The following is a 57,671-nucleotide window of genomic DNA, read 5'->3' as shown; positions in this document are numbered from 1 at the left end:
GTCGGCAAAGCCGACGACACTTGCTTCAACGCTCTTAACCCGCGCAACGCAGTGTCTCCCCAACGCACTGGCTCGCCTTAGTGCCTTGGTGGTAGAAAATCAAATAACCACAAAAGACACTAAGACACAAAGAGTTTCTATTCATTCTCATGTACGTAGTTTCTAATAACTATGGTTTACACAGGTATTGATTTTAACTATTTGTTATGAAAACTAATGACTTATTACAGATGATTGGGTTAAGGTCTATAAAGATTACAACCAAGTGCCGTTTACAGAATTGTATCAAAATCAAGTATTGAATTTTACAAATGGGCGGAATTTTGCTATAAGTTATTTGTCACTGGTAGTTATCAAAGAGGCTAAATAGCTAAATATAGGTGAAAGTTCAATACTAAGGAGGACATCAAACTTTTGACCAAAAATCTTACTTCCCAGGTTAGATTTTATGCTTAGCAAAATGTTATAAGTCTTTATGTAACTTGTGTAAAATCAAAACAAACAAAATTTATGAAGGCAAATTACAGCAAATTGCTGAGAAACTTGGCAATTGTAGTGGGAGTAGCGGGCGTTAGTCTCTTAATCACTTTACCATCTGGGGCAAAAGAATCCACAAATCCTAAGCCCAGCATTTTCGACGAGGCTCCCTATAACCGGAGTCAGCGTATTCAGGCAAATGCTCAATACACACCTGCTGTGATTACACAAGAAACAACAAAAGACAACCTCAAACCCAAAAACCAGGTGTCACAGTCTGGTGGAAAGCGAACAACAAATCCTAGACCAAGTATTTTCAACGAGCCTCCTTATAATCGTGGTAGTCGCACTGCGCCTAGTGAAACTCCACCAGTTCCGAATACCACCCCAGAAGCAACACCTCCAACACAAGTACCAACCACAGAGACACCTAGCAAAACTCCGCCAGCCGCAGGGACAACCAATACTAAAGACAAAACCTTGTTAGCATTGGCAGAGTCCAACAGTTCCTTTACAACCCTAACCAAGGCTTTGAAAGCAGCGGGATTGGCGGATACTTTGCAGGGTAATAAAGAAATTACAGTTTTTGCACCTACTGATGCTGCGTTTGCAGAATTGCCTCAAGATGCGGTGCAAGAGTTATTTAAGCCAGAGAATAAAGAAGTGTTGGTCAAACTTTTAACTTACCATGTTGTAGATGGTAAGGTGTTATCTACAGATTTGAAATCTGGCGAAGTCAAAAGCATAGAAGGCGGTGCGATTAACATCAAAGTTGATCCTGGTACAGGTGTGATGGTGAATGATGCCAAAGTGGTTCAAGCTGATATCCAAGGCAGCAACGGTGTTATCCATGCCATCAATAAAGTGATTTTACCTCCTGATTTGTAGTGTAAAAGAGAAGCTGTTCTACATAAAAGTTGACTGTTGACTGTCATTAAGAAAATAAGCTGATGAGTGCCTATGCAATTTAGATGTGTTTTAGTTTATCTGTAATTGCAATAACTGAGAAATAAAATTTTCATCAGAAAAACCCCGTTTTAATTTAGATTAGAACGGGGTTATTTAACATAGTGACGCGATCAGACTAATTTGGTGCATAAAAAATAGTAGCAATCTTCTTTTCTCTCTGTGTTACGGGCAGTTTGCTCAAGTCGGGAAACCCACCCATGCAACTGCCCTCCTCTGCGTCTGTGTGGTTTATTAATGCATTATTTTAGTCCGGTCATGCCAGTAGGCTAACGCACCTTTAATTGTTGCCGATGCGTTGCGCTGGGCGACAACGCACCCTACCAGCACTGCTTCCCATCTGGAATCTGCCAGATGACTCTGGTAGTCAATGTTGCAAATTAAATGTTAGCGATCGCTACTTGGTTCAATTGTTAGCGCTAGGATCGCTATGTATTTTTTGGCAGTATAAATATGGCACAATTTCTTTACGTAAATCCAGCTACAGGTAGTGATAGTAATCCTGGTAGCCAACAAGCCCCTTTTAAAACCATTACGCAAGCCCTCAAGGTTGCCACGTCTGATACTAAGATTCAATTAGCAAATGGTAATTACAACGCTGCTAGTGGGGAAGTTTTTCCACTCACAGTCCCATCAGGGGTAACAGTGGTTGGTAATGAAGCTAACAAAGGCAGTGGTATTTTAATTGAAGGCAGCGGTAGTTACCTAAGTCGCACATTTGCTGGTCAAAATGTGACCTTTGTCCTAGAAAATGCTGCCGAACTCCGGGGTGTAACTGTCACAAATTTAGCCAGCCGTGGTAGTGGCGTTTGGATTGAATCAACTACACCTGTGGTTGCTAATTGCACCTTCACCCAATGTAAGCGTGAGGGAGTATTTACTACAGGCGATGCCAACCCAGTTATTCTAGGTAATGTGTTCACTGAGAATGCAGCTAATGGAATTGCGATCGCTAAAAATTCCCAAGGTCAAATTCAAGGTAACACTTGCTTTAAAACAGGTTTTGGCATTGCTATAAGTGATACGGCATCACCCACGCTTCTAGATAACAAAATTTCCGAAAACCGTTCTGGGATTCTTGTCTCTGGTAGTGCGCGTCCCATACTGCGTAATAATCTCAGTGAAAATAATACTGAGGATGGTTTAACAGTAATTGCTACCGCCCTACCGGATATCGGCAGTACCAATAACCCAGGAGGCAACATTCTACGCAACAACGCTAAATTTGATTTGCAAAATGCCAGTTCTAACAAGTTGGTTTCTGTAGGTAATCAAATTAATCCCACTAAGGTGTCAGGAAATATAGAGTTTGTAGATAATCAGGTTCCAACACCAACACCGACACCGATACCTACGCCAACACCCACGCCGATACCTACGCCAACGCCAACGCCAACACCAACGCCGATACCGATACCCACGCCAACGCCAACGCCAACACCAACGCCGATACCGATACCAATACCCACGCCAACACCAACACCTACTCCTAGTCCTATTGAATTAACTGATATTGGTAATCATTGGGCGGCTGCGTTTATTCGGGAATTAGTCAGACAGGGGATAATCAACGGTTTTCCCGATCGCACCTTTAAACCCGATGCTACAATGACACGGGCCCAATACGCTGCTTTACTGGTAAAAGCTTTTAACCCATCGCCAAGTCGAGCTGCTATCAAATTCAAAGATGTGCCAGCAAACTTTTGGGCATCGAAAGTTATTCAACAAGCATATCAAGGTTTATTTCTCTCTGGTTTTCCAGATAATAGCTTCCGTCCTAACCAAAATATTCAACGTGTGCAGGTGATTGTCTCTTTGGTGAATGGCTTGGGATTATTTGTTGATGATGCAACCACAACTAAAACTTTTGACGATCAAGCAAAAATTCCTGACTATGCCAAAGATGAAGTAGTCAAAGCTATCCAAAAGCAGATTATCGTCAATTACCCGAACCCGAAACAACTTAATCCTACCCGCGATGCTACACGCGCTGAGGTAGCTGCGATCGTTTATCAAGCTTTGGTAGATGCCAATCGTGTAGCGGTGATTGACTCGCCTTATATTGTGACTGCTTAATTTATGGTTTTGTGGGTTGGGCATCTTGCCCAATCTATAATTATACCAAATCTTCGGGGTTTACACGTAATTCTTTTAACTTTGCAGCTAGGTGTTGCGATCGCTCCCATCCTATTTGTAGCAAATTACCTTGATTATCCCACCACCGCAACCAAGGTAATTCTAGATTCTGATAGCGACCTTGCCAAATTCCTAATTCTACACCCATCGCTTGTTTTTTACCCAATCTCACAAAATCGCGTTGCTCGCTTCCCCCATACGGCTTAGTTACTTAAATTAGTCTTTAACTTCATGATTTTGACTGGCTAAAATCTGCCAAGCTTGAAAAACTGAAAGACGAAAAGTGTTCAATTATTCATCTAGCTTTTTAAGTTCTGAATATAACCAGTTTTTTTATTGCGATGCCTACGGTGGTCTGCGCCTAAATATCGCGAAATAGCCTATTGCCATTTTTGGTTTTAGCCCCTCACAAAACCCAGTTGCTCTCCAAGAATTATTCCTAGTAGTTTTTTGTTCAACTACTAGTTACATTCGACAAGCTTTCAAAAAAGGAGATTAAACCAATGGAGTTACTTACACACTAATAATATTTATTGGCAAAGAAAACATTACTGATTTTTAAATTAACGTGAGTTCGACGGTTTTAAAAACCCCTTTCCAAACTTCTTTACCACAGGAAGAGAGGCTTTGAAACCTTGATTTTATCGTTGGAAAGTAAAAATATTTCTGCCCCTCTCCGCGTCCAAGAGGAGTTAGGGAGAGGTTCATCGAACTCACGTTAATTTAGTTTGACAAAATCGGTTCAGCAAAATCTTTCATCGAACTTACCTTTACTCAACTGAAACAAAAAACCGTTTATAAAAATTAGAGATTACTTATGCAAACTCAAGAGTTGACTATTCAAAAGCTCGATCACATAGAGTCAGAAGATTCGCTGGCAAAATCTCTTGTTGACTTGTTTCTAGAGCAAGTGCAAGCTCAACCTGACAGAGAAGCAGTTATCTGTGATCATTGTGATCCTGAAACTATAACTTACCGAGAACTCGCCGAAATCAGTTCACGCTTGGGTTCGTATCTTCAGCATCTTGGTGCAGCTGTCGATGAATGTGTAGGTATTTTCCTTGAGCCGTCGCTGGAGTTGATAGTTGGGATTTGGGGTATTTTGTTCTCAGGTAGCGCTTATTTGCCATTATCACCAGAATATCCCGAAGACCGATTGAGATATATGGTCGAGGATGCAGGCATCAAAATTATTTTTTCAGAGGAAAAACTACGCGTTAGGTTGGCGGAACTGGTGCCCCCAGGTACGCGAATTGTTACCCTGAAAGAAGCGGAGGAATTTGAGATACCATCCAGTATCACTGGACACAATGGACTCTCCAAGCGCGTGGGTTCGGACAACTTAGCTTATGTCATTTATACCTCTGGAAGTACGGGAAAACCAAAGGGTGTAATGATTGAACACCGCAGTATCATCAACCAGATGAATTGGATGCGAGCTGTTTACAAGTTGGATGAGAGCAAAGTTATTTTCCAAAAAACACCCATGAGTTTTGACGCAGCACAGTGGGAGATTCTTGCGTCTTGTTGTGGCAGTAAAATTATTATGAGCCGCCCCGGAGTCTATAAAGATTCAGAACAATTAATCGAGAGTGTTATCCGACATAATGTGACGACTTTGCAATGCGTTCCGACGCTGCTACAAGCGCTTATCGACACCGACATATTCCACAATTGTAAATCACTCACACAGATATTCAGCGGCGGCGAACTTCTGTCACAAAAACTTGCCCAACAATGCATTGAAGTGCTGCCAAAATGCGACTTAATTAATGTTTATGGCCCAAGCGAATGCACTATCAATGCTTCCTCCTTTAAGGTTGATAAAAATAAGATTGCTGATTACTCTGAGGCAATCCCTATCGGTACTCCCGTTCACAACACTCAGTTTTACATTGTCAACAGCGATCAATCGCTAGCACAAGTTGGAGAAGCTGGTGAGTTATACATCGGTGGTGTTCAGCTTGCACGGGGATACATTAATCGCCCAGACTTGAGCAAGGAAAGGTTTGTCAACAACTGGTTTTCGATCAGTTCCAGAGATGCCAAACTTTACAAGACTGGTGACCTAGCTTATTGGAATGCAGATGGTACTGTTCAGTTCGTAGGTCGGGTAGACAATCAAGTGAAACTCAGAGGGTTTCGTATTGAGCTTGACGAAGTAAAAGTAGCAATTGAGAAGCATGACTGGGTTAAGAATGCAGCAGTTATAGTTAAGAAAAATTTCCGTACCGGATACTCTGATTTGATTGCATGTATTGAATTAAGTCCTAGACAAGCTGCTGTCATGGATCAGGGTGTCCACGGAGAACACCATCTGTCGAAGCAAAATAAGCTTCAAGTCAAAGCTCAATTGTCAAATCTCGGATATAGGGATATCGACGAAGAGAATTGTGTACCTGGTCAGATGGAGTTTGATCTTCCAGGTAAAACCCCAACCGAGGAACAGCGGCGATTGGCGTTTAATCGCAAATCCTACCGTTTATTCGAGGGTGGTGTCGTCCACAAAGCTGATATTATGCAGTTGCTGGATACACAAATTACTGACCCTCAAACCAACGACTGGGCTGATTCTCGTGGCTTGGATGCGTTGAGCTTCACAGAATTAGGTGAGATTTTGAGATACTTCGGGCCGTTTCACAGCGATGAGCGTTTATTGCCCAAGTACGGTTACGCATCACCCGGTGCATTGTACGCAACGCAAATGTATCTCGAACTAGTCAATATAGCTGGTTTGAAGTCTGGCTACTACTATTACCATCCGGGACGCCATCAATTAGTACTATTAAATGAAATAGATACTACAGAACAAACACGAATAAAACTACACTTCATTGGAAAGAGAAAAGCGATCGAGCTAGTTTATAAGAATAATATTCAAGAGGTACTCGAAATTGAAACTGGCCACATGTTGGGTCTGTTTGACAAGATTCTTCCGGCATATCAGCTTCGCATTGGAGATGCTGAATATACCCCCGATGTCAGGGAAAAAGTGGTATGTGCAGACGAATACTATTATTATCTCGGCAGTTTTGATGTGGTGGCTCAGGTCGGGCCATCGTCGATGGAACCAGTTGATATCTATGTGCAAAGTCATCCAGGTAAGATCGCTGATCTACCTGCGGGTCTATACAAATACAAAGACGATCGCTTGGAAAAAATCTCAGACGAGATCATTCTTAAGAGGCATGTAATAGCTATCAATCAGCTAACCTACGAACAGGGAAGTTTTGGAATCACCATGATTGGTAGAAACAGCTGTAAATGGGCGAATTATTTCGTACTTGGTAGGAAGCTTCAACATCTGCAGATGAACGATTTACATCTTGGTTTCTTGTCATCGGGATATAGCTCCGAGACTGGTAACGATCTTCCTTCAGCAAAGCAGATAACAAAGATACTTAGCGCCTGTAATGAAGAACCGGGCCCTTCTTACTTCTGTATTGGTGGTCGCGTGAGTCATGAGCAGTTAATCAGCGAGGGAATGAAGGAAGACTCCGTGCAGATGAAAGGCCCTGCAGAGTTGATCAAAGAGGATATATACAACTTTTTGCCTGATTACATGATACCTAACAAGATCATAGTAATGGACAAGTTACCGCTTACTGCCAATGGAAAGATTGACATTAAAGCACTGGAAGCGTCCGACAAAGTGAATATCGAAATGTCTCAACGGCCCATCATCGCACCTCGCACAAATACCGAACAGCGAATAGGCGAGATTTGGAAGAAGGCTATGAAGTGGGATTCTGTCTCGATATGTGACGATTTCTTTGAATCTGGTGGCAACTCACTGATTGCTGTGAGAATAATCAACGCTGTCAACAAAGAGTTTCATTCTACCTTGCCTTTACATGCTCTTTTTGAAGCTCCAACCATCGAGAAGCTGGCTCGTAAGGTTGACAGTGATGAAGTTGAACTTTCCTCGCGTCTAGTACGTCTATCGTCCACGGGAGAACATAATCCTGTCTATTGCTGGCCTGGACTTGGCGGCTACCCAATGAATTTGAGGTTACTGGCAGAGAAAATAAATGTCAATCGACCCTTTTACGGTGTCCAGGCCTATGGAATCAACCAAGGAGAAGAGCCGTTTTCCTCGGTTAGTGAGATGGCTGCAGAAGACATTAAGGAAATAAAACGTATTCAACCAACCGGCCCCTATACACTCTGGGGATATTCCTTCGGCGCACGAGTGGCCTTTGAAGTTGCTTATCAGCTTGAGCAGTCAGGTGAGCAGGTAGAAAATGTGTTTTTGATTGCTCCAGGGTCACCAAAGGTGAAAACTGAGAACGAAGCTATTGATGGTAATCAACCTGTATTCACCAACAAAGCCTATGTGACAATTCTTTTCTCGGTTTTTGCAGGTACTATCACAGGCCCTGCACTGGAGGAGTGTTTGCAGGTTGCAAAAGATGAAGACAGCTTTGCGTCATTCATTTCAAGATATAAGAAGCTTGATTTGGATCTGGTGGAACGAATAATGAAAATTGTACAGCTGACATACGAAGCCAAGTACACATTCAGCGAACTAGCCCAGAGGCAGATCACTGCGCCTATAACTATTTTTAAGGCCGATGGTGATGATTACTCGTTCATTGAGAGTCATGGCGGGTACTTTAAAAAGACTCCGACGGTCATAAACCTCAAAGCTGATCACTACAGCCTGCTCAAGATTACAGGTATCAGCAATTTGCTGAACGCGATTGATCAGCTGTCGCATCTTTAATTTTCCAGAGTATTCTCGTTGTAATCAGGGTTCCAGACCATAAAAAGTGCAAATTATATCCACGACAGCTTATTATGATGTTTGGGAATTCACTTACATAGAACTTACGCAAAACATAACGAAAGTAACGGTAATTTAATAATTACCGTTACGTAATCATCAGGTTTTCGCTCACGTCTTATGTAAGCCCTGTTACAATTAACCCCCAATTTTAATTCCACTAGGTGCATCGGTGAGAGGTTAAGTTAATTGCACTAATGTCTGCAAGGGTGCAAGAAAAAAAGACAAATCTAGCAACGCTAACGAGACGATGTTCATTGACGACATGAGCATCAACAGCTTTTTCAATGACGTTGAAGCTTTTATCTTCAAGTATCTTAACTTCAGGATAATCAAAACGAGAGGTTTAAGGATGAATGAACGCACGATTTATCTTTTTGCAGCGCTTGCTGGGGGCGCGATTCTACCTGTTCAAGTCGCCTTGAATACACTGTTGCGACGTTATGTAGGTGAGCCAATGCAAGTTACGTTCGTTTCATATCTTGCAGGTACATTAACATCGCTTGCCATCTGTTTTTTCGCGCGGTATCCAATTCCTGCTTCGACCTCGCTTTTTCAAACATCTTGGTGGATGTGGGTTGGTGGTTGTTTAGGTACTTTGTATGTTTGGTCAACTATTTTTGCTACACCTAAGATCGGAGCCGCCCTTGCACTTTCACTGACGATCGCAGGTCAAATGATAGCAGCACTTTTTCTTGATCATTATGGTGCGATCGGGCTGACCAAATATGCAGCTAGTCCATTACGCATCACAGGAATCGTCTTTGTGATTATTGGAGTTTCTTTGGTTGCTGCTAAAAAATGAAGATTGTGCTTATTGGGTATTGAGTTGTGTAAAAGGGGAGTATTATTTACTACTCCCAATACGGTTCGGTTAAAGGGGAAAGGGAAAGAAAAACCTTTAACCCAAGCCCAGTAACCTTTTCCCCAAACCCTATTGTGAGTTTAAAATGCTTATCCGAACCGTATTGCTACTACTCATCCCATTGAGAAGCGAATGGCAATAAGAGTTGTCTTGCACTGTTCTCAATATTAACGAAAAATCAATCTTTTGGCGCCTCTGACGCTATATGCGTGCGTGTGTCGGCAAAGTGCGATCGCATAGTGGCTCCTCGTTGCAGAAGAAAGGAATAGAAGCGGAGTTTTTTAAATCTGTCAAACTCTCTTTACAACAATAGAGATATCAATAATTAGTAAAAATATAAAAACCGAGTTTTTCAGAAAAACTCGGTTTTTATATTTTTTGATGAATTTGGGGTATACAGCAGTCGAAGTATAGTTGAGGACAAAGACTAATCATCAAACATTGACTCTAAGAGGCTTACAAACCTGTTCCCTGTTCCCTGCCATACATAAGAATTATCAGTTTGAATTTAAAAAAAAGGCGGGCTTTCTGGCCCACCCCACAAGAAAAATCAGAGAATATTCTGTTGCTAATTAACCCAACAATTGCTTCGCCTTAGCTAACACATTGTCAACGCTAAAGCCAAACTTCTCCAGACAAACACCACCTGGCGCGGAAGCACCAAAGCGATCGATACTAACAATGTCGCCTTCAGTACCTACGTACTTGTGCCAACCGAAACTAGAAGCAGCTTCTACAGCCAAGCGCTTGGTGACAGCTTTCGGTAATACAGACTCTTTGTAAGCTGCATCCTGTGCTTCAAATAAATCCCATGCAGGTAGGGAAACAACACGAACTTTCTTACCTTCGGCTGTGAGTTTCTCAGCTGCGGTGACAGCGAGGCTCAATTCTGAACCAGTACCAATGATGATCAACTCTGGTGTACCATCTGAATCCAGCACTGTGTAGCCACCCTTGGTTACGCCTTCAATGGAAGTACCTGCCAAGTTGGGGACATTTTGACGGGTGAATGCCAACAAAGTAGGAGCGTCTTGCTTTGCTCTTTCAATGGCTACTTTGTAAGCACCAGAACTTTCATTACCGTCAGCGGGGCGAATCACTGTGAGGTTAGGAATGGCACGTAGGGAAGCCAGTGTTTCGATGGGTTGGTGGGTCGGGCCGTCTTCACCTTGACCAATGGAGTCGTGGGTCATTACCCAAATTACCCCAGCTTGAGACAGGGCAGATAAGCGGATAGAAGCCCGCATGTAATCTGTGAAAATCAAGAAGGTAGCACCGTAGGGAATTAATCCCGAACCATGCAATGCAATACCATTACAAATTGCGCCCATACCATGTTCCCGCACACCAAAGTGGATGTTGGGGTTTTGGTATTGTCCTTTTTGGAAATCACCCTTACCCTTGAGTTCGGTCAAGTTGGAGTGGGTTAAGTCAGCGGAACCACCAATGAGTTCAGGTACAACTGCTGCTAGTTTGTTCAAGCAGGTTTCTGAGTGTTTGCGGGTGGGTAATGCTTTGTCTTCGGGGGTGTAGGTGGGTAGTACTTTATCCCAACCATCGGGTAGTTTGCCGCTGATGTAGCGTTCAAATTCTGCTGCTTCTTGGGGATATTTAGCTTTGTAGTCAGCGTAAGTCTTGTTCCAGTCGGCCTCGTAGGCTGCACCACGTTCTACTGCTTTGCCTGTGTGGCTGAGGACATCTTGGGGAATTACAAAAGGTTCGTATTCCCAACCCAAATTTTGGCGAGTCAAGGCCACTTCGTCTGTTCCTAAAGCTGCACCGTGAACACCAGCGGTGTTTGCTTTATTGGGTGAACCATAACCGATAGTGGTTGTCACCTTGATGAAAGAAGGCTTATCGGTGACAGCTTTGGCTGCTTCAATGGCTTTAGCAATTGCTTCTAGGTCGGTGTTACCATCTTCCACATGTTGGACATGCCAACCGTATGCTTCAAAGCGCTTGGAAACATCTTCGGTGAATGCTACATCTGTAGAACCGTCGATGGAGATGTGGTTGTCGTCGTACAGAGCGATGAGTTTGCCTAATCCCAAGTGCCCAGCAAAAGAAGCAGCTTCACCAGAAACTCCTTCCATGTTGCAACCATCACCTAAAATTACGTAAGTGTAGTGGTCAACTAGCTGAGCATCAGGTTTGTTGTATTTAGCAGCAAGATGTGCCTCGGCGATCGCTATACCGACTCCATTGGCAATTCCTTGTCCCAATGGGCCAGTGGTGACTTCTACGCCGGCAGTCATGAAGTTTTCGGGGTGTCCGGGGGTTTTAGATTCCCACTGACGGAATTGCTTAATGTCCTCAATACTCACGCTGTCGTAACCATACAGATAGAGCAGGGCATATTGTAACATCGAGCCATGCCCGGCAGACAGAATAAAGCGATCGCGGTTAAACCACTTGGGATTTTTGGGATTAAACCGTAAAAAGCGATCCCATAGTACAAAAGCCATGGGAGCCGCGCCCATCGGCAGCCCTGGGTGTCCCGATTTTGCCTTTTCTACGGCGTCAATAGCCAAGAAGCGGATCGAGTTAATGGAAAGTTCTTCGAGGGATTGGGTTGCAACAGCCATAATCTCTTGTTTTTAACGACGGGTTAGCACTCTCTAAGCTTCTCTTTTGCCGGGGTTGTTTTTGACAGTTGACAGTTAACAGTTAACAGTTATCGGTTTTATTCATGGGGTTGAAGTCCCCAAACAATCGGTGGTTCGCGCCACTTGCGGGTTTGATCCTCCGCCATCAGCCTGGTCACTGATTACTGAATAACTGACCACTGATTGAAATTTCCCCGCAGTATCTTCATCATCCCATTCCAGATTGTTGATCTACAAGCGGGATCTCCTGAGTTTCGGGTGATAAATCAAGCCGATAAATTGGTCATGCTGAACGCTAAATTCAGATGAGAATGATATCTATGATACTTTTGGGCCGATTGCAGGCTGATGAAGCATGAAGTATGAAGTATCAAGTTACTTCACCCACGAAGGGATGAAACTTGAATATTGGGAAAATTGAGTTTTTTTTTCGCGCGACTTGTGGGTAAAGCATCTACCAACAAGTTTATTTTCATCTTACCCTACCCTCCGGGTTCTGCTTAAGCAGTAGGGGAAATCGCCCGAAGGGTGTCTAATCATGACTTATTTAGTCTTGGGGATTTTAAGGATACTTCTTAAAGGCTAGTGTGACATTATGACCACCAAACCCAAAGGAGTTGGATAGTGCCACCTCGACTTTTTGAGAGCGGCTAGAGTGAGCAACATAATCTAGGTCGCACTCTGGATCGGGATTTTCTAAATTGATTGTTGGTGGAATTTTGTCATTAGCGATCGCGAGTACTGTGGCTACTGCTTCAATACCTCCAGAACCACCTAAAAGATGACCTGTCATCGATTTGGTGGAACTAACAGCTATTTTATAAGCGTGGTCGCCCAAAGCTTTTTTCATCGCTGCGGTTTCAGTGGAATCATTAGCCGGGGTACTGGTGCCGTGAGCATTGATGTAGCTCACTTGTTGCGGGGTTAGTCCTGCGTCCTTGAGTGCCAATTGTATGGCTCTAGCGGCTCCTTCGCCACCTGGTACCGGCGAAGTAATATGATAAGCGTCACAGGTCATCCCATAGCCGACAAGTTCCGCATAAATACGAGCGCCGCGACTGAGGGCATGTTGCAATTCTTCTAGCACCAAAATTCCCGCACCTTCACCCATGACAAATCCATCGCGATCGCGGTCAAAGGGACGGCAAGCATGAGCAGGGTCATCATTGCGAAAAGAAAGTGCTTTACAAGCAGCAAAACCAGCCAAACCCAAGGGTGTAACTGCTGACTCTGTTCCGCCACAAATCATCGCTTGGGCATAGCCGCCTTGAATCAGGCGAAAAGCGTCTCCTATGGCATTGGAACCAGCAGCACAGGCTGTAACAGCACAGGAATTTGGCCCTTTAGCGCCAAGGTGAATTGCCGTTAATCCAGCCGCCATATTGGCGATCATCATGGGAATCATGAATGGACTACAGCGATCGGGGCCACGGTTGAGGTAGATTGTTTGCTGGTCTTCCAAAACCTTCAAACCGCCAATACCAGAACCAATCATTACCCCGATTTGTTCTGCGTTCAGTTCATTAATCACTAAGTTCGCATCCGACAGGGCCTGTTTTGCAGCCGCAACCCCAAATTGCGAAAATCGATCCATGCGCTTGGCTTCTTTGCGCTCCATATAAGCATGTGGATCGAAGTTTTTCACTTCACCAGCAATGCGGCAATCATGGCTTGAGGCATCAAACAAGGTGATGTAATCAATGCCATTGCGTCCACTCAACAATCCTTCCCAATATTCCGCTGATGTGTTGCCTATAGGTGTAATCGCGCCCACACCCGTTACAACAACGCGTTTACGTATATAATCTGTCATGACTCAGTTAAAGGTGGCGAGAAAGCTGCAAATAAAGTGCTGAGTTCTGAGTGCTGAGTTCTGAGCAGAGGAGCAGGGGAGCTTTCGGAGCAGGGGAGATAGGGAGCTTTCAAAGCAGCGAAAGAAAAATTACAGTTGATTTCTACTTTGCGCCTCTTAACTCCTAACTCCTAACTTTGCACCTCAGCACTCAGCAACGCCACATGCTCCACTTGGGGAGACCCCAAGACCGCAGTGGCTCCTCAGCACTCAGCACTCTTTTAAGCCGATGTGGCAACTTTGTCGTTGATGTAATCCACTGCTTCTTGAACCGTTGTAATTTTTTCAGCGGATTCATCAGGAATTTCGATATCAAATTCTTCTTCCAAAGCCATTACTAGTTCAACAGTATCTAGGGAATCTGCTCCTAGATCGTTGGCAAAATTAGACTGTGGTGTGATGGTGTCAGCCTCAACACTTAGTTGATCTGCGACAATCTTCTTGACCTTTTCAAAAATTTCCGTTTGACTCATAGATAAAAGTCCTTGACCAGTTGCTATTATCCGCTCTTGATGGGCGACATGGTTTTTGAGCATATACATCTTATCGGAAAGCGCGATCGCCCGTATACTGGCAAAGGGTTTTCCTGAAAAAAACCTCTTTGAGGTTACTATCACTAACAAGACAACTACTTGCAAAGCAGTTGAGTAGTAGGGACACGCCACACGATGGTTCAGATTTTGCTTAGCAATTTTCTGTAAGAAAATGCCACATCCCAGGTTGGGAGAAACAAAATTGGACAAGAGAACCGTAGTGCGATCGCATACTAGTGTATAAATGCTTTTATATACCAATCCTTACTTCTTACTAAATTTTTGGACGAATGTCCAAGTCAAAAATATATTGCCTTGTCAGTGTCACCTGGCAAAGATGATAAAACAGTTATTATCGGGGGGAATTGTTCTCACCCAATTATAATCCTATGGTATCTCACACACTAAAATATGCTTACTTTCCTGGCTGTGTTGCCCAAGGTGCTTGCCGGGAACTTTACCAGTCAACTCAAGCCCTCACCCAAGCATTAGGCATTGAACTCGTTGAACTGAAAAAAGCTGCTTGCTGCGGTTCAGGTACGTTTAAAGAAGATTCCCAATTATTGGAAGATACTGTCAACGCCAGAAATATCGCTTTAGCAGAAGAATTAAATCTACCCCTACTTACCCATTGCAGTACTTGTCAGGGTGTAATCGGTCATGTCAACGAACGCCTCAAAGAATGTCAGACAAGCAGTCCGACCTACGTTGACCAGGTAAATGGTTTGCTTTCCAAAGAAGGTTGTTCACCTTATCGTGGCAGTACCGAAGTTAAACATCTCCTCTATGCCTTAGTCACAGATTATGGTTTAGAAGAAATTACCAAACGTGTTACGCGTCAATTAGCTGGATTAAAATGTGCAGCTTTTTATGGCTGCTATCTCCTCCGCGCTCAAAAGTCCATGCCCTACGATGACCCTTTCCAGCCAGAAGCAATGGAAAATGTCTTTCGTGCAGTGGGTGCTACACCAGTTTATTACCGTGGTCGTACCCAATGCTGCGGTTGGCCCCTTGCTAGCTACGCCACTACTCAATCTTTCAAGATGGCGGGGATGCATATTCAAGAAGCCTTAGCATCTGGTGCTGATTGTTTAGTTACGCCTTGTCCTTTGTGCCATCTAAATTTAGATTCTCGCCAGCCAGAAGTGGAAAAGGTCATCGGACAACAGCTAGGTTTGCCAGTACTGCACCTACCCCAGTTAATTGCTTTGGCACTGGGAGTTAGCCCCAAAGAACTAGGTTTACAACGGCACATTATTTCTACAAAGCCAGTGTTGGAGAAATTGGGAATTGGGAATTGAGAATTGGGAATTGGGAATTGGGAATTGGGAATTGGGAATTGGGAATTGGTTTAGTTATTCTCCTCATCCCCCTATCTCCCTATCCCCCTCATCCCCCTATCTCCCCATCTCCCCAGTCACTTCTGCCCTAGCTGACGTTGCAATTGTTTGAGAGATTGATATATTTCTGGCAGACGGCTATAGATGGCAGATGCCTTGAGATATATTTTGTGGGGTACTGCTGGCGTTCCAGAGACAATTTCTCCTGGTGCAACATCATTATGGATTCCACTTTTGGCAGATGCGATCGCCCCATCGCCAATTTTGACTTGATTGGCTATTCCTGTCTGTCCCGCTAAAATGACGCGATTACCCACTTTCACGCCTCCTGCCATGCCAGCTTGACCTGCAATAGCACAACCTGCACCTATTTGGCTACCGTGACCTATTTGTACTAAGTTGTCAATTATGGTGTTGCGGCCTATCCGTGTTTCACCGACGGCTGGACGATCAACGGCGCTGTTACAGCCAATTTCTACGCTATCTTCAATCACGGTATAACCAGATTGTTCGACTTTAAACCAACCTGTTTTGGTAGGCACAAAACCAAACCCTTCTGCACCGATAACGGTACCACTATGAATCACACAATCTGCACCGATTTGACTACGTTCGTGGATGGTACAGTTGGCATGTAAGGTGGTGCGATCGCCTATTTTCACCTCTGGATAAATGACTACGTTGGGATGAATAATTGCACTATCGCCTATTTCCACTTTTTCCTGAATCACCACATGGGGGCCAATGTAAACATCGCTACCAATTTTGGCTGTAGGGTGAATCACAGCAGTGGGATGAATTTCTGGACTGGGGCGATATGGTTGGTAAAACAGGCGGATAGCTTTGGCGAATAATAGTTTTGGATCAGGTGTAGCTACCCAAGCAATACCGCGTTCTTGCGCTTGTAGCTGTAATGCTTTGTCTTGGGGCAAAATCAAAGCGCTGGCATTTGTTGTGCCTACACCAGCAGCAAATTTTGCTCCTTCTACGTAGGTAATTGTACTCCTTGTAGCTTCATCAAGGGCAGCTACACCAGTAATTTCCGGATCGCAGTCTTGGTTAGTGGTTAGGCTATTGTCTGTGGCAAAGTTATCAAAGTTACTAATTATTTCACTGAATTTCATGTTTATTGAAAGAAATTTAGGGGATAGGGTGTGGGGAACCCATAATTAAAATTAGGGGATTTATTGTCGCGGACGCTGTATTTCTTGCAGGTAGTTCCTAGAAATACATGTTTTTTTCTTCCATTGTTAAAATGATTTGCTTTGTATTCAGTATTGGGAACTGGTTTTTTTGTTACACCCCGCACCCAATACCCCACACTACCTATACATGTTCCAGCTTTAGCCAACTACGCAGGATCTAAAAACTTGGCTACTGTTTGCACATCTTTATCACCGCGTCCAGAACAGTTAATCACAATCCTAGGACTACCGCTCAGTTGTGGACATAAAGTTTCCAGGTAGGCGATCGCATGGGCTGTTTCCAATGCTGGTATAATTCCCTCTAAACGGGAAAGTCTCTGAAACGCCGCCAAAGCTTCTTCATCGGTGACACTGTAGTATTCAGCGCGTCCGATATCCTTCAAATAGCTGTGTTCTGGCCCCACACCGGGATAATCTAACCCCGCACTAATCGAGTGTGCCTCAATTATTTGTCCATCCTCATCTTGTAGCAGATAGCTCATGGCTCCATGCAATACACCAACCTGTCCTTTTGTCAAGGTCGCAGCGTGTTTTGTTGTATTAACACCTTCTCCTGCTGCTTCAACGCCAATTAACCGCACAGATGGCTCATTGACAAACTCGTAGAAAAGCCCCATCGCATTGGAACCACCACCCACACAAGCCATAAGAATATCAGGCAACCCGCCCCATTTTTCTAAAGCTTGGGCGCGAGTTTCTTGCCCAATCACTGCATGAAAATCACGTACCATCATTGGGTAAGGATGAGGCCCTGCTACGGAACCGAGAATGTAGTGAGTAGTTTCGACATTCGTTACCCAATCTCGAATTGCTTCAGAAGTCGCATCCTTGAGAGTTCCTGTTCCCGCCGCCACAGGACGGACTTCAGCACCCATCAGCCGCATTCTAAACACATTTAGGGCTTGGCGTTCCATATCGTGAACACCCATGTAAATTACACATTCCAGCCCGAAACGAGCGCAAACTGTTGCTGTCGCTACTCCGTGTTGTCCAGCACCTGTTTCGGCAATAATTCGCTGCTTGCCCATGCGCTTTGCTAACAATACCTGACCTAGGGCATTATTAATTTTATGAGCGCCTGTATGATTTAAATCTTCACGTTTTAAGTAAATTTGCGGCCCTGTGCCATCTGGTTTAGCATAATTAGCAGTCAAACGTTCAGCAAAATACAACGGTGTCGCACGTCCCACATAGTCCCGCAGCAACTGTTGTAGTTCTGCTTGAAAATCAGAATCATTGCGGTATTGCTGATAAGCTGTTTCTAATTCAGCAAGAGCAGGCATTAGCGTTTCCGGGACGTACTTCCCGCCAAAGCGTCCAAAGCGTCCTTGGATATCGGGAACTTGAGCAGTTGATGAGGAACTAGAAGAAAGAGGAGTGGTAGTCACGGGCAAATTTCAATGACGGGAAGGACTTAATTATTATAGGAAAGTCTTAAGCACATCAGATACGATGTCTTACTGATATGGCAGTGCTATTTGAGTTATGAACTGATTTGTGGAGGCTGGGCATAGGGCATAGGGCATAGGGCATAGGAGTTATAGACGTTTCATTTAAGATTGCTACATGAGAAGATTTTGCCTATAGTGTTTGTCCAGTAACAAGACCTGAATTAACAATTTCCAGGCACAATAGGTATATACAACTCATTACTGCCTTTGCTTTTTTCTTAATAAATATTTTATGTCTTCTGACAATTCCAAGTCTTCCAACAAACGCTTTGCCTACCGTGAATTTGGTAACGATAACTCCGCCGCCACCGAAAGACCAATTCCGGAACTACCACCACAACAGCAAAATTTGAGAGTGCAAGCTACCCGCGCTGGACGCAAAGGCAAAACTGTGACGGTGATTACTGGTTTTCAAGCCAAACCAGAAACCTTAGCTGATTTAGTAAAACAATTGAAAACCCAATGCGGTACAGGTGGCACAGTTAAAGAAAATGAAATTGAAATTCAAGGTGATCACAAACAGAAAATTTTAGAAATTTTGACCAAGCTAGGTTACAAAGCCAAAATTAGTGGTGGGTAACTAAGTGCGGTTTCCCGCATCTTGAGATTACTGTTGAGCCAAAACGCAAATGTTATCGTTGAGATGTACAAATTTGCTAGAGCAGTGGCGAATCACTCAAATAAACAACTGCTCAATTTGATTTTAATAGGAGGGTTAAATGGATTTAGTTCGGATTCTTTGTGCTATTTTCTTACCACCTCTAGGCGTGTTTTTGCAAGTAGGTTTTGGTTTGGACTTTTGGATTAATATACTCTTGACACTTTTTGGTTATATTCCTGGCATTATTCACGCCGTTTGGGTAATAGCGAAAAAGTAATTATTCATCAGAGTAGGTTGGGCTTTTTTCCTATCTCTACTCAACCTACGAGTAAATGAGTACCAAATTATGAGTAATGCCCCTTTGAGAAAAGAACTTCACGAAGAAAACCGTTTGTCTTGGAATGAGGCAACTAAGGCGCACAATAGCCATAAGGGTGATCAAGGAGAGTTTTTTCGAGAAGGGGGAAATACACTATTTCCAGAAGAAAAGGAACTACTAGGAAATATTAGTGGTTTATCTGTGGTTCATCTCCAATGTAATGCAGGACAAGATACTCTGAGTTTGGCAAGACTCGGTGCAGCTGTTACTGGTATAGATATTAGTGATGAAGCTATAGCCTTTGCCCAAAAATTATCTGATAAATCTGGTATCAACGCTACTTTTCATCGTGCAGATATATTTGACTGGCTGGAGGAAGCAGCCAATCAAAACCAAAAATTTGATATTGTCTTTTCTTCTTACGGTGCAGTTTTGTGGTTATCTAATTTAAGTGTTTGGGCAAAAGGAATTGCTGCGATTCTCAAATCAGGCGGACGCTTTGTTCTTGTGGAATTTCATCCTGTGGCGATGATGTTTGATTGGGATTGGAGTCACAAGTTTTCTTATTTTAATGAGGGAAAACCCCTGACTTGGGAAGATGGTATTAGCGATTATGTAGCTATTTCTAACGAGGGGCTAATCTTATCAGATTATGAAACTGGAATTGAAAATTTTAGCAATCCCTATCGTTCTCACGAGTTTCAGTGGGGTATTGGCGAGGTAGTCACAGCATTGTTGCAAGCTGGGCTGAGGTTGGAAGTTTTGCAGGAATACCCCTACTTGAATGGTTGCAAGGGTTTTGAACGGATGCGTGCAGATTCACAACGGCGGTGGTTTCCACCTGAAGATGTACCAAATCTACCATTAATGTATGGTATCGTTGCTCGCAAGCCATAAAAGAAAGGCATGGTTAATTTATAATTATGACTAATATTAAAAATTCGCCAATAGCACTTTCCTCGACTAAGAAAAAGGGAAAGTCACTTCCTCCAAAACTGATCATTGGTGCAGGTAAGTTTGTGTGGACGACTCTTTGGCAGATAATGATGTCGCAACTTGCACCGCGCAATCAGTCGGGAGAATACATTCGTCCTAATAGCCAGTTTAGAAACTTTGTTAGCACAGAGGAAGGTAATCCTTATCAACCAGCGGCGGGGCGCTACAATCTCTATGTTGGGCTTGGTTGTCCTTGGGCACACCGAACTTTGATTGCGCGATCGCTCAAAGGACTCGAAGATATAATATCAGTATCTATTGTTTCTCCTTCTGCGGTTTCCGGGGGTTGGGTATTCAACCAGCCAGAACAAGGTTGTCAAACTTTGGCTGATTTGTATCAACTTTCCCAATCTGGTTATACTGGACGCGCTACAGTTCCAGTATTGTGGGATAAACAAACAAATACCATTGTTAATAATGAGAGTGCGGAAATTATTATGATGCTGAACTCAGAATTTAATGAGTTCGCTTTAAATCCTACACTCAATCTCTACCCAGAAGAATTAAAAAATAAGATTGACTGGTGGAATCAAAAGATTTACAACAGTGTCAACAATGGTGTGTATCGCTGTGGCTTTGCCCAAAGTCAAGAGGCGTACAATACTGCTTGTGATGAACTTTTTACTACTCTTGATGAAATTGAATTAACGCTGAGTACTAACCGCTACCTTTGTGGTAAAAATCTGACTCTTGCAGATGTTCGGCTGTTCACGACTTTGTTCCGTTTTGATATTGTCTACTACGGTTTATTCAAGTGTAATCGTCGCCGCATCCAAGATTATCAGCATCTAGGAGGCTACTTGCGTGAACTTTATCAACTCAAAGGTGTTGCTGGTACTTGCGATTTAGAAAGTGTCAAGCAGGACTATTATGGGAATTTATTCCCACTTAATCCGGGGGGGATTATTCCTTCTGGGCCTGATATTAGCCATTTGTTAAAACCGCACAATCGCGAATTTATTTAACCACAAACACACGAAGAACACAAAGTCAAGAGAAATGATTGCTGTTAGTTTAACCTGCACCTAAATTGGCGCTAATAATTTGTCTATCTGCTACGGTGTTGTCGTTATCAGTATCTAATGGATCCGGAGTGGGAACATCAACATTCTCATGATCATGAACTGAATCATTTAAATCATCATTTTTATCTACATCGAGTTTTTTATCCCGATTAGGGTCGATAACACTGGGTACAGCGGATTCATGAACTGATAAATCAATCAGTTTGTCTTGTTCCTGAGTCATTTTTGCCTGTTTATTTAAATTACCTTTCTTATATAAGATAAGTAGTATTGAGTAATTATTGTCTCTAGCAATTGGTATATTTCTCGTAACTACTGAGAATGACCTCTTAATTCTGAATTACGAATTACGAATTACGAATTACGAATTATATTAGCGATCGCTTCGACTAACTCCGCTGGTTCTACTGGTTTGGCGATATGCTTATGAAATCCAGCTGTTAATACTTGTTTTTCATTCATTTCTCCAGCATAGGCGGTCAGCGCGATCGCGGGTATCTGTCCTCCCTGTTCTGGCGGCAAATTTCTCACCTGTCTAATTAACATACATCCATCGACTTCTGGCATCCCTATGTCGCTTAACAGCACATCTGGTAAGGATTGGGCTAAAGCGGCTAATGCTTCATTTGCTGATGCTACTGCTGTAACTTTCGCTCCATACTGTTCTAGCAAAAAGGCAATAAATTCTCGCGTATCTGCATCATCATCGACTATTAAGATGTTGATACCATTTAAATCTGAGTCTGGTTCAGATTCTCTATTATCCTGTTTTATTTGTGATGATTGTTGAATCAGTGGCAACCTGACGGTAAAAGTTGCTCCTTGATTTTCGCCCAAGCTTTCTACTTGGACTGTCCCTCCATGTAATTCGACTAAGTGACGGACAATTGCTAACCCTAACCCCAGTCCACCAAACTTTCTTGTGGTAGTACTATTTTCTTGGCGAAAGTAGTCAAACACATAAGGAAGAAAATCAGGGTTAATGCCTTTACCTGTGTCGCTAACAGTAATCTGGGCATACTTCGTTGTCTTTTGTTTTTCTTGACCACTGACAACTGACCACTGACAACTAACCACCGACAATTCTACCTCTACTCGTCCACCTGCGGGTGTAAATTTAATTGCATTGGAAAGCAAGTTCCAGACGATTTGCTGTAATCGGCTGGAGTCGCCTAAAACTTGCCCTAAATTTGGTTCACAGGTTGTGTGGATTTTGATTGATTTGGCTTCTGCTGACAAGCGCACTGTCTCCATTGCTGCCGAAACCACCTCTTTTAGATCAACAGGGTAAATATTTAAGTTGAGTTTGCCTTGGAGAATGCGGGAGATATCCAGCAAGTCTTCTATCAGTTGAGCCTGTAACCTAGCATTGCGCTCAATGGTTTGTAGTGCTTGCGGAATTATCTTTTCATTGAGTTTTTTAGTTTGGAGTAGCTTCGACCATCCGAGAATTGGGTTGAGTGGCGATCGCAATTCATGGGAAAGGACTGCTAAAAATTCGTCTTTAATGCGGTTGGCGTTTTCTGCTGCTTTCCGTGCTGTCTGTTCTGCTTGATACAGGCGGGCACGTTCCATTGCTTGGGCGCATTGCTGTGCTAATGATAACACTAGGGCGTGGTCTTCCTGGCTAAACTGCTGCATTTCGGCGAAAGCTAGGGACATACCGCCCACAGCTCGACCTTCGATGAGCAATGGAATTGACATCCAACTGGCATAGTCGTAGTGAGCATAGCTTTCGGCAAGATGGGAATAACGAGCAACCCTTGTGGTTGTCGCTTCTTGCCAAATAGGTTCTTTGGTTCTGACTGCTTCTGCTAACGGTATGGGTGCATTAATTGGAAATCGCCGCCATAAATCCACGAGTTCCGGTAGATAACCCACAGCCCGGATAATTTCTAGTTCAGTGCCACTTTCAGTAATCATTGCTACTAAAGCCGAACTAGCACCCAAAGCGGCCATACCTTGCTCAACAATTACCTCAGCTACTTGTGTGGGAGTTAGAGATTGGGAAAGGGCGGCGGTAACAGCTTGCAGACGAGCAGTACGCGCCGCAGCTTGCAGTGCAGTTTGTTGCGATCGCTGTGCTTCTGTATATAGTTGAGCGTTATCGATGGCTATGGCTGCACGCCGAGCCAGTTCTTCAGCTAAGATCAGGTCATTTTCACCGTAGCGACGACCCCCAGTTGAGACTAAAGTCATTGCTCCGAGTATCTGTTCGCGGATGGTAAGCAGTATACACATCCCAGATTTCGGTTCTAGCTGTTGCAATATTTCTAAATGCTCAGCATTACAGGTTGCTGCTTGCATGTGTTGCTGGGAAACAAAATTCGTAATTTGTGACTTTCTTGACCTGATTGCCTCAGCAACACCACCAGGCTGTGCCAAATTTGGTGGATAATTTTTTAGTTGTTCAATCAATTGTTGTTTCGACGGTTCAGCATGGGCTGTAGCCACGCGCTGAACTGATTGATGTTCAGTGATAATATCAATGACGCACCAATCAGCTAACTCTGGCACTGTCAAACGAGCCAAACTAGTTAAAGTTGTTTCGTAATCAAGTGAAGTAGCCAGAATATTAGTAGCTTGAGCTAAAAAGTGTTGCTTTTGTTCTACTTGTTTGCGATCGCTTATATCCCTAGCGGATGCCTGAAACTCTAAAATTTCTCTCGTTTGCGGGTCGCGGATGGCTCGGATGGTTGCTTCTAACCAAATATAATGTCCGTCTTTGTGACAAGCTCGATGGGTGACGGTGTAGATATCCGGTAAATCATCGTTGACTGGGTATTTTTCGAGAATCTCTGCGAAATCATCTGGATGAATCAATTCACCACTGAAACGACCTATGAGTTCTTCAGGTTCATACCCTAGTATTGTGTAGCAGGCTGGTGAGATGTACAGCAGAATTCCATCTATCGTGTGACGTGAAATAATATCGGTGGAATTTTCTGCCAGCAGCCGAAAAGCTGCTTCCCTGTCTCGTAGTGCTGCTTCTGCTTGTTTACGCCGATTAATATTGCGAAAATAAAGCGCTAGCCCTGTTGCAGAAGGATAGGCGCGAACGGCAAACCATGCTTCAAAGGGTGGGTAGTAATCTTCTAGTTCTAGGGGTATTCCTTCGGCAAATGCTCTTTGATAAAGTTGACCAAAGCTAGTATCGGCTAGTTCTGGAAACTCTTCCCATACATTCTTACCCAGCAACTCTTCGCTAGAACGCCCTAAAGTCCTGGTGCCTTCATGATTTATGTAAGTGAAGCGCCACTCTTGGTCAAAGGCGATAAAGCCATCGGTGATACTTTCTAAAATATTAGTAATTTGTTCTTTCGCTGCTTCAGCCTCAATTCGGGCTGCTTGCTCACACTTTAGCAGGTGTTCGCGTTCAGCTTCTGCAAGTTTGCGCTGTGTAATTTCTTCACAAATGGCAGCTACCCAAGTGATGTTATTCGGTATTTTAATAGGATAGTAATTTACAGACCAATACCGCTTTTTGCCTGGCGCTGCGGGTGTTTCGCCACTGACTTCATGAGCAAGTATTGATTCTCCTGTATCAACTACATGATGTAAGGCTGCCATGACTTTAGCACTAACTTTCGGCAGCACTTCGGCGACGGTTTTACCAATATGTGCTGCTTGGGGTACACCGTTAATTTCAGCTAAAGCATTGTTCAACCGTACATATTTCAGTTGTTCATCCCAGATGGCAATGCCTGTAGGGGCATTATTGAAAACGATATCGAGGAGGGCGTTGGCTTCAAGTAAGCGAATCTGTTCTATTTCTAATTGTCTTAATAATCGCTCGCGTTCTGCCTCGGTTTGCTTGCGTTTACTAATATCTACGCACATCCCTACCCATTCACAAAGTTCGCCTGTTTCGTTAAATATGGGTACGCCGCGTGCAGCTACGTGGCGGTATTCACCATCATGGCGTCGCAGTCGATACTCCCCAGAGGCAACGCTACGGTGATAAAATGCCTCTTTCCAGGCTGTGAGCATGGCTGTGCGGTCTTCTGGATGCAGTGCGTCAACCCATCCCCACCCTTTGTATTGTTCGAGACTTTGCCCGGTGAATGCTTGCCAAGTAGGAATTTCCTCAATAATGCTACCGTAAGGTGTGGCAGTCCAGACAATAGACGCAGTTGCTTCTGCTAGGGAACGGTAGCGGGCTTCGCTTTTTCGCAGTAATGACTCTGTTTGCTTTTGTTCGATGAATTGACCAATTTGAGTAGCGATCGCATCCATGATTTGCAGCAAGTCGGGGTGAGGCTCTAAAATTTCCTTGCTGAAGAATTCCATCACACCTAAGATTTTATCGCCCAGCCGAATCGGGAAAGCGATCGCGTCGTATGGTTTCCCTGTAACTTCCTGACTCCAAAGCGGTTGACCATTTGCCCAAACTTGATTTGGTAGTTGTTTGTGATCAACAACGGTTGTGTGCTGGTTAAATACTTGGAAATCTTCTACTGCCAAAGAGGAAGAATACCAACTACTCACATGCACCAAAACATCAGCTTGATCATCTACACTCCAAAGCCTACCAACTTGCCATCCTAAACTTTCGCCTAAAGCTTGCAGAATGTTAGGAATTGCCTGGGCAAATTTGGTGGCTTCCGAAAGAATCCGGGTAACTGCATACTGTGCAGCAAGATGTTGTTGGGTGCGTTTGTAGACTGTGATGTCTTTTATTAATATTGATACGCCATTTTCTGAGGGATGGACACGCATTTCTAACCATAAATGCCGTTTTGGGTCAAAATACTCCAACTGCACTGTTACTCCCTCAGCAACAGCCCGATGTAACTCGATATCAAGTTGACTATTGACTGTCTCAGGAAACAATTCCCAAATACTTTTGCCTAAAAAGTCTGCTTTATTTATCCTGGCTAGTTCAGCAAACTTGTCATTGACATAGACATAGTGCCATTGGCAATCCAAAGTTACAAAACCTTCGCCAATTCTATCTAAGACATGTTCAATGTCTTGAGGAATAATCGCGCAAACTTCAGCACTCACAGTTTCTATTCCTTATGCTTAAAAGTATTTGGCTAGCAGTTCCTCACCGGCTTCTCCCATCTGCTCTAGTAACTCTTGAATCTGTTTCATAGCCAGTGGCGAAGGTTGTGTCCGTCCGTTTTCCCAACGATTTATGCTATGAAAGGAAACTCCGAGCATTGTTGCCAGTTTCACCTGTGAAAGGTTAAGGTGCTGCCTAGTCTCACGAATCAACTGTGCAACTCTTGGCTGTTCGATTGCAGGCATAAGGTGAGTATATTTTGATTTTATCCCAGACACCGGACTATAGCATCTGCGATCTCTTTAAATACATCTATCTATAGTTATATAAATTAACAGAGCAAAGATATAAGGTGATGACTACCATCAGTTAACGACTATGAGTAATTGGTAATTGGTAATTGGTAATTGGTAATTGGTAATTGGGAAAGTAATAAGTAGGGTGGCTATGGCTTTAGCCTAACGCACAATACTATTAGCGGTGCGTTAGGCGCTCATATCATCTTTTTGTGACAAATCAGATTGCAATATGCGCCTAATACCATTTCACGAAATACCTGATACGGATACATGAGTAGGGGCGTACAGCTGTACGCCCCTACAGGTGATTCATGTGTTGCAAATATTTTTGGAAATGGTGTAATACACCCTACATGATTCAGGTTATTTTACGCTCTGCTAGATATTGATACATTTGCCAACGGGCATCAACTTCGGCTTGCGCCTGTTGCAATAATTGCTTAGCAAGCTCAGGTTTGCTCTTGGTGAGCATTTTGAAGCGATTTTCTTGATACATTGATTGTTCTACTGATTGAGTAGGCGATCGCATATCCAATTGCAAGGGATTCTTACCTTGTTTTTGCAACTCTGGATTATGCCGATACAGCAACCAACGCCCTGATTCTACCAAAGCTTTCTGGTGATTCATGCCTGTGGTCATATTAATCCCGTGGGCTATGCAATGACTGTAAGCAATAATTACTGATGGCCCATCATAAGCCTCAGCTTCTAAAAATGCTTTCAAGGTCTGCTCATCTCTTGCACCAAGGGCTACACTGGCTACGTAAACATTACCGTAGGTCATAGCAATCAAACCTAAATCTTTTTTCGCCGCAGGTTTACCACTGGCGGCAAATTTTGCCACTGCTGCCCGTGGAGTCGCTTTAGAAGCTTGACCGCCCGTATTAGAATACACTTCGGTATCCATGATTAAGATGTTGACATTGCGACCACTGGCTAGCACATGGTCAATACCACCAAAGTCAATATCATACGCCCAACCATCACCACCAATAATCCAGACGCTTTTCTTTACCAAGTAATCAGCTAGCGATTTTAGATTTTGGATTTTGGTGAGGTAGCCCCCGTCTTGGCGGTTTCCGTCGATGGGGGACTGCCGAACCCGAAGGGATTTTAGATTAGGGTTGAGTTGTGTAGTTGAGATTTCATATAGCTTCTGTTGTAACTGTGCTATCCTTTCCCGCTGTTCCCAAATATCAGCTTCAGATTTTTGTTCAGCATTGAGAATTGAATTGACTAAATCATGAGAAACTTCCCCATTCCCTAATTCTTTCAACAATTCCGCAGCAAATTCCGCTTGCTTATCCAGTGATAACCTAAAACCAAAACCGAATTCGGCGTTATCTTCAAATAAACTATTCGACCAAGCAGGGCCGCGTCCTTGGGCGTTTGTCGTCCAGGGAGTTGTGGGGAGGTTTCCGCCATAAATTGAGGAACAACCTGTAGCATTGGCAATGACAGCGCGATCGCCAAACAATTGTGTTAATAATTTTAAGTATGGTGTCTCCCCACAACCCGCACAAGCACCAGAGAATTCAAACAAAGGTTCTTGCAGTTGTTGTTGGCGAATTTGGTTTAATTTCAACTGCCGTCGGTCAGGATGCGGCAAACTCAAGAAGAAATCCCAGTTTTTGCGCTCTTGTTCTCGCAAAGGCAATTGCTGCACCATATTAATTGCTTTCTGCAACGGTTCGGCTTTATTTTTTGCAGGGCAAATATTTACACAAATGGCGCATCCTGTGCAGTCTTCTGGGGCAACTTGAATGGTAAATTTTTGATTGGCAAAGTCTCTGTCTTTGGCATCAGTTGATTTGAAAGTCGGCGGTGCATTGACTAATTCACTGGCTTGGTAAGCCTTCGCGCGGATGGCGCTGTGAGGACAAATCATTACGCACTTACCACATTGTACGCAGACATCAGGCTCCCATGCAGGTATCTCTTGGGCGACGTTGCGTTTTTCCCACTTCGCTGTACCTGTGGGAAAAGTACCGTCAGCAGGTAATGCACTCACAGGTAAGTCATCACCTTGCCACACCATGATTTGTCCGAGAACTGTTTGGACAAATTCGGGCGCACCGTCTAGGGATTTGGGATTTGGGATTTGAGATTTGAGATTTGGGATTTGGGGTATGTCTACTTTATGCAAGTTGTCTAAGGTGTTGTCTACAGCTTGTAAATTCATGCGGACAACTTCTGCACCTTTTTTGCCGTAAGTCTTTTCGATGGCTTGCTTGATTTTAGCGATCGCTTCTTCCTGCGGCAAGACACCAGCTAAGGCAAAAAAGCATACTTGCATAATGGTATTAATGCGTCCACCCATACCACTATCGCGGGCGACTTGGTTAGCATTAATTACGTATACTTTCAGATGCTTTTCAATAATTTGCTGCTGCACTGGCAAGGGCAGATTTTCCCACACAGTATCCGCATCATAGGGACTATTAAGTAATAAAGTCGCCCCAGGAATAGCAGCTTTCAAAATATCAATCCGTTCCAAGAAACCCCAGTGATGGCAACCAATAAAATTAGCTTTGTCGATGAGGTAAGTAGAACGAATTGGTTGCGGCCCGAAGCGCAAGTGAGAAACGGTCATCGAGCCAGATTTTTTAGAGTCGTAGACAAAGTAACCTTGAGCGTAGTTATCAGTTTCTTCACCAATAATTTTGATTGAGTTTTTGTTAGCCCCAACAGTACCATCAGAACCTAAGCCATAAAACATTGCCCGAACAACGTTATCAGGTTCGGTGGAGAAATTCGGGTCAAAACTTAAAGATGTATGACTAACGTCATCATTAATGCCGATAGTAAAGTGATTTTTCGGTTGCGCTTGGGCAAGATGATCAAAAATCCCCTTCACCATCGCCGGCGTAAATTCTTTAGAAGAAAGCCCATAGCGACCACCGATGATTTTGGGAGTGGGGAGAAAGTTAGGAGTTAGGAGTGAGGAGTTAGGAGTTAGGAGTAGGGAATTAGTTATTTCTCCCCCTGCTTCCCCTGCTCCCCCTGCTCTGTTCTCCCCTGCACCCCTGCTCCCCTGCACCCCATCTCCCCACGCTTCATGAATAGCCGCTACCACATCCAAATACAACGGTTCCCCGGCGCTACCTGGTTCTTTGGTGCGGTCAAGAACTGCGATCGCTTGTACAGTCTTTGGTAATACTGCTACAAACCGTTGTACATCAAAGGGGCGGTAGAGTCGGACTTTCACAACTCCGACTTTTTCACCGTGGGCGTTGAGGTAATCTACTGTTTCATGGACGGTTTCACAGCCGGAACCCATGATCACAATGACGCGATTGGCATCCCTGGCGCCGTGGTATTCATAGATTTGGTAATGCCTTCCCGTAAGTTCGCCAAAGTCATCCATGATGCGCTGGACAATTTCGGGACAAGCGTTGTAGTAAGGGTTTGCGCCTTCACGGGCTTGAAAGTAGACATCGGGGTTTTGGGCTGTACCGCGTAATACGGGGCGGTCTGGGGTGAGGGCGCGGTTGCGGTGGGCGAGGATGAGGTGGTCGGGAATGAGCGATCGCAATTCTTCCTCTGACAAAAGCTTGACTTTTTGCACTTCATGTGAAGTGCGGAAGCCATCGAAGAAATGCATAAATGAGACGCGTGCTTCGAGGGTGGCTGCATGGGCGATAAGTGCCAAGTCTTGACTTTCCTGCACCGAAGCGGAACACAGCAGGGCGAAGCCAGTAGCACGGGCTGCCATTACATCGCTATGATCACCGAAAATTGATAAAGCGTGAGTAGCAAGGGAACGTGCAGCAACGTGAACCACAGCGCTAGTCAGTTCCCCAGCAATTTTGTAGAGGTTGGGTATCATCAACAATAGTCCCTGAGATGCCGTGAAAGTGCTACTCAAAGAACCTGTTTGTAAAGCCCCATGCACAGCACCCGCAGCACCCCCTTCACTCTGCATCTGCACGACGCTGGGAACTGTACCCCAGAGGTTAGGACGATTTTCTGCTGACCAAGCATCAGCCCATTCACCCATTGCTGAAGAGGGGGTGATGGGATAGATAGCAATGACCTCATTCAATTTGTAAGCTACACGGGCGACAGCTTCATTCCCGTCAATGGTTGCAAAAGTTTTGTTCATGATTATTTTGCCTGTCTCACTTTCAAAGAAACTAAATGAAGAGAACCCGTGAAGAGAAGAATTAGAAATAGCCAGAGCCAAAAGCCGAAATATTATAACTTATACTTAGAGTTTCAAATGGAATATTGATAAGTATTGACTACTAATTTTAATTTCAACAAATACTGCATATATTAGTATCTCACCCTGAAAATTTATCTATTAATAGGTATTAATAATGTACTCAAAAGGTGAAGCGATGAACTGATAATGTTTTCAGGTACATTATTACTTTTTTGTGGGGTAGAGGTTCGGGAATAGTTGAATTTATTGTCACCAAATAAGTTATCAAAAGTTGAAGATGCACTTAGACTAAACGAGATTGTGGCTGCCAATCAAGCAAATACAAGCTTATATTCGTCTGAATTTTGCCAACCTTGGGCATATTCTTTGATATTTGGGAATTATAAAGATAAATAGGTTGGATTAAGGATGATGGCAAAATTTAAAAGTCAATTGGTCAAAGAGTTGTTTTGCCGCTCACTGACTCGTGACATACTCCTCAGTATGGGGCTGAGAATTTTAGCTGTCGTGATTGTCTCAGCGGGCCTCAGCTACTTTCATTTGATGTCAACATTAGAAACTCAAACCCGCGAACAACTGCAAAAGTATGTTGTGGAACGAGGTAAGCGAGAAGAAAGCCTGTTTAAGCTAGCAGAAGATAATCATAAAACACTCAAACAAGCATTATTAAAAAGACTGGAAAAGTTGGACAATCTTGACCCACGCGATCAATTTAACCAGTTATTCTACTTATGGTCTGATGGTACAAGGCGTAACTTTCAACAGAACCAGCCTGTCAAACAGTTCGATACTGAGCAGTATCCCTCAGTCTTCATAGGAAAACAAGCCCCGAACACTGCGGACATTCGTCGCCGGATGCTGGCCTTTTATGAATTGACGAAAAGTTATGGCCCAGCCTGGAGGAATCGTTTTGTTGATACCTATATTATGGGGCCGGAAAACTATGTGGCCAATTACTGGCCAAATGTGCCTTGGGGAATAGAGGCAAAAGCAGATATATTCATGCCTAATGAGGAGTATTTCTACGTTTCTGACAAGAAACACAATCCTCTCAGAGAAACTATGTGGACAGGTCTTTATTTTGATACTGTGCCAAAACTTTGGATGGTTTCTGTCGAGACACCAGTGGATGATCGCCAAGGCAATCACATTGCCACCATTGGGCATGATATTATTCTCAATGAGTTGATGGAACGCACTGTCAATGACCATCTACATGGAACGTATAACGTCATTTTTCGCAGCGATGGGCGTTTGATTGTTCATCCCGATTACATGGCTCAGATTCAAAGAAAACTGGGACAGTTTAACATCTTGGAGTCAGGTGACGCACATTTGCAGCGTATTTTTCATGCGGTCAAGACCCTGCAATCTGAGACAGTGGTGATTGATAATTCTAATGACGATGAATATCTGACTGTAACCAAACTGAATGGCCCAGATTGGTATTTTGTGACCGTCTACCCCAAATCGCTGTTATCAGAAATTGCAGCTAATAACGCCCGTTTTGTTTTATATATAGGATTAATTGCCCTGTTACTGGAAATCCTGCTGTTGTTTTCTGTCTTGTATAAGCAAGTGGCAATTCCCTTAAATAAACTACTAATTGCAACTGATCGGGTTTCTCAAGGGAATTTTAATATTGATCTCAATACCAAATTACCTAATGAATTGGGTCTGTTAGCAACTTCTTTTATTAACATGGCCAGTCAATTGTATGAATCTTTTATGCTTTTAGAAAAAAGCAATGAAGAGCTGGAAGTTCGAGTTCAACATCGGACTGCCGAATTATCTCAAGTGCTTCAGGATTTGCAACAAACTCAGTCCCAATTAATCCAGACTGAAAAAATGTCGAGTTTGGGCCATCTTGTTGCAGGTGTTGCTCACGAAATCAACAATCCAGTTAACTTTATTCACGGCAATCTCACTCATGTTGACAGCTATACTCAGGATTTACTGCTATTAATCGACCTTTACCAACAACAATATCCCAATTCCACAGCAACAATTCAGACAGCAATAGAAACCATCGACCTAGAATTTCTCAAGCATGACTTTCCCAAATTGCTCAGTTCTATGAAAGTAGGAACAGGACGCATTCAGGGAATCGTGCAATCTCTACGCAACTTCTCGCGTCTGGATGAAGCTGAGTTTAAAGCAGTAGATGTGCATGAGGGTATTGAAAGTACGTTGCTGATCTTACAAAATCGCCTCAAGGCACAACAAGACTTTGCTGAAATCGCAGTAATTAAAGATTATGGTCAGTTACCTCCAGTTGAGTGTTACCCAGGTCAACTGAATCAGGTTTTCATGAATCTTTTAACAAATGCGATCGATGCGTTAAAAACCTCAGCCTTCAACCAACAACCTCCAACCAATCCCACAATTTGTATCGTTACACAAGTCTTGGCAGAGAAAGCCATCTCAATTCACATCAGTGATAACGGCTCAGGGATGGATGAAACAGTGCAAGCGAAGTTATTTGACCCCTTCTTTACCACCAAGCCAGTCGGGAAAGGTACAGGCTTAGGCTTATCCATTAGTTATCAAATTGTAGTAAGCAATCACGGCGGCAAATTGTACTTTCATTCTGCACTAGGACAGGGAACTGAATTTGTCATAGAAATTCCAATTTATCAGCCAGACCGTAATCATCTGTGAGAGGATATATGAGGCGATCGCTTCTCTTTACCAACAGCAACAAAACCCCTACGATACCTTAAGCTATAAATATTCTCAATTTGACTTCACTTTTACTGTCAGTTGTAACCCTAGTGCATCTAGTAATGTACTCAGGTAAAAAAATTCAATTTTTCCTTTTTCTAATAACATCTGGTCGAGTTTTTCGTAGCATTGCTGAATTTGATCAGAAAACTTATCAATTCCACCTTGCGCTTCAATAATATTTCTCAACGCTTTGCTTAACATAATAGGGTCGCCTTCTTCTAAAACAACTTCAATATATGATGCTGCTTCTAAAGGGTTTTTTAAATCTTCAATCAGTGCTTCGTGATAACTTGTACTTTTAGGCATCGTCTCTATTTTTATAGTCTTGCCAATATTCTTGAGCTTTCCTGATATCTTGTTCTTGAGTACTTTTATCCCCACCACATAAAAGCAGAATAACCTTGTTTATTATTTCTTAACTCATAATTGCCCCTCCTGCCTCAAAAATCTGTTGTACTGTCAAATTCAACTCTGGGAATAATAAAGACTGGATACGGTCATTACCTCTAAATTTATTAATTTGATATTCACCTTCTTCTAAAGTGCAAACCAAAATTGTAGGTTGTTTGGGCTTGCCAATAAACTCTCTACCACCTAAAGCAGCATAATCTACAATCCAGTATTCAGGAATCCCCATTTCCTCATAGTCAGCGTATTTTTTATGATAATCATCACGCCAATTAGTACTAACAACTTCGACCACTAAAGGAATAGATGCTGGTTGAGTAACAGTAGATTCTTTTTTCCACAAAGGTTCGTTAACTAAATTAGGAAGATTTAGGATCAGCACATCTGGCGAGTAAGCTGATTCGTTTTCAGGTGGTTTAACTAATACTGTTTTTGGTATACCGTAAGGCAAGCTGAGCTGACTATATTCTAAAGTAATTTTTGTGGCTAAAAATAGAATAATTCCTTCATGATCACCTGTTGGCTGGGGCATTTCAACTACTACTCCATCATGTAATTCGTAACGCTTTCCTGTATTATCTGGATATTTAGCAACGAATTCTTCAAATGTAACTACTTTGCGTAAGACTTGAGTCATCACTTAATTCCTCAGAAAATAAACAAATCCTATTTTTTAGCAGCCATTCTCTGACTAACCAATTCAGCTGCTAACTGTATCGCTGCTTTCATACTCGTAGCATCAGCAATTCCCTTACCTGCAATATCAAATGCTGTTCCGTGGTCGGGTGAAGTCCGAACAAAAGGCAGACCAATAGAAGTATTAACGGCTCTATCAAAGGCCATCAATTTAACAGGAATTAAGCCTTGGTCGTGGTAAAGTGCTAAATAGGCATCGGCTGGATTTTGAATTTGAGAATTACTATACCAAGCTTGACCAGGTTTAACCCACATCGTATCCGGCGGAATTGGCCCCTCTAGCTGCAAATTAGGGCGCTTTTGCCGTTCTTGTTCTAACCAGGGAATTAACCAATCTTGTTCTTCTGTTCCTAGTTGTCCTTGTTCGCCACTGTGGGGATTTAAACCTGCGATCGCAATTCTCCCCTTTTCTATGCCAAAATCTTTTTCTAAACACTCCACCAGCAAATCTAGTTTCTTGGTCAACAACTGCGGTGTGAGTGTATCTGCTACTTGACTTATGGGAATATGTGTGGTGGCAAGTAAAGCGCGGAGTGTCCAATTAGTATAAGGCGATCGCGCCACGAATAACATACCAAAGCGGTCAACACCTGATTTTTGGGCTAAAAGTTCTGTTTGCCCTGGATAATTGTAGCCTGCGGCTTTCCAGGCAGATTTAGCAATGGGGCCTGTGACAATACCATCAAATTTACCAGCCAGAGTTTGAGCGATCGCATATTCCATATAGGCAAAACTAGCCGCACCACTGGCTGCATTCCCGATGCCCATAATAATCTGACTATCGTTTTGGCTATTTAATGGCACATCAATGACCGCCAACTCACCAGGATTTGCCAAAACAGGTAAATTAGCATTTAAATTCAGTTTGTCATAAGTCTGTACCAGCAAATCCCGATTACCTACCACTGTCAGGTCATAGTTTTGCATAACATCTGGGTCTGCTAAAGCTTTCAAAATCACTTCTGGCCCAATTCCTGAAGGATCTCCGAGAGTCAGCGCCAACCTTGGCTTAATTTGATTTTGTGAATTTACTAAGTTATATTGATTTATTTGATACATACAAACTACTAAAATTTTAAATTCAAAAGCAAAGCGATAACTAACCACTGACCACTGACCAGTGACTCCTTCACGATCAAACTGGTTTAGAATTGTTTACACAGGTCTAATAAGACAGTAGCTGTAGAAAAGTTCTGGTAAGTCTAGTTTACCTGAGTTGACTGGAGCTACTTTGTGGACACAAAACTCAAACACCTGGCTTGTAGAACCAGCAAAAACTCAGACTTGAGCAATCAAGTCTAGTCTAGTGAAACAGTCCAGGGAGCAAGAAATCTAAAGGGCAACCTTTAGAATGGTGTTAAATCAACGATTCACAAAGGAGAACACGTTAATGGGCGGCGAAATTTTAAATGCAGCTTTGTTGTCTTTCAGTTTAATCTTCGTAGGTTGGGCTTTAGGAACTTTATTACTGAAAATTCAAGGTGCAGAGGAATAATCCCTCTAGCAACTTGGTTTCAATAGATGAGAGGCTTGACTCTCGCTGGAAAAATAGCGTTTCCGAAAAACGGACAACGCTTTTTCCGCTAGTAAACTAAAACACATATATATTGCATACTTACTCTTTGGAGTCATTGACCGCTAACTGATGGCAGTCATCTGTGATCAGTCATCGGGGGGATTATAGATGCAACTTTTTTGTGGAACAGCTGATCTGTGTATTAATTTCAGTTTCTTAAAAAAGATGTAAACTTTTGTTAACAGGTATAATTCTGTTAATGTTCTTTTCATAAAACTTAAAAATTTATAACGGCCCTCATGACATTATTAATCGTCGGTGCTACTGGCACCTTAGGAAGACAAGTGGCTCGTCGTGCTATCGATGAGGGGTATAAGGTACGCTGTCTAGTTCGGAGTGCCAAAAAAGCTGCTTTTCTCAAAGAATGGGGTGCAGAGTTAGTGCGGGGGGATATATGTGACCCCCAAAGCCTCACAGGAGCGCTGGAAGGTGTGACCGCAGTCATTGATGCAGCAACATCTCGTCCTACAGATTCACTGACTATTAAACAGGTAGACTGGGATGGTCAAGTTGCTTTAATTCAAGCGGCGAAGGCTGCGGGTGTAGAGCGTTTTATCTTCTTTTCTATACTTGATGCCGAAAAGTACCCACAAGTACCGCTGATGGAAATCAAGCGATGTACCGAACTTTTTCTAGCAGAGTCCGGCCTCAATTACACCATCTTACGGTTGGCTGGTTTTATGCAAGGGTTAATCGGTCAATATGGAATACCCATTTTAGAAGGACAACCTGTTTGGGTGACTGGTAATTCTTCGCCCATCGCCTACATGGACACTCAAGACATTGCTAAGTTTGCTATCCGTGCTTTGAGCGTACCAGAAACCGAGAAACAAGCTTTCCCCGTTGTTGGTACCCGTGCTTGGAGTGCAGAGGAAATCATTAGCCTGTGCGAACGTTTATCTGGCAAAGAAGCCAGAGTAACGCGGATGCCAATTAACCTACTGCGTACCGTGCGCCGTATCATCAGGTTCTTTCAGTGGGGATGGAACGTAGCAGACAGACTAGAGTTTACAGAAGTCTTGGCAAGTGGAAAACCCTTAAATGCCCCAATGGATGAGGTATACAAAGTCTTTGGGTTAGACCAACAACAAACAACCACTCTAGAAAGCTATCTGCAAGAGTACTTCAGTCGAATTATGAAAAAGCTCAAAGAGCTAGATTACGAGAAAAATAAATCCAAAAAGGAAAAATCTAAAAAGACTCCCTTTAAAAAAGTTAATAGTCAATAGTCAGTGGTTAGTGGTCAGTGGTCAATAGTCAGTGGTTAGTGGAAAATCACAACAAACAACTGACAACTGACCCTTACGGGTGACGCTCCTGCGTCGCTAACGCTGCGAAGATCGCCAGTTACTCATGGGGGACTCGGGCCCCCCACGACCAAAGGGAGTGGGGATTGGGGGAGAACCCCCAAGACCGTACTGGCTCACAACTGACAACTGACAACTAACAACTAACAATTAACAAGATTGACCAAAATATGTAAGGATTACATAAGGCAAAGCATCGTCTACCCTTGGATATTTGAGTGTGCCGAAAGCAGGCATTATCTACAATGACGTTAAACCGATAGCCGTTCGCGTCGCTATCGAGTTAAAAGACAAGCTAACCGCTGCCGGTTGGAATGTATCTATTACATCGAGTGTCGGTGGCATACTGGGCTACTCTACCCCGGAAAGTTCTGTATGCCACACTCCAGTTGACGGTCTAACGCCCCCTGGCTTTGATTCGGAAATGGAGTTTGCAATAGTACTAGGGGGTGATGGCACTGTTTTAGCAGCGTCCCGTCAGGTTGCTCCTTGCGGCATTCCACTGTTAGCAGTGAATACCGGACACATGGGATTTTTGACAGAAGCCTACCTAGGTCAATTGCCCGAAGCAATAGAACAGGTGATGGCAGGTACGTATGAAATTGAAGAACGAGCCATGCTCACAGTTAAAGTACTGCGGGAAGAGTCGGTACTGTGGGAAGCCCTTTGCTTGAATGAAATGGTTTTACATCGAGAGCCATTAACCTCCATGTGCCATTTTGAAATTGCAGTGGGGCGTCATGCACCTGTGGATATTGCGGCAGATGGTGTAATTGTTTCTACACCAACTGGTTCGACTGCTTATTCTTTAAGTGCTGGTGGGCCAGTAGTAACTCCTGGTGTACCTGTGTTGCAGTTAGTACCGATTTGTCCCCATTCTCTAGCTTCTAGGGCGTTAGTGTTTCCAGATACGGAACCCGTGAACATTTATCCAGTTAATATCCCTCGGTTAGTGATGGTGGTAGATGGCAATGGAGGATGCTACGTCTTACCAGAGGATCGTGTATATTTAGAGCGATCGCAATACAGTGTCAGGTTTATTCGTCTACAACCGCCAGAATTTTTCCGCATTTTGCGCGAAAAATTAGGTTGGGGTTTACCACATATAGCCAAACCGACTTCGGTAGAATTACCTTAATTGGGAATTGGGAATTGGGAATTGGGAATTGGGAATTGGGAATTGGGAATTTAGTTACTTCTCCCCATCTCCCTCATCCCCCTCATCCCCCTCATCTCCCTCATTCCCCTCATCTCCCTCATCTCCCCTATCACCTCTTCCCAAGAGAATGATTTCCTTCCAGAATTGCTGGTATAGAAATGGAATTTGGAATTAGTTATTAAAATTGCACTGAAGAATTCGATGGATGATACCTGAATCTGCTAAACAATCTTAAATAGCACGTCAACTCAGGATTTATCCATTGTTTAAAAAGGGCAATTATACTTCTGGCTAATGTACAGACTTTCTGTGAAACGTTTGTATAATCCAAAATCCAACATCCTAAATTCTTATGACAGTTGCTCACAGTCCGTGTGTTTTAGTCATTGAAACCGATGATAGTCTGGCAAGTCAACTTTCCTTTGATTTGCAAGAAGCTGGCTATGAAGCGATTTTGGCTCACGATGCGGCAAGTGGTTTGCAATACTGCCGCGATCGCCAACCTGCTTTAATTGTTTTAGACAGAATGCTGGCAGGTGAATCTGGACTCTCGTTATGCAAAAATCTTAGAAGCGCTGGTACGCGATCGCCTGTATTAATATTAATGGCACGCGATACAGTTGATGACCGTGTAGCTTGTCTAGAAGCTGGAGCTGATGACTACATACTCAAGCCTTACCGCGCAGAAGACTTTTTAAAGTTGATTCGCCTTTATTTAAAACCTGATATTGATACAACAGAGCAATTACGCTTTGGAGAGTTGGTTCTAGACATAGCAACCCGTCGTGCCATACACAACGGACGGGCCATAGACTTAACAATGAAGGAATTTGAACTATTAAAGTTTTTAATGGAACATCCCCGTGAAGTTCTAACTCGCGAACAAATCCTAGAAAACGTTTGGGGTTACGACTTTATGGGTGAATCGAATGTGATTGAAGTGTATATTCGCTATTTACGCCTAAAAATCGAAGATGAAGGACAAAAGCGCCTCATTCAAACAGTTCGAGGTGTAGGATACGTGTTAAGAGAATCTTAATAAGTCGCTGGACGAAAATAAATACACTCATTAAAAACGGAAATTGGGAATTGGAATGGGGCATGGGGAACTCGGGGCCCCCACGACCGCAGGGAGTAGCCACTGCGTCGAAGATCGCTGCGCTAACACCAAGGCACTGGCTTCTCTGTGGTAGCCTGCGGCAAGCCACTTCGTGTCTACGTTATTCCGTGACCTATGCGTAACCTGTAATTGTTAATTAGGATACACAGCACAATGCTTGAAATCAGTGGTTTCTAAACAAACTTGCTGCAAAGTGCCTAATTTTGTCTCGCTTATGCCCCATTCCCAATGACGCCATTTGCTCCACTTGGGGAGCCACCCCCGTGGGCGGGTCTCCCGACAGCCAAAGGGAGTGGCGTGAGACCCCAAGACTGCAATGGCTCCCCAATTCCCAATTCCCAATTCCCAATTCCCAAAAAAACAACTAAAAACTGTGGGCTTTCTGGCTCAAATTCTGTAAAATCGAAATTTAAATTACAAAATCGGAAATTATATGATGCGTTGGCTAAGTTTAGTACCCATGCTGTTAGGTATTCTCCTCATCGGCTGTTCTATGCAGACAAACGCTAAATCTCCTACACCAAACTCAAGTATTTTAGTGCAAGCACCAACATCTGCTGGTCAAACATTACCGATTTCTGCAAAGGCAATTGTGCCCAATGGTACAACGATTCAATTAGAAGTGGCACAGACACAGGAACAACAGGAAAAAGGTTTGATGTATCGACCAGCTTTACCAGATAATCGGGGGATGCTGTTTAAGTTTCCTTCTGCACAGCCAGTCAGGTTTTGGATGAAAAATGTACCTGTTGCTCTGGATATGGTCTTTTTACAAGATGGGGTGGTAAAGTATGTTGAAGCTTCTGCGCCTCCCTGTGCTAATGAGCCTTGTCCTACTTATGGGCCTAATGTACCTATCGACACGGTGATTGAACTGCGTGCCGGACGAGCTGCCGAATTAAAATTGCAAAAAGACGATCGCGTCAAAATTGAATTTTGAGTGACTGGAGCTTCTGCAAAGATCAACATTCTAGTGTTTTCTCCTGTAATATCCGAGAAAATATCAATTCATGATTTTTCTGTAAAAAAAGTATCAAGTATATGTAAAAAGGTAAATTCTGAGGCTACTATTTAATATCATGTCAAAAATAGGAAACGCTGCTGTTTCCGAGGTAAAATCACAGTTCAAAACTTTAGTTGCAAAAATCTTCCTTTTGACGTACGTATAAATAGTCGCTCATAAGGGAGTATAGGCTATGGAATCTTTATTACTGGATGTGTAATTTAATAAAACATTCCAGTTAAAAGATAAAACCAATTTAACCAGTCTGACTTGCAGCTTGAGAACTGAGCAGACAAATAGGCTAAAGCTGGTATTTACTAGTTTTTTCTGCCAAAAACACTCTTTTTGACGATTTTCAGGCAATATTGCCGGGACATTGCTCCGGTAGTCGGATAGTAACAAATGAAATATTAGCTGCGGGTTACTGAGAAATGGTTAATCCATATATGACAATACACAATAGGCAAGGGGGTGAGTTACAAATGTCACCATCAACTTATTCTCGACTAATTCACTTTTTACAGGAAGATTTGTCAATTTCCGCAGCATCACTTGCGGTTGCACTGCGACACCGCGAACAAGATCCTGGCCCTTTACCAATGATCCTTTGGCAGTACGGGTTGATTACGTTAGAACAATTGGAACAAATTTACGATTGGCTGGAGACGGCGTAGCTATGAGTAGCTTATACAGGAGAATCAAGGTATGTCACATCCGTTCTGCCTTATATCAAGGCTGGTAGATAAGGAAATTGACTTTTACCATTTCTACTCATTTAATTACCAAGTAAAAGAGCAAGTTTTTTAAAAAACTCGCTCTTTTGATTTTGTTATTAGTCATTAGTCATTAGTCAATGGTCATAAGAATTAGTACTATATTAATATCAAATAATCACAGTAAATTTACCCAAATAGTACAGGTGGGCATTAGAAAATTATTATTTGACAAAAGATTGATAGCTATAGACAAAAAGCTTTTTTGATTTGTGAGTTTAAACTTTTATAGCTGTAGTTACATAGGTTAGGACAGGGTTGATTACTCAAAACTTTGTAGAAGCAAAGCGGCTTACCGTAGGGTAGCAACTGGGTTTTTACTCAGCAACGCCAGGTGCTACAACGGAGGGAACCTCCGCAACGCACTGGCTCCTCAGCACTTTGCTATAAATTCAGTTTTATGTCAATCAGGGGTGACAACTTGATCGCTATTATGATGGTTGATTGACCAACGGTGGTCTACAGTTACAGAGGAAAACTGGCAAATTTCTTCTAGTTGTTTTTGTTGCACTGCTGCTTTACGCAGGGTGATAATTAACTGATTTACTTGACGCCGCAAATCAGGATTTTGACTGACTGCTGACATAGTTTGTCTTTCTAAGAGTTGGAGTATAAGTTCGTAGTGGATAGGTGATGGAAGAGGAATTTGCTCCATGTAATTAATTTGATTTTTCAAATTTAATTTCCTTTTAGTAAAAATTTTGTCTCCTGCTAATGAATTGTGACACAGGAAACAAAAATTTAGTTAGAGGTCTGATGTAGCCACAGATGAAGATTTAGAGAAGAGATTGGCGATCGCTAATTCTGGATTCGGTTGTTTTATTAAAGACTCTCCAATCAACACTGCGGATGCACCTGCTGTTTTTACTACACTCAAATCATTTGAGTTATGTAATCCTGATTCGCTGACCACCAAGATATTACGTTCTTGTAGTTGCTTACCTCTTACTTCTAACAACTGGCAAGTAGTTTGCAAGTCAACAGTGAAATCTTCTAAATTACGATTATTAATTCCTACTAAAGATACACCATCTAAAGCTAGTACACGGTCAAGTTCTTCTAGATTGTGGACTTCAATTAAAGCTGCCATTTTCAGGGCATTGGCAATTTTGATAAAGTATTGCAAATCCTGATCACTGAGGATAGCTGCAATCAACAAAACTGCATCTGCACCTTGGAGGCGTGCTAAGTACATTTGATAAGGATATATAACAAAATCCTTACAAAGTAAAGGTAAATCTACGGCAGCGCGAACCTTGGCTAAATTGTCAAAGCTACCTTGAAAGAACTTAACATCGGTTAGCACAGAAAGACAACTAGCACCTCCTTGTTCATAGGATAAGGCGATCGCTACTGGGTCAAAATCCTCTCGGAAAACACCTTTGCTAGGGGAAGCTTTTTTAACTTCAGCAATCAAGGCTGGATTTGTCTTACCTTGGCGTAGGGCGGCGACGAAATCACGGGTAGGCGGTGCAGTTAGTACTTGCTTCTGCAATTCCAGTAAGGGAACTTTTTCGCGCATTTGGTCAACTTCGACTTCTTTGTGCCAAACAATTTCCTCCAAAATATTGTTTGGGGTTGCATCTGGCAAAGCAACCTGATAGCGCAACATGGATACATTAATAGCTGGGCTTGGTGAACGGCGACGGATTTGCATAATTTAGGGAATTGGGAATTGGGCATTGGGCATTGGGCATTGGGCATTGGGAATGGGGCATGGGGCATGGGGAATGAGGAGTTAGTTATTGTCCCCCTCATCCCCCTCATCTCCCCTACTCCCCACTCCCTACTCCCTACTCCCTAAACGGTAACAGCCCGTTTATAGGCTTCATCCAGCACTTCTGAAAGTGTGGGGTGGGCGTGAACTAAATGGGCGAGAGTGTTAACAGATTGACGGTTAGCGATCGCGGCTGAGGCTTCGTGAATTAGGTCTGAGGCGTGTAATCCGAAAATGTGGACGCCTAAAACTTCACCTGTGTCTTTGCGATACACTACTTTTGCTATACCGTCGGCTTCGTTTTCTGCCAAAGCTTTAGAATTACCTTTGAAGTAACTTCTACTTGTGGCGATTTCAAAGCCTTCTGCTTGACCTAATTCTTTGGCGGCTGTTTCTGTTAAGCCGACATAACTAACTTCTGGGTGGGTAAATGCAGCTGCGGGGATGCTGCGATAGTCTACCACACGCGATCGCCCGACTATATTTTCCACGGCGACGATGCCTTGGGCGGAAGCGGCGTGTGCTAGCATCATTTTGCCTGTTGCATCGCCAATTGCCCACAAATGCGGCACTACTTCACCAGCACTCAACACTGCCATGCGGTCATCGACGGGAATAAAATTTCGTCGGTCTAGTTCTACACCCACAGAGTCTAAACCGAGGTTTTGCGTGGCTGGAATGCGTCCTGTGGCAACTAAACAAGCATCCACCTCGATCACTTCTAAATCTTCTTTGGTTTTAAAGTCTGCTAACTCAATGACCACCGGTGAACCGGGAATCACTTTTTTAGCGTATATCCCTACTTTGGTTTCAATGTCGCGGGGAGTAATCAACACCCGTTCAGCGAGTTTGGCTATATCGCGGTCAAATCCTGGCATTAATTGATCTAGGGCTTCAATCATGGTAATTTCACAGCCCAAAGCTGAGTAAACATCGGAAAATTCCAAGCCGATGTAACCACTACCAATAATCGCTACCCATTCCGGTAGAGATGCCAATTTCACGCCTTGGTCGCTGGTAAAAACGGTTTTGCCGTCTACTTCAATGCCTGGAGGTACAAACGGTACTGAACCAGGGGAAAGGATTATATCTTTGGCTTGGATGGTTTTTTCACCACCATCACCAGTCACAGTCACTTTTTGTGTGCCGGCTATTTTTCCCCAACCCCGGATAATATCGACACCCAGACGTTTAAGGCTGTTGGTTAAGTCACCTTGAATTTTCGATACTAAATTATTGGCATGATTGGCGATCGCTTCCCGGTCAAATTCCACATTGCCTATTTGAATTCCCAGCGATTTTAGATGGTGGGCATTGCGTAATTCCCGCACACGTCCAGCTGCTGCTAATAGCGCCTTTGATGGAATGCAGCCTCGGTTGACACAGGTTCCTCCCATGTCTGCTGCTTCAATAATCGCTGTTTTCAAACCGCAGCTGACGGCGTGTAGGGCTGCGCCATGTCCGCCTACACCAGCGCCTATAATCACTAAATCGTAATCAAATCCATCACTCACGTTAGTTTCCCCGTGTGCTTCGCCTATTTATTCTCAACTCGTCAAGCAATCAACGCAACCCCCTAATGTTTGAGAGTTGCTAAATCAATTTATGATTTACGCTAGCAGCTGAAGAGATTTATGTTTTGGGTATTATTATAGTAAAAAATATATACTTATTTTCTTTGATACTTTAGATAAAACTTGCTGGGAATATATCTGCTTTCAGGAAGAGTGCAAATTATCCTGATTTTTGAGCAAATAATGTTATTTTCTGGGCGTGATTACCTGCTTAGATTCAGCAATTAATATAAGATCAATCTAAGTATTGAGTGATTGAAAGTACCAATACTAGCAGATAAGAAGTTTTTTATTACTTGTAATTGTCTTGCAACTAATTAGCTTAGCACCTAAGCTGGATTTACAATTCATCGACCCATAGGATTTTTGCAGGCAATCGCCCGATGTTCATTCCCAAAATCAGTGAATTCACCATCCGTCGTCATACTAACGCCAAATCTTTTCAACGGGGTGAGGCTTATTACAAAGCAGGTGCGGTTCATGCCGTTACCCAACGTAATAATCAATTTCAGGCAGAAGTTGCAGGTCATGAAGCCAAACCCTATCGTGTAAGCTTGGTTTTTGATGATCAAGGTTTAACTTCAGCAAACTGCACCTGTGCTTATAACTTTGATGGTTGGTGTAAACACATTGTGGCGACTATACTTTTTTGCCTGCGTCAGCCAGAACTTATTGAACAACGCCCCACCTTAGAAGAATTACTCGATTCTCTTGATCATCTTCAAACTCAAAGACTGGTGGAAGAATTAGTTACACGATACCCGCAGTTAATTGAGACGATTGATCACCACGTCAGTTGGATAATCAATCCTGCACCCAAGGAACAAACCGCCAAAGCTGCACGCCTGACTGTTAATCCTAAGCCCTTTGGGCAGCAGGTACGGCAAATTCTCCGGGATGCAGTGCGTTATTGGGAAAATGGCTACGAAGACGACCCCATTAGCGAAGAATTGCCTAGTGTGATCCAAACTGCTGTAGACTTTTGTGAACGGGGAGATGGTTATAGTGCGATCGCAATTTTGGAAACCATTACTTCTGCTTGTGTGGAAAATTGGGACTATGTTGCAGAATACGGTGCTGACAATGATGAAATTGTCGAGGAATTAAATGATGCTTGGTGTGAAGCCATTCTCACCGCCGAACTTTCCCCAGAAGAAAAAGTAGATATTCAGGTGAATTTGGAAACTTGGCAAGATGAGTGGAATGCTGATTTTGCCATGAGTTTAGAAGCTTTGCATCAAGGCTGGGATGAACCAGCACTACTAAGTGTTCTAGAAGGAAATATCACTCCTAGGGGAATTTGGGAAGAAGAAATACCAGACTACGCCGATGATTTGGCACTGATTCGCCTGAAAATCCTTGAACGTCAGGAACGTTATCAAGAATATCTGTATTTAGCAGCAGCCGAAGGGCAAACTGAACAATATCTCACAATTTTGGGTAGGTTAGGCAGAGTTGAAGAAGCAATTGCAACTGCCCAAACCGAGATGAACTCAATGGAAGAAGCTTTTGCTTTAGCTAAAACACTAGCAGCACAAGGTTCATTACAGCAAGCATTAGATATTGCCCAAACAGGATTTAATTTACCGGGAAATTGTCAGTATGAATTGGCAATTTGGACAAGTGATTTAGCCTTGGAGTTGGATAATCATGCAGCAGCTTTATCAGCAATTAAAGCTGCTTTCCAAGTTAATCCTTCGTTTTTTGACTATCAAAGGATGGCAGAATTAGCCGGGGAATACTGGGAAAGTGTCAAAACTGACTTGTTAAAAATTATTCGCACCTTTGGAGGTTGGGAAACAGCATCAGCCAAGGTGGATATATTTTTACATGAGGGATTAATCGAGGATGCGATCGCGATCGTTTCGGAACTCAGTTCTGATTATTCTGAGTTAATACATCGAGTGATGAATGCTGCTATCCCTCATAAACCTGATTGGGTAATTGCCAATGCCCACCGCCGTGCCGAAAAGATTATGAATGAGGGTAAGGCAGAATACTATTATTATGCAGTTGAATGGTTAAAGAAAGCACGCGCCGCTTATTTGGCATCTGGCAGACAAACCGACTGGTCAAGCTATCGCACAGAACTAATACAAACCCACGCCCGCAAGCGTAAATTAATGGAAATGTTTAAGCAACAGGGTATGGAGTAATTCGTAATTAAGAATCGTTATAACTATTATTGCTCAATCCCTGCAAGCCAAGAATTGTAGACAAAGCTAATGCTAATTGTGCTAGATAATTCTGATCTAGATAACCAATAACTCTGATTATTCTTGATTTATCAATGGCTCGAATTTGCTCACAAAGTATTACAGAATCTTGATTTAATCCACCAATTCCGGTAGGAACAAATACATGAGATGGTAAAAGAGCGCGTCGAATTTTAGAAGTAAATGGAGCAATGATTGTATGAGGGCTTACAGCGTTTGCTTGATCAATCTGTAGAATGATAACGAGTCTAATACCTGCTTGTTCTGTACCTATAACTGGATTGAGATCACACAGAACTATATCCCCTCGTTTAATTTCTACCACTGAATTTTCCCACGAGCCAAGCGATTTTCATACTCTTCCAAGTTGGATAAATAATCAGAAAAATCTGACTCAACTAATTCCAAAGATTCATGAGACTGAAGCCAGGATGAAGAATCTTTACCGCTAGACTTCCAAACAAGAAAGTCTATAAAATCACTGACCTCTTTAACCAGAGATTCTGGAAGAAGGCGAATTTTAGCGATGGTTTCGTCGTGTGCTGTCATGTGTACGCTTACTGCAATTTTATTTGAGTACGGCAAATATATACATTATCGCTATCTTTAAGTCACCTGATGCATTAACAGTAAATTAAGTTTTATCAAAAAGCTCTGATACTTTACGATAATTATAGGTATATTCGCAAATAAAGCCATGTCTGAATCAATCCAGTATATTACTAACCATCAAGGCGAGCGAGTTGGTGTACTGTTAGATTTAGAAACATATAATCAGCTAACAAATACATTAGCAGTAGATGCCGAAATATTAACTGGTTTAAGCCAAGATGAACTGACAGCTTTGGCAGAAAGTATGTTGTCTCCTAAAGCTCAGGCTCAATTGGATGATTTACTAGCTCAGAATGCTCAAGACCAATTATCAGATGATGATACTGCCACTCTAGACCGTTTAATAGCGCAAGTTGACCAACTAAATATTCTTAAAACCAGAGCTAGGTACACCTTAAATACACTCAAAGGAAGATCAAAAGTAGCGTGAGTGTTTACATTCCTGTTGAGCTACAACGAGAAATTCGTAATCATTTCAAAGATTGTTGTGCTTACTGCCATACTGCTGAATCACTGACTGTCACTAATTTTGAGTTTAAGCATATCATTCCTAGGTCAGCTAATGGAGAAACCCTGTTTGAAAATCTCTGCTTGGCTTGTCCATCTTGTAACCGTTATAAAGCATCTCGCCAAACAGCGCTTGACCCAACAACTCAACAGGAAGTCAAACTATTTCATCCACAACAGCAATTGTGGTCTGAGCATTTTACTTGGAATGAAAATGCTACGGAAATTATAGGAATTACACCTGTTGGTCGAGCAACAATTTCTGCTTTGAAAATGAACCGTCCACAATTGACTCGTGTGCGTAAAATGTGGGTGAAGATGGGTGAACATCCTCCTAATATTTAAATAACTGGTAACTTCTACACTATGAAAGCCTTAAATATTACACTCTTTAAGTCTGGATACGAGATGATGAATACCTTGCCATTTAAGGTCTGCATTATAAGTAACAAAAGGTGTCCTGGTGATAGTATTAGTGGCAAAGGAGGGTGAGAAAGGCAAATGTCCAATAGGTGCTGATATATTAAAATTTACCTCTGAGTCTTTTATCCATTTACTATTCACTTTCTATCCAACGTGATCACTAAATTTATCCAAAGTTTGTTCAAATAAATCACCGTACGGCTTAACATCAAGACTTAAATAAATTTTCTTTTGAACGCTAAAGCCAAAGTGTCCATTGCTATATTTGACCCACAGGTAGTCAATTGTACGGAGGTCTGTGCAGGGAAAATCTAAAAGTTGTTCATTGTTTAAATAGTCGCCTTTGTCACCTCCTACCGCCTGAACCATCACCAGATAAGTTTCATAATCTGCTTCTTTCCACTGTCCTGCTTTTAGCAAATCCCGCAGCTTGGTGTAGTTTATACCTTTTTCTGAACTGAGGTCATCTTCGTTGGGTGGTGTTTGTCGAGGTGCAGCTGTCGGTGTTGGCTGCTGGGAAATGGGCTGAGGAGAAATCAAACGTTGATGTATGGGGGCAACATCCTCATCTCGAAGCTTAAGAAGTTGTTGGAATCGCTTTAAATCCTCACGAGTTCCATCACTAAGAATTGGTTCTTCTTCCAAAGCTTCAGCCAGTGCTTCTTCATATTCCTGTAAGCTTTCCTCAAACTCGCGAAATGGTTTTAAGACTTCCTCTTCTATCGCCGCCGCCACTTCCGGCTGTAATCCTAATTCCTTTTGTCTACGATTAAGAACCCTGCGTCCAACAGATGAGACATGACCATTCCTGACACATTTCTCTACTTCTTTTCGATACTCTAATTGCGGGTCGCCTACTGGTGCTTTCGCTAAACGAATTGTATAACCTTCCCGAACTGCAAAAATTTCCGGCTTCATCGCTGGTTTTGCTTCCTGCACTTTGCGCTTGGCATATTCATGCAGTTCTGCAACTGTAATCACACCATCGTTATCAGTATCAGCCGCGCCTTTTTCAATTCCTTCAACCAAATAGCGGGTGTAAATTCCGCCTCCCGAATCTTCAAACGATCGCTGTGTCGCTGTTGAAGAGGTTAACACAACTCTACCTTCACCACCTAATTGCGCTTCAATATCAAGGTCAATAGTCGAAAAGTCTCTTGCACTCATCCCCTCAGCAAAAGCCCCGCTAAAGCAACAATCCAAAATAATTACCTGTCGCTTTGACTTGCTGCTACTCATGTAACGTTCATGGATAAACTTGGTAGCTACTGCTGTTGCAAGCCTTGGGAAACCTTGGGGATTGATTTCGGTGTTGTGGGTGACAAAAAATAGATGCCCATCTTCATGTCTATAGCCATGTCCAGAAAAATAAAGCATTACTATGTCATCTTTTTGACATTTTTCCATGAATAACTGCTCAATTTCTGACTGCATAGTGATGGAATCAGGATTAAGCAAAAATTTGACTTCATCAAACCCGCCTATGTTTGAATCCTGCAAAACACGTTGCATTGCTTCAATATCTTTAGCGACACCAGGTAACGGATTTATCTTCTCAGACTGATATTCACTAGTCCCAATCAGCAATGCATACTTTGCCATTTTGCTTGCTTATTTACGTTAAAACGCTCAAATTTGCTTTAATTTTATATTTTAGACTTTATCAAAGTTGATTTCCGTACTCTTGACAAGTTTCAGCCCCAGTTTTGCCGAAGGTTGCTGCCTTAAAAATACTTTGTGTCTTTGTGCCTTGGTGGTAAAAGTGGTAAAAAATTTTAAACCACAAAAGACACTGAGACACAAAGAGAAAAAGGATTTTCACTGCGTAGTTGATGACGGCTATTTATCTTTGCCCTTTTTTTCATCTAGTGCTTTCTGAATTGCTTGACGGCAAAATTCAGGGGGATCATCTTGTGCTTTCACCTCGTCTTTCATTTCCTTAGTGACTCGAAAGTTTAATTATTCAGTTAATTTAATCTCTCTATCTGATGGTGCTGGTTGTAAGTTCTGTGGATTCCCTTTAGGATTAGGCATTGTTGAGAAAAGTAAATATAGTGTCTTAGGCTGTGAAAATTAGTTTTCTTATCGAACCACAGAGGCACAGAGAACACAGAGAAATTAGAAAGCAAATTATGCTTGGTGTCTTTGTGCCTTGGTGGTGAAGATACTAAACCACAAAGACAAGCCAGTGCGTTGGGCGGCTTTGCCGACTTGAAGCAACTGGCGTCACAAAGACACAGAGAGAAAAAGGGTTTTCACTGCGTAGCTGATGACGGCTATTTATCTTTGCCCTTTTTTTCATCTAGTGCTTTCTGGATTGCTTGACGGCAAAATTCAGGGGGGTCATCTTGTGCTTTTACCTCGTCTTTCATGGTCTTGGTGACTCGAAAGTTTAATTGCTCGGTCAACTGTTCGTCTCTAGTTGATTTAATTGGTTCAAAGTTTTGTGGATTACCCTTGGGGTTAGGCATTGTTGAGAACTATGTATATAGCTTGATTCTTCTGTTAACAGAGGAATAAAATTTTTCTATCGGTGGGTCTTAACCCTGGAAAAGTTGTTACCCACCGATACCACTTTTATCAAGAGGTAATTCTATTGTATGTTTACGCGTTCTGAACTAGAAATCAAAACGCTCACGGAATTGCGTGACTTGTGCCGTAGATGGCATCAAGCCAACTGGTAATCCAGGTTACAAAACGTCGTACATAACATCCCTGTTGGCGTTTCCATACTTGGCACTTCAACAGATGAAGGAAAACAGGGGTTTAAAGTCTCCTAGTTTTGCGAACTTTCAGTGCTTTGGTTCCGCACTAGATGAAATGGGAGTACCCACAGACGAGCAATCGGCTTTAATTCGCATCACAATGGAAGGGCGTAATATGAGCTACCCTGAGCGTTATAAGCAATCACAGTTGATGAATTTGTATAAGGCTAAGTTGCTACTTGAACAACTCATTGACTTGTTGAATAAGTAATAAATAGGGCGGGCAAAATGCCCACCCTACAAGATTGGTATTTAATTTAATTGAAATGCGATCGCCTTCAACCAGCAATTCAACCAATTTTGACAAAATTATTAATCAAAATCAGTTTGTCAGCTGAGTACAATCACAACCCAAACCATTGTGTAAACTATAGTTGAGAACGGAGAGAGAGGGATTCGAACCCTCGTTGAAGTTGCCCCCAAACAGCATTTCCAGTGCTGCGCCTTCAACCACTCGGCCATCTCTCCAGATGTCACGATTTACTATATTAGTCTAAAATTCCAGAAAATGCAAAGATAAAAAAAGATATTTTAGATTTAATCTGAAAGTCCCATCCTAAAACCTAAATCAAGATGTCCCGTACATACACAATTAAAGTTCGCGATCGCGCCACTGGCAAAGAATACACCCTGCAAGTACCAGAAGACCGCTACATCCTGCACAGTGGTGAAAGAGAAGGGGTAGAATTGCCTTTTTCTTGCCGGAATGGGGCTTGCACCACTTGCGCTGTGCGGGTGTTGTCGGGAGATATTTACCAACCAGAAGCGATCGGATTGTCGCCAGAGTTGCGCCGCCAAGGTTATGCTTTGCTGTGTGTGAGTTATCCCCGTTCTGACTTGGAGGTGGAAACGCAAGATGAAGATGAAGTCTATGAACTCCAGTTCGGACGCTATTTTGCTAGGGGGAGAGTTAAGGCGGGTTTACCTTTAGATGAGGATTAAGTTTTGTTTCACGCAAAGGCGCAAAGGCGCAAAAACTACTCTGGCGGTGCGTATTAGTGTTTGGTTGCGAAGAATTGCGGTTTTGGCTTGTCTTTTGCTGTTGGTGAGTTGTCAAGCTAAAGGTAAGCCGGAAAGTAATCAGGCGCAGGTGAAGGTGGCGCGGGTGGTGAGTGGGCAAAGTTTGGAAGTGCTAGGTATGGCTGAACAACCAAATTTGATATCCCAAGTGCGGTTGATTGGTGTTGATGCACCAGATCTGCGTCAGCGTCCTTGGGGAGATGAGGCAAAACAACAGTTAGAAAATTTGATTGGCGGTGCAGAAAAAACTGTAATGCTGGAGTTTGATATTGAGGCAAAAGACAAAATTGGGCGGACTTTGGCTTATGTGTGGAAAGATAAAAAGTTGCTGAATGAACAAATTGTCAAACAAGGGTATGCTTTGTTTGTAGGGCGATCGCCTAATCATAAGTATGACCAGCGCTTAGAACGTGCCCAACAATGGGCTAGAATCATGGGTCAAGGTATTTGGAATCCAGAAAAACCGATGCGTATGACTCCTACTGAGTTTCGTCGGTTGAATCGGTAGTTGTTAGTTGTTAGTTGTTAGTTGTCAGTTGTTTTCTGGCAAGTATTGACTAATGACCGCTGACCACTGACTATTGACTACTGACCACTGACCACTGACCATTGACTCATGACTCAACTACAAATTTTTCTGGATATTGCCACGGAAGCGGCGCTAGCTGCGGGTGCGGTGTTAAATGGTTATTTGGGTAAATTAGAAGATGCTGTGACTGAAAAGGGACGCCCTGGTGATCTAGTCACGGCTGCGGATAAAGCTTCGGAAGCAGTAATTTTAGAAGTTTTGCGTCGTCATTTTCCCCAGCACTCTATCCTTGCTGAAGAGTCAGGGAAATTAGGCAATCAAGATAATGAGTATCTCTGGGCGATTGATCCTTTAGATGGCACAACTAACTACGCCCACCAATACCCAGCTTTTGCGGTTTCTATTGGGTTGTTAATTAACGGCGTTCCGCAAGTTGGCGTAATTTATGACCCTTTCCACGATGAATTATTCCGTGCTGCTGCTGGTTTGGGAGCAACACGCGATCGCCGCCCCATTCAAGTTTCGCAAACTGCGGAACTGAGTAAAAGTCTTTTAGTAACAGGTTTTGCCTATGATCGCCGCGAAACCTCTGACAACAACTATGCCGAATTTTGCCACCTCACCCATCTCACCCAAGGAGTCAGACGCAGCGGTTCAGCATCGCTGGATTTGGCGTGTGTTGCTTGTGGGCGTGTCGATGGCTATTGGGAACGAGGGCTTTCTCCTTGGGATGTTGTCGCTGGTGTAATTTTATTACAAGAAGCAGGTGGTAAAATCACTGCCTACGATGGCACTCCCTTCAAAATTGAAACTGGTAGAATTTTAGCTACTAACGGTTATCTACATGACAGCCTGAGTCGTGAACTACAACAAGTTCCTCCCCTGTCGGCATGGAGATGAGTGAATAGGGAGCAGAGGTGCAGGGGGGCGGGGGAGAAGGGGAGAGCATTTTTTACTACTGACAGCTAACTACTGACTACTGACTACTGACAATTGACTTCTGACTCCCGAAAATTTGCTACTGCCGGATTGCTGATTGGGCGAAGTAAACTAGAACAAATCTAACGCCTCCTTTGGTGCAAACCGCTTTATGTCATTAAAAATAGATCGTGGATTGTTTAAATATGATTTCATAGACCATCACGCAATTTTGTGCGTTCCAGTTGATGCGGATGTGAAAGATATACGTAAACGGTATCTTCAAATCGCTCGCCGCTTGCATCCTGATAGCACTGCTATCACAACTGCTTCAGAAAAGCAGCTAGCGAGCGAATTGTTGTCAAAGTTGGTTAACCCAGCTTACGAAAAACTAACTGCTGAACGCACTCGCGCAGAATACATCATAGTTTTGTCTCAAATGGGCAAGCGTCTGGTACAAGAATCTAATTCGGTGGAATTGACTACTGATTTAGCTAAACAGCTAGCTGCTGCCCCAAATAGCGATCATCTCTATAAAACTGCGATCGCCAAAATTGCTGAAACACAATACAATTCGTTGCTGCAATCAATTCAAATCATTGCCCAAATCAGCGAGTTGAATTTAGTTTACTTGATGCAAAATGCTGGCAAAGCTCTTGCAGCACCACCAACTGCCAAAGCCCCAGTCAACTCCAATACATCAAAGCCAAATACAGCAGCACCCCCACCCCCACCGGTGCCAGCAAAAGAAGATTCAGTAGTCGAACAATATCTCCGTCGCGCTCAAACTTTGATTGATAAAAATCAATTTGCCCAGGCCAAAGTAGAATTGCAGGATGCTTTGAAACTAGAACCTAAAAGTAGTCGCTGTCATAGTCTGATGGCAGTGGTGTATTTAAAGCAGAATCAGTTGAAAATGGCGAAAATTCACTTTGATAACGCGCTCAAATTAGACCCTAACGACGAAGCAGCGTTGGCATGGAAACCTAAAATAGAAAAGGCTTTGGGGCAACAATCAACTACTGCTAAAGTGACTTCACCTCATAGTAGTGGAACTAAGCAACCAGATAAGCCTGGGGGTGGCGGATTGTTTGGTGGTTTGTTTGGTGGTAAGAAAAAATAGTCAGTAAAAGGGAATTGGGCATTGGGAATGGGGAATTGGGCATGGGGTATTAGTTTACTTATTCTCCCCCTCATCCCCCCTGCACCCCTGCACCCCTGCACCCTCTGCTTGCCTTCACCCAGCAATTTTGGGTTGGCAGACTAGTAGTCCCTTTGAAATTAGTATGAGTTGGTGGGATTAATTTAACGGAGGATTTAATGGTTTATCAACCAGCAGCGGGAGCCAGGGATTTATTGCCCTTAGATGTAGCTCAAAAACGCTGGATTGAAGATAGATTAGAGCAGGTGTTTCACCGTTGGGGATATCACAGGATTATCACCTCGACACTAGAGCGGATGGATACGCTGATGGCGGGAGAAGCAATTCAGCGCCAGATGGTAATTCAATTGCAAAATGGCGCAGATGAAGAGTTAGGGCTGCGTCCAGAATTGACAGCCTCTATTGCTCGTGCGGTTGCAACTCGCATGGCAGATGCGAGTTATCCCCAACGACTGTACTACAATGCCAACGTATTTCGTCGCACTTGGGAAAACAGGCACAATTCTCAGCAAGAATTTTATCAAGCTGGGGTTGAGTTGTTGGGTGTAGGCGGATTACTGGCAAATGCAGAAGTGTTGTTGTTGGTGGGCAATTGCTTGTCAGCATTGGGTTTACAGGGCTGGCATTTAATTTTAGGCGAAGCGGGAATCACCCGATCGCTTCTTGATGCCTTTCCCACTGATTTACAAGCTCAAGTCCGCAGTGCGATCGCTCATCTCGACCGCATCACCATAGATACTCTGCCTTTAAGCGACGAACTACGCGATCGCGCCAGAATCATGCTAGATCTGCGCGGCAAAAGTGCAGATGTGTTGCAAAAAGTCAGCAGCCTCAATCTAGACGCAGAACAACAAGAAGCAGTAAATAACCTCAAATCTCTGGTAGAGTTATTAGAATCCAAAGGGGAATTCCCTGTAATTCTCGACCTCAGTCTCATCCAAACCATAGATTATTACACCGGTATTGTCTTTGAAGTTGTCAGTGATACTGGCTCCCAAGCGAGAGTTTTAGGGCGGGGCGGTCGCTACGACCAACTTCTGCGACTATATCACCCCCAAAAACAAAACATCCCTGGGATTGGTTTTGTACTCAATATTGAAGATTTATACCAAGTTCTTTTACCTACTCAGCAATTACCACAGACAACTCCAGCTAGCAACTGGTTGGTAGTACCAGAAGCTGCAACTGCTGAAGCTGCTGCCTTTGCCTACGCGCAAAAACTACGAGATTCAACTTATTTGGTAAGGGTGGAAATGGATTTAGGCGGTAGGGATGCCCAAGCCATTCGCCAATATGCACGCGATCGCAATATTGCCCAAATCGCCTGGATTAAAGCTGACGGTTCACCGACAATTGAGACATTGCGTTGGTAGCCAGTTAGGGGCAGGGGAGCAGGGGAGCAGGGGAGATGGGGGGATGAGGAAGAAATAACTCCTAACTCCTCACTCCTAACTCCTAACTCCTCACTCCTAACTCCTAACTCCTAACTCCTAACTCCCCAATCCCCAGTACCCAGTCCCCTGCTACGCTAGAAACAGCTGACTTAGAAGAGAGGGAATCGGAAAAATGCCACACACTATTGTTACTGATGTTTGTGAAGGCGTTGCTGACTGCGTAGGTGCCTGTCCAGTAGCTTGTATTCATGACGGCCCAGGTAAAAATGTTAAGGGGACTGATTGGTACTGGATTGATTTTGCTACCTGCATTGATTGTGGCATCTGTCTCCAAGTTTGCCCTGTAGAAGGTGCGATCATTCCAGAAGAAAGACCCGATTTGCAAAAAACACCGGAATGATTTTTCAGCTAAAATCAGCTGGGGAACAGGCATTTGAAATAATTCGTAATTGATAACTCGTAATTCGTAATTGAATTAGTTGGGGTTTGAATCCCCAACTAATTCAAGACCGCTAAATTGAAATTTTAGCGGTGGACTCAAACCCTCTAATTACGAATTACGAATTACGAATTAGTAATTATGTTGAAACACTTCAAGATTGCCTGTTCTTTTTAAGTTTCATAGGCTATGTTAATTAAAATTTATACCAAATTTAAAAATGTCAGGTTCACCAAAAAATTTTACTCCATTACTAGAAGTTGAAAATGTCCATGCTGGGTATATAAAAGATGTAGATATCCTGCAAGGCGTGAATTTTCGGGTTGAACCAGGTGAATTAGTAACAGTAATTGGGCCTAACGGTGCTGGTAAATCCACCTTGGCAAAAACTATTTTTGGGCTATTGACCCCCCATACAGGCACAATTACCTTTAAAGGTGAAAATATTGCTGGCTTAAAGTCAAATCAAATCGTCCGTAAGGGAATGTGCTATGTTCCGCAAATAGCCAATGTCTTTCCCTCCCTCAGTGTTGAAGAAAACTTAGAAATGGGAGCTTTCGTTCGTGACGTTCCCCTCAAACCCCTCAAAGATAAAATATTTACCATGTTTCCTAGATTAAGCGATCGCCGTCGTCAACGCGCTGGTACTCTTTCTGGAGGAGAACGCCAAATGCTAGCGATGGGCAAAGCTTTAATGTTAGAACCTAGTTTGCTGCTGTTGGATGAACCTTCTGCTGCTTTATCCCCAATTCTAGTTACACAAGTGTTTGAGCAAATTAAACAAATTAACCAGGAAGGTACAGCAATTATCCTGGTAGAACAAAATGCTCGTAAAGCCTTAGAAATGGCTCATCGCGGCTATGTACTAGAATCTGGACGCGACGCCATGTCCGGGCCTGGTCAAGAATTATTGAACGACCCCAAAGTGGGTGAACTGTATTTGGGAGCAGGTAAGGCCCATTGAGGGGATGGGGGGATGGGGAGCAGAGGAGC

47 protein-coding genes, 1 tRNA gene and 3 pseudogenes are annotated in these 57,671 nt (G+C 43.0%); 28 read left to right on the top strand and 23 right to left on the bottom strand.

What is annotated here, in order from left to right; translation table 11 throughout:
* The first annotated feature begins 510 nt into the window (after positions 1-510).
* The 3 genes from I8748_RS17350 (at position 511) to I8748_RS17345 (ending at position 3,519) form a co-directional block, all read left to right on the top strand.
* Entirely contained in the window at positions 511-1,365 is an 855-nt protein-coding gene (locus I8748_RS17350; RefSeq protein WP_198125817.1) for a fasciclin domain-containing protein, read from the top strand.
* A gap of 371 nt (positions 1,366-1,736) precedes the next feature.
* The gene (locus I8748_RS34625; protein ID WP_214662617.1) at positions 1,737-1,934 is read left to right on the top strand and encodes a hypothetical protein; all 198 of its coding nucleotides are present in this window, start codon (positions 1,737-1,739) and stop codon (positions 1,932-1,934) included.
* On the top strand, positions 1,897-3,519 hold the full coding sequence (locus I8748_RS17345) for a DUF1565 domain-containing protein (protein WP_198125816.1): 1,623 nt from the start codon (positions 1,897-1,899) through the stop codon (positions 3,517-3,519). The genes I8748_RS34625 and I8748_RS17345 overlap by 38 nt, the downstream gene beginning before the upstream one ends.
* Before the next feature lie 40 nt (positions 3,520-3,559).
* Here the strand turns inward: I8748_RS17345 and I8748_RS17340 are convergent.
* A pseudogene (locus I8748_RS17340) lies at positions 3,560-3,727 on the bottom strand (Uma2 family endonuclease); the annotation flags it as partial.
* A 669-nt stretch (positions 3,728-4,396) separates the two neighbouring features.
* On the opposite strand from I8748_RS17340, the gene I8748_RS17335 reads away from it, so the two are divergent.
* Together I8748_RS17335 and I8748_RS17330 are read left to right on the top strand one after the other, a co-directional pair.
* The gene (locus I8748_RS17335) at positions 4,397-8,305 is read left to right on the top strand and encodes an amino acid adenylation domain-containing protein (RefSeq protein WP_198125815.1); all 3,909 of its coding nucleotides are present in this window, start codon (positions 4,397-4,399) and stop codon (positions 8,303-8,305) included.
* Between the two features lie 412 nt (positions 8,306-8,717).
* Positions 8,718-9,170 (top strand): DMT family transporter, encoded by a 453-nt coding sequence (locus I8748_RS17330; protein ID WP_198125823.1) that lies wholly within the window; start codon positions 8,718-8,720, stop codon positions 9,168-9,170.
* A gap of 632 nt (positions 9,171-9,802) precedes the next feature.
* Here I8748_RS17330 and tkt read toward each other — a convergent pair.
* The 3 genes from tkt to acpP form a co-directional block, all read right to left on the bottom strand.
* A complete protein-coding gene (tkt, locus tag I8748_RS17325; RefSeq protein WP_198125814.1) occupies positions 9,803-11,815 on the bottom strand; it encodes a transketolase in 2,013 nt (670 codons plus the stop codon).
* A 583-nt stretch (positions 11,816-12,398) separates the two neighbouring features.
* Positions 12,399-13,649: a beta-ketoacyl-ACP synthase II gene (gene fabF / locus I8748_RS17320; RefSeq protein WP_198125813.1), complete on the bottom strand. Its 1,251-nt coding sequence runs from the start codon at positions 13,647-13,649 to the stop codon at positions 12,399-12,401.
* Positions 13,650-13,909: 260 nt separating this feature from the next.
* The gene (gene acpP / locus I8748_RS17315; protein ID WP_096560356.1) at positions 13,910-14,161 is read right to left on the bottom strand and encodes an acyl carrier protein; all 252 of its coding nucleotides are present in this window, start codon (positions 14,159-14,161) and stop codon (positions 13,910-13,912) included.
* Between the two features lie 449 nt (positions 14,162-14,610).
* On the opposite strand from acpP, the gene I8748_RS17310 reads away from it, so the two are divergent.
* Positions 14,611-15,522 (top strand): CoB--CoM heterodisulfide reductase iron-sulfur subunit B family protein, encoded by a 912-nt coding sequence (locus I8748_RS17310; protein ID WP_198125812.1) that lies wholly within the window; start codon positions 14,611-14,613, stop codon positions 15,520-15,522.
* Between the two features lie 116 nt (positions 15,523-15,638).
* Here the strand turns inward: I8748_RS17310 and lpxD are convergent, their stop codons facing one another.
* Together lpxD and trpB are read right to left on the bottom strand one after the other, a co-directional pair.
* Positions 15,639-16,685, bottom strand: coding sequence for a UDP-3-O-(3-hydroxymyristoyl)glucosamine N-acyltransferase (gene lpxD, locus I8748_RS17305; RefSeq protein ID WP_198125811.1), 1,047 nt, complete (start codon positions 16,683-16,685; stop codon positions 15,639-15,641).
* 227 nt (positions 16,686-16,912) lie between these two features.
* Positions 16,913-18,154 (bottom strand): tryptophan synthase subunit beta, encoded by a 1,242-nt coding sequence (trpB, locus tag I8748_RS17300; RefSeq protein WP_198125810.1) that lies wholly within the window; start codon positions 18,152-18,154, stop codon positions 16,913-16,915.
* Positions 18,155-18,449: 295 nt separating this feature from the next.
* Between trpB and I8748_RS17295 the strand changes: the two genes are divergently transcribed.
* From I8748_RS17295 to I8748_RS17280, 4 genes are all read left to right on the top strand, one after another.
* Complete coding sequence (locus I8748_RS17295; protein ID WP_198125809.1) at positions 18,450-18,797, top strand: translation initiation factor; 348 nt, start codon at positions 18,450-18,452, stop codon at positions 18,795-18,797.
* Between the two features lie 139 nt (positions 18,798-18,936).
* A complete protein-coding gene (locus tag I8748_RS17290) occupies positions 18,937-19,095 on the top strand; it encodes a YqaE/Pmp3 family membrane protein (protein ID WP_198125808.1) in 159 nt (52 codons plus the stop codon).
* A gap of 69 nt (positions 19,096-19,164) precedes the next feature.
* Complete coding sequence (locus tag I8748_RS17285) at positions 19,165-20,034, top strand: class I SAM-dependent methyltransferase (RefSeq protein WP_198125807.1); 870 nt, start codon at positions 19,165-19,167, stop codon at positions 20,032-20,034.
* Positions 20,035-20,060: 26 nt separating this feature from the next.
* The gene (locus I8748_RS17280) at positions 20,061-21,098 is read left to right on the top strand and encodes a glutathione S-transferase family protein (protein ID WP_198125806.1); all 1,038 of its coding nucleotides are present in this window, start codon (positions 20,061-20,063) and stop codon (positions 21,096-21,098) included.
* 49 nt (positions 21,099-21,147) lie between these two features.
* On the opposite strand, the gene I8748_RS17275 is transcribed toward I8748_RS17280, so the two are convergent.
* The 4 genes from I8748_RS17275 to nifJ form a co-directional block, all read right to left on the bottom strand.
* Entirely contained in the window at positions 21,148-21,381 is a 234-nt protein-coding gene (locus I8748_RS17275) for a hypothetical protein (protein ID WP_198125805.1), read from the bottom strand.
* Between the two features lie 131 nt (positions 21,382-21,512).
* Positions 21,513-26,165: a PAS domain S-box protein gene (locus I8748_RS17270; RefSeq protein WP_198125804.1), complete on the bottom strand. Its 4,653-nt coding sequence runs from the start codon at positions 26,163-26,165 to the stop codon at positions 21,513-21,515.
* An 18-nt stretch (positions 26,166-26,183) separates the two neighbouring features.
* Positions 26,184-26,411 (bottom strand): helix-turn-helix domain-containing protein, encoded by a 228-nt coding sequence (locus I8748_RS17265; protein WP_198125803.1) that lies wholly within the window; start codon positions 26,409-26,411, stop codon positions 26,184-26,186.
* A gap of 412 nt (positions 26,412-26,823) precedes the next feature.
* Positions 26,824-30,570 carry a pyruvate:ferredoxin (flavodoxin) oxidoreductase gene (gene nifJ, locus I8748_RS17260; RefSeq protein WP_198125802.1) on the bottom strand — a complete coding sequence of 1,249 codons (3,747 nt, stop codon included), beginning with the start codon at positions 30,568-30,570 and terminating at the stop codon, positions 26,824-26,826.
* Positions 30,571-31,176: 606 nt separating this feature from the next.
* On the opposite strand from nifJ, the gene I8748_RS35155 reads away from it, so the two are divergent.
* Positions 31,177-33,294 carry an ATP-binding protein gene (locus I8748_RS35155; protein ID WP_225896453.1) on the top strand — a complete coding sequence of 706 codons (2,118 nt, stop codon included), beginning with the start codon at positions 31,177-31,179 and terminating at the stop codon, positions 33,292-33,294.
* 75 nt (positions 33,295-33,369) lie between these two features.
* Here I8748_RS35155 and I8748_RS17250 read toward each other — a convergent pair whose 3' ends face one another.
* The 4 genes and pseudogenes from I8748_RS17250 to pdxA form a co-directional block, all read right to left on the bottom strand.
* Positions 33,370-33,666, bottom strand: coding sequence for a helix-turn-helix domain-containing transcriptional regulator (locus I8748_RS17250; RefSeq protein ID WP_198125801.1), 297 nt, complete (start codon positions 33,664-33,666; stop codon positions 33,370-33,372).
* Positions 33,659-33,760, bottom strand: a pseudogene (locus tag I8748_RS35150) (type II toxin-antitoxin system RelE/ParE family toxin); the annotation flags it as partial. The gene I8748_RS17250 and the pseudogene I8748_RS35150, both read right to left, overlap by 8 nt.
* Before the next feature lie 15 nt (positions 33,761-33,775).
* Positions 33,776-34,405 carry a Uma2 family endonuclease gene (locus I8748_RS17245; protein WP_198125800.1) on the bottom strand — a complete coding sequence of 210 codons (630 nt, stop codon included), beginning with the start codon at positions 34,403-34,405 and terminating at the stop codon, positions 33,776-33,778.
* A gap of 29 nt (positions 34,406-34,434) precedes the next feature.
* The gene (gene pdxA, locus I8748_RS17240; RefSeq protein ID WP_198125799.1) at positions 34,435-35,523 is read right to left on the bottom strand and encodes a 4-hydroxythreonine-4-phosphate dehydrogenase PdxA; all 1,089 of its coding nucleotides are present in this window, start codon (positions 35,521-35,523) and stop codon (positions 34,435-34,437) included.
* A 331-nt stretch (positions 35,524-35,854) separates the two neighbouring features.
* On the opposite strand from pdxA, the gene petM reads away from it, so the two are divergent.
* The 6 genes from petM (at position 35,855) to I8748_RS17210 (ending at position 41,303) form a co-directional block, all read left to right on the top strand.
* Complete coding sequence (petM, locus tag I8748_RS17235; RefSeq protein ID WP_198125798.1) at positions 35,855-35,959, top strand: cytochrome b6-f complex subunit PetM; 105 nt, start codon at positions 35,855-35,857, stop codon at positions 35,957-35,959.
* 320 nt (positions 35,960-36,279) lie between these two features.
* Positions 36,280-37,269 (top strand): SDR family oxidoreductase, encoded by a 990-nt coding sequence (locus I8748_RS17230; protein WP_198125797.1) that lies wholly within the window; start codon positions 36,280-36,282, stop codon positions 37,267-37,269.
* A gap of 298 nt (positions 37,270-37,567) precedes the next feature.
* On the top strand, positions 37,568-38,485 hold the full coding sequence (locus tag I8748_RS17225) for an NAD(+) kinase (RefSeq protein WP_198125796.1): 918 nt from the start codon (positions 37,568-37,570) through the stop codon (positions 38,483-38,485).
* A 373-nt stretch (positions 38,486-38,858) separates the two neighbouring features.
* On the top strand, positions 38,859-39,545 hold the full coding sequence (gene nblR, locus I8748_RS17220; protein WP_198125795.1) for a response regulator transcription factor NblR: 687 nt from the start codon (positions 38,859-38,861) through the stop codon (positions 39,543-39,545).
* Between the two features lie 514 nt (positions 39,546-40,059).
* Positions 40,060-40,566 (top strand): DUF192 domain-containing protein, encoded by a 507-nt coding sequence (locus I8748_RS17215; protein ID WP_198125794.1) that lies wholly within the window; start codon positions 40,060-40,062, stop codon positions 40,564-40,566.
* Positions 40,567-41,075: 509 nt separating this feature from the next.
* Entirely contained in the window at positions 41,076-41,303 is a 228-nt protein-coding gene (locus I8748_RS17210) for a DUF2949 domain-containing protein (RefSeq protein WP_198125793.1), read from the top strand.
* 502 nt (positions 41,304-41,805) lie between these two features.
* Here I8748_RS17210 and I8748_RS17205 read toward each other — a convergent pair.
* From I8748_RS17205 to lpdA, 3 genes are all read right to left on the bottom strand, one after another.
* Complete coding sequence (locus tag I8748_RS17205; RefSeq protein WP_198125821.1) at positions 41,806-42,057, bottom strand: DUF5340 domain-containing protein; 252 nt, start codon at positions 42,055-42,057, stop codon at positions 41,806-41,808.
* 90 nt (positions 42,058-42,147) lie between these two features.
* The gene (gene trpC / locus I8748_RS17200; protein WP_198125792.1) at positions 42,148-43,059 is read right to left on the bottom strand and encodes an indole-3-glycerol phosphate synthase TrpC; all 912 of its coding nucleotides are present in this window, start codon (positions 43,057-43,059) and stop codon (positions 42,148-42,150) included.
* A gap of 143 nt (positions 43,060-43,202) precedes the next feature.
* Complete coding sequence (lpdA, locus tag I8748_RS17195; protein ID WP_198125791.1) at positions 43,203-44,633, bottom strand: dihydrolipoyl dehydrogenase; 1,431 nt, start codon at positions 44,631-44,633, stop codon at positions 43,203-43,205.
* Positions 44,634-45,076: 443 nt separating this feature from the next.
* Between lpdA and I8748_RS17190 the strand changes: the two genes are divergently transcribed.
* Positions 45,077-46,849, top strand: a complete 1,773-nt coding sequence (locus tag I8748_RS17190; RefSeq protein WP_198125790.1) for an SWIM zinc finger family protein — start codon at positions 45,077-45,079, stop codon at positions 46,847-46,849.
* A 7-nt stretch (positions 46,850-46,856) separates the two neighbouring features.
* Here I8748_RS17190 and I8748_RS17185 read toward each other — a convergent pair whose 3' ends face one another.
* Positions 46,857-47,234 carry a type II toxin-antitoxin system PemK/MazF family toxin gene (locus I8748_RS17185; protein ID WP_198125789.1) on the bottom strand — a complete coding sequence of 126 codons (378 nt, stop codon included), beginning with the start codon at positions 47,232-47,234 and terminating at the stop codon, positions 46,857-46,859.
* Entirely contained in the window at positions 47,228-47,458 is a 231-nt protein-coding gene (locus tag I8748_RS17180; protein ID WP_198125788.1) for a DUF2281 domain-containing protein, read from the bottom strand. The genes I8748_RS17185 and I8748_RS17180 overlap by 7 nt, the downstream gene beginning before the upstream one ends.
* Positions 47,459-47,606: 148 nt before the next feature.
* On the opposite strand from I8748_RS17180, the gene I8748_RS17175 reads away from it, so the two are divergent.
* Both I8748_RS17175 and I8748_RS17170 read left to right on the top strand, forming a co-directional pair.
* Positions 47,607-47,951, top strand: coding sequence for a hypothetical protein (locus I8748_RS17175; RefSeq protein WP_198125787.1), 345 nt, complete (start codon positions 47,607-47,609; stop codon positions 47,949-47,951).
* Positions 47,948-48,373, top strand: a complete 426-nt coding sequence (locus I8748_RS17170) for an HNH endonuclease (protein ID WP_198125786.1) — start codon at positions 47,948-47,950, stop codon at positions 48,371-48,373. The genes I8748_RS17175 and I8748_RS17170 overlap by 4 nt, the downstream gene beginning before the upstream one ends.
* A gap of 222 nt (positions 48,374-48,595) precedes the next feature.
* On the opposite strand, the gene I8748_RS17165 is transcribed toward I8748_RS17170, so the two are convergent.
* From I8748_RS17165 to I8748_RS17155, 3 genes and pseudogenes are all read right to left on the bottom strand, one after another.
* The gene (locus tag I8748_RS17165; RefSeq protein WP_225896452.1) at positions 48,596-50,053 is read right to left on the bottom strand and encodes a caspase, EACC1-associated type; all 1,458 of its coding nucleotides are present in this window, start codon (positions 50,051-50,053) and stop codon (positions 48,596-48,598) included.
* A 237-nt stretch (positions 50,054-50,290) separates the two neighbouring features.
* A pseudogene (locus I8748_RS17160) lies at positions 50,291-50,485 on the bottom strand (hypothetical protein).
* Between the two features lie 242 nt (positions 50,486-50,727).
* A complete protein-coding gene (locus I8748_RS17155) occupies positions 50,728-50,922 on the bottom strand; it encodes a hypothetical protein (protein ID WP_198125785.1) in 195 nt (64 codons plus the stop codon).
* A gap of 175 nt (positions 50,923-51,097) precedes the next feature.
* On the opposite strand from I8748_RS17155, the gene I8748_RS17150 reads away from it, so the two are divergent.
* Entirely contained in the window at positions 51,098-51,427 is a 330-nt protein-coding gene (locus I8748_RS17150; protein WP_318781234.1) for a hypothetical protein, read from the top strand.
* Positions 51,428-51,597: 170 nt separating this feature from the next.
* Here I8748_RS17150 and I8748_RS17145 read toward each other — a convergent pair.
* Positions 51,598-51,684 (bottom strand) — tRNA-Ser (locus I8748_RS17145).
* A 105-nt stretch (positions 51,685-51,789) separates the two neighbouring features.
* Between I8748_RS17145 and I8748_RS17140 the strand changes: the two genes are divergently transcribed.
* The 7 genes from I8748_RS17140 to I8748_RS17110 all read left to right on the top strand — a co-directional run bounded on the left by I8748_RS17140 (position 51,790) and on the right by I8748_RS17110 (position 57,642).
* Complete coding sequence (locus I8748_RS17140) at positions 51,790-52,158, top strand: 2Fe-2S iron-sulfur cluster-binding protein (RefSeq protein ID WP_198125784.1); 369 nt, start codon at positions 51,790-51,792, stop codon at positions 52,156-52,158.
* Positions 52,148-52,744, top strand: a complete 597-nt coding sequence (locus I8748_RS17135) for a thermonuclease family protein (protein WP_198125783.1) — start codon at positions 52,148-52,150, stop codon at positions 52,742-52,744. The genes I8748_RS17140 and I8748_RS17135 overlap by 11 nt, the downstream gene beginning before the upstream one ends.
* 108 nt (positions 52,745-52,852) lie before the next feature.
* Entirely contained in the window at positions 52,853-53,665 is an 813-nt protein-coding gene (locus I8748_RS17130; RefSeq protein ID WP_198125782.1) for an inositol monophosphatase family protein, read from the top strand.
* A 190-nt stretch (positions 53,666-53,855) separates the two neighbouring features.
* Positions 53,856-54,806 carry a J domain-containing protein gene (locus I8748_RS17125; protein ID WP_198125781.1) on the top strand — a complete coding sequence of 317 codons (951 nt, stop codon included), beginning with the start codon at positions 53,856-53,858 and terminating at the stop codon, positions 54,804-54,806.
* 197 nt (positions 54,807-55,003) lie between these two features.
* Complete coding sequence (locus I8748_RS17120; RefSeq protein WP_198125780.1) at positions 55,004-56,218, top strand: ATP phosphoribosyltransferase regulatory subunit; 1,215 nt, start codon at positions 55,004-55,006, stop codon at positions 56,216-56,218.
* Between the two features lie 193 nt (positions 56,219-56,411).
* Entirely contained in the window at positions 56,412-56,639 is a 228-nt protein-coding gene (locus tag I8748_RS17115; RefSeq protein ID WP_198125779.1) for an indolepyruvate ferredoxin oxidoreductase subunit alpha, read from the top strand.
* A gap of 259 nt (positions 56,640-56,898) precedes the next feature.
* Positions 56,899-57,642, top strand: coding sequence for an ABC transporter ATP-binding protein (locus tag I8748_RS17110; RefSeq protein WP_198125778.1), 744 nt, complete (start codon positions 56,899-56,901; stop codon positions 57,640-57,642).
* Positions 57,643-57,671: the final 29 nt, after the last annotated feature.

Source organism: Amazonocrinis nigriterrae CENA67 (assembly GCF_016056305.1).
Classification (GTDB): domain Bacteria; phylum Cyanobacteriota; class Cyanobacteriia; order Cyanobacteriales; family Nostocaceae; genus Amazonocrinis; species Amazonocrinis nigriterrae.
This window is presented reverse-complemented; position numbering and strand designations above follow the sequence as displayed.

Bases quoted from the DNA above. Each gene is read 5' to 3' on its own strand.
- I8748_RS17350 (WP_198125817.1), top strand. From the start codon at position 511: ATGAAGGCAAATTACAGCAAATTGCTGAGAAACTTGGCAATTGTAGTG.
- I8748_RS34625 (WP_214662617.1), top strand. From the start codon at position 1,737: ATGCGTTGCGCTGGGCGACAACGCACCCTACCAGCACTGCTTCCCATC.
- I8748_RS17345 (WP_198125816.1), top strand. From the start codon at position 1,897: ATGGCACAATTTCTTTACGTAAATCCAGCTACAGGTAGTGATAGTAAT.
- I8748_RS17335 (WP_198125815.1), top strand. From the start codon at position 4,397: ATGCAAACTCAAGAGTTGACTATTCAAAAGCTCGATCACATAGAGTCA.
- I8748_RS17330 (WP_198125823.1), top strand. From the start codon at position 8,718: ATGAATGAACGCACGATTTATCTTTTTGCAGCGCTTGCTGGGGGCGCG.
- tkt (WP_198125814.1), bottom strand. From the start codon at position 11,815: ATGGCTGTTGCAACCCAATCCCTCGAAGAACTTTCCATTAACTCGATC.
- fabF (WP_198125813.1), bottom strand. From the start codon at position 13,649: ATGACAGATTATATACGTAAACGCGTTGTTGTAACGGGTGTGGGCGCG.
- acpP (WP_096560356.1), bottom strand. From the start codon at position 14,161: ATGAGTCAAACGGAAATTTTTGAAAAGGTCAAGAAGATTGTCGCAGAT.
- I8748_RS17310 (WP_198125812.1), top strand. From the start codon at position 14,611: ATGGTATCTCACACACTAAAATATGCTTACTTTCCTGGCTGTGTTGCC.
- lpxD (WP_198125811.1), bottom strand. From the start codon at position 16,685: ATGAAATTCAGTGAAATAATTAGTAACTTTGATAACTTTGCCACAGAC.
- I8748_RS17295 (WP_198125809.1), top strand. From the start codon at position 18,450: ATGTCTTCTGACAATTCCAAGTCTTCCAACAAACGCTTTGCCTACCGT.
- I8748_RS17290 (WP_198125808.1), top strand. From the start codon at position 18,937: ATGGATTTAGTTCGGATTCTTTGTGCTATTTTCTTACCACCTCTAGGC.
- I8748_RS17285 (WP_198125807.1), top strand. From the start codon at position 19,165: ATGAGTAATGCCCCTTTGAGAAAAGAACTTCACGAAGAAAACCGTTTG.
- I8748_RS17280 (WP_198125806.1), top strand. From the start codon at position 20,061: ATGACTAATATTAAAAATTCGCCAATAGCACTTTCCTCGACTAAGAAA.
- I8748_RS17275 (WP_198125805.1), bottom strand. From the start codon at position 21,381: ATGACTCAGGAACAAGACAAACTGATTGATTTATCAGTTCATGAATCC.
- I8748_RS17265 (WP_198125803.1), bottom strand. From the start codon at position 26,411: ATGCCTGCAATCGAACAGCCAAGAGTTGCACAGTTGATTCGTGAGACT.
- nifJ (WP_198125802.1), bottom strand. From the start codon at position 30,570: ATGAACAAAACTTTTGCAACCATTGACGGGAATGAAGCTGTCGCCCGT.
- I8748_RS35155 (WP_225896453.1), top strand. From the start codon at position 31,177: ATGTCAACATTAGAAACTCAAACCCGCGAACAACTGCAAAAGTATGTT.
- I8748_RS17250 (WP_198125801.1), bottom strand. From the start codon at position 33,666: ATGCCTAAAAGTACAAGTTATCACGAAGCACTGATTGAAGATTTAAAA.
- I8748_RS17245 (WP_198125800.1), bottom strand. From the start codon at position 34,405: ATGACTCAAGTCTTACGCAAAGTAGTTACATTTGAAGAATTCGTTGCT.
- pdxA (WP_198125799.1), bottom strand. From the start codon at position 35,523: ATGTATCAAATAAATCAATATAACTTAGTAAATTCACAAAATCAAATT.
- petM (WP_198125798.1), top strand. From the start codon at position 35,855: ATGGGCGGCGAAATTTTAAATGCAGCTTTGTTGTCTTTCAGTTTAATC.
- I8748_RS17230 (WP_198125797.1), top strand. From the start codon at position 36,280: ATGACATTATTAATCGTCGGTGCTACTGGCACCTTAGGAAGACAAGTG.
- nblR (WP_198125795.1), top strand. From the start codon at position 38,859: ATGACAGTTGCTCACAGTCCGTGTGTTTTAGTCATTGAAACCGATGAT.
- I8748_RS17215 (WP_198125794.1), top strand. From the start codon at position 40,060: ATGATGCGTTGGCTAAGTTTAGTACCCATGCTGTTAGGTATTCTCCTC.
- I8748_RS17210 (WP_198125793.1), top strand. From the start codon at position 41,076: ATGACAATACACAATAGGCAAGGGGGTGAGTTACAAATGTCACCATCA.
- I8748_RS17205 (WP_198125821.1), bottom strand. From the start codon at position 42,057: ATGGAGCAAATTCCTCTTCCATCACCTATCCACTACGAACTTATACTC.
- trpC (WP_198125792.1), bottom strand. From the start codon at position 43,059: ATGCAAATCCGTCGCCGTTCACCAAGCCCAGCTATTAATGTATCCATG.
- I8748_RS17190 (WP_198125790.1), top strand. From the start codon at position 45,077: ATGTTCATTCCCAAAATCAGTGAATTCACCATCCGTCGTCATACTAAC.
- I8748_RS17180 (WP_198125788.1), bottom strand. From the start codon at position 47,458: ATGACAGCACACGACGAAACCATCGCTAAAATTCGCCTTCTTCCAGAA.
- I8748_RS17175 (WP_198125787.1), top strand. From the start codon at position 47,607: ATGTCTGAATCAATCCAGTATATTACTAACCATCAAGGCGAGCGAGTT.
- I8748_RS17165 (WP_225896452.1), bottom strand. From the start codon at position 50,053: ATGGCAAAGTATGCATTGCTGATTGGGACTAGTGAATATCAGTCTGAG.
- I8748_RS17155 (WP_198125785.1), bottom strand. From the start codon at position 50,922: ATGCCTAACCCCAAGGGTAATCCACAAAACTTTGAACCAATTAAATCA.
- I8748_RS17140 (WP_198125784.1), top strand. From the start codon at position 51,790: ATGTCCCGTACATACACAATTAAAGTTCGCGATCGCGCCACTGGCAAA.
- I8748_RS17135 (WP_198125783.1), top strand. From the start codon at position 52,148: ATGAGGATTAAGTTTTGTTTCACGCAAAGGCGCAAAGGCGCAAAAACT.
- I8748_RS17130 (WP_198125782.1), top strand. From the start codon at position 52,853: ATGACTCAACTACAAATTTTTCTGGATATTGCCACGGAAGCGGCGCTA.
- I8748_RS17125 (WP_198125781.1), top strand. From the start codon at position 53,856: ATGTCATTAAAAATAGATCGTGGATTGTTTAAATATGATTTCATAGAC.
- I8748_RS17120 (WP_198125780.1), top strand. From the start codon at position 55,004: ATGGTTTATCAACCAGCAGCGGGAGCCAGGGATTTATTGCCCTTAGAT.
- I8748_RS17115 (WP_198125779.1), top strand. From the start codon at position 56,412: ATGCCACACACTATTGTTACTGATGTTTGTGAAGGCGTTGCTGACTGC.
- I8748_RS17110 (WP_198125778.1), top strand. From the start codon at position 56,899: ATGTCAGGTTCACCAAAAAATTTTACTCCATTACTAGAAGTTGAAAAT.